This window comes from Paenibacillus plantiphilus, assembly GCF_927798095.1.
In the GTDB taxonomy this organism is placed as follows: domain Bacteria; phylum Bacillota; class Bacilli; order Paenibacillales; family Paenibacillaceae; genus Paenibacillus_Z; species Paenibacillus_Z plantiphilus.
Map to the genome: position 1 here is coordinate 119,126 of NZ_CAKMMF010000011.1, position 55,010 is coordinate 174,135.

74 protein-coding genes (1 of these 74 cut by a window edge) are annotated in these 55,010 nt (G+C 46.1%); 11 read left to right on the forward strand and 63 right to left on the reverse strand.

The features are described from left to right. Positions 1-456 (reverse strand): leucine-rich repeat domain-containing protein (locus L6H65_RS11645; protein WP_236342298.1); only part of this gene is annotated, 456 nt, incomplete at its 3' end. A 146-nt stretch (positions 457-602) separates the two neighbouring features. Between L6H65_RS11645 and L6H65_RS11650 the strand changes: the two genes are divergently transcribed. The 3 genes from L6H65_RS11650 to L6H65_RS11660 all read left to right on the forward strand — a co-directional run bounded on the left by L6H65_RS11650 (position 603) and on the right by L6H65_RS11660 (position 4,285). Beyond that, positions 603-2,342 (forward strand): sensor histidine kinase, encoded by a 1,740-nt coding sequence (locus L6H65_RS11650; protein WP_290370388.1) that lies wholly within the window; start codon positions 603-605, stop codon positions 2,340-2,342. After that, the gene (locus tag L6H65_RS11655; protein ID WP_236342300.1) at positions 2,339-3,472 is read left to right on the forward strand and encodes a response regulator; all 1,134 of its coding nucleotides are present in this window, start codon (positions 2,339-2,341) and stop codon (positions 3,470-3,472) included. Before L6H65_RS11650 ends, L6H65_RS11655 begins: the two co-directional genes overlap by 4 nt. 423 nt (positions 3,473-3,895) lie before the next feature. Then, entirely contained in the window at positions 3,896-4,285 is a 390-nt protein-coding gene (locus tag L6H65_RS11660; protein ID WP_503827050.1) for a YhjD family protein, read from the forward strand. Here the strand turns inward: L6H65_RS11660 and L6H65_RS11665 are convergent. The 34 genes from L6H65_RS11665 to L6H65_RS11830 form a co-directional block, all read right to left on the reverse strand. Beyond that, the gene (locus L6H65_RS11665; RefSeq protein ID WP_236342304.1) at positions 4,282-5,133 is read right to left on the reverse strand and encodes an N-acetylmuramoyl-L-alanine amidase; all 852 of its coding nucleotides are present in this window, start codon (positions 5,131-5,133) and stop codon (positions 4,282-4,284) included. The genes L6H65_RS11660 and L6H65_RS11665 overlap by 4 nt on opposite strands. Positions 5,134-5,142: 9 nt before the next feature. Next, positions 5,143-5,355, reverse strand: coding sequence for a hypothetical protein (locus L6H65_RS11670; protein WP_236342306.1), 213 nt, complete (start codon positions 5,353-5,355; stop codon positions 5,143-5,145). A gap of 418 nt (positions 5,356-5,773) precedes the next feature. Then, a complete protein-coding gene (locus L6H65_RS11675) occupies positions 5,774-10,198 on the reverse strand; it encodes a hypothetical protein (RefSeq protein WP_236342308.1) in 4,425 nt (1,474 codons plus the stop codon). A gap of 2 nt (positions 10,199-10,200) precedes the next feature. After that, positions 10,201-10,638 carry a lytic transglycosylase domain-containing protein gene (locus L6H65_RS11680; RefSeq protein WP_290370396.1) on the reverse strand — a complete coding sequence of 146 codons (438 nt, stop codon included), beginning with the start codon at positions 10,636-10,638 and terminating at the stop codon, positions 10,201-10,203. Then, on the reverse strand, positions 10,626-12,548 hold the full coding sequence (locus L6H65_RS11685) for a hypothetical protein (protein ID WP_236342310.1): 1,923 nt from the start codon (positions 12,546-12,548) through the stop codon (positions 10,626-10,628). Before L6H65_RS11685 ends, L6H65_RS11680 begins: the two co-directional genes overlap by 13 nt. Positions 12,549-12,892: 344 nt before the next feature. Next, positions 12,893-13,705 (reverse strand): stalk domain-containing protein, encoded by an 813-nt coding sequence (locus tag L6H65_RS11690; protein WP_236342312.1) that lies wholly within the window; start codon positions 13,703-13,705, stop codon positions 12,893-12,895. 43 nt (positions 13,706-13,748) lie between these two features. Next, the gene (locus L6H65_RS11695) at positions 13,749-14,561 is read right to left on the reverse strand and encodes a hypothetical protein (RefSeq protein ID WP_236342314.1); all 813 of its coding nucleotides are present in this window, start codon (positions 14,559-14,561) and stop codon (positions 13,749-13,751) included. After that, positions 14,561-16,129 (reverse strand): hypothetical protein, encoded by a 1,569-nt coding sequence (locus L6H65_RS11700; protein WP_236342316.1) that lies wholly within the window; start codon positions 16,127-16,129, stop codon positions 14,561-14,563. Before L6H65_RS11700 ends, L6H65_RS11695 begins: the two co-directional genes overlap by 1 nt. Before the next feature lie 11 nt (positions 16,130-16,140). Further along, positions 16,141-16,344: a hypothetical protein gene (locus L6H65_RS11705; RefSeq protein ID WP_236342318.1), complete on the reverse strand. Its 204-nt coding sequence runs from the start codon at positions 16,342-16,344 to the stop codon at positions 16,141-16,143. A gap of 1 nt (position 16,345) precedes the next feature. After that, positions 16,346-16,993, reverse strand: a complete 648-nt coding sequence (locus L6H65_RS11710) for a hypothetical protein (protein ID WP_236342320.1) — start codon at positions 16,991-16,993, stop codon at positions 16,346-16,348. A gap of 204 nt (positions 16,994-17,197) precedes the next feature. Next, positions 17,198-17,782: a hypothetical protein gene (locus L6H65_RS11715; RefSeq protein WP_236342335.1), complete on the reverse strand. Its 585-nt coding sequence runs from the start codon at positions 17,780-17,782 to the stop codon at positions 17,198-17,200. Then, on the reverse strand, positions 17,782-18,048 hold the full coding sequence (locus L6H65_RS11720) for a spike base protein, RCAP_Rcc01079 family (protein ID WP_236342337.1): 267 nt from the start codon (positions 18,046-18,048) through the stop codon (positions 17,782-17,784). The genes L6H65_RS11715 and L6H65_RS11720 overlap by 1 nt, the downstream gene beginning before the upstream one ends. Beyond that, the gene (locus tag L6H65_RS11725; protein WP_236342339.1) at positions 18,045-18,197 is read right to left on the reverse strand and encodes a hypothetical protein; all 153 of its coding nucleotides are present in this window, start codon (positions 18,195-18,197) and stop codon (positions 18,045-18,047) included. Before L6H65_RS11725 ends, L6H65_RS11720 begins: the two co-directional genes overlap by 4 nt. Before the next feature lie 39 nt (positions 18,198-18,236). Beyond that, positions 18,237-18,425 (reverse strand): hypothetical protein, encoded by a 189-nt coding sequence (locus tag L6H65_RS11730; RefSeq protein WP_236342348.1) that lies wholly within the window; start codon positions 18,423-18,425, stop codon positions 18,237-18,239. Between the two features lies 1 nt (position 18,426). Next, positions 18,427-18,780, reverse strand: coding sequence for a hypothetical protein (locus L6H65_RS11735; RefSeq protein ID WP_236342350.1), 354 nt, complete (start codon positions 18,778-18,780; stop codon positions 18,427-18,429). A gap of 11 nt (positions 18,781-18,791) precedes the next feature. Beyond that, positions 18,792-19,784 (reverse strand): phage head protein, encoded by a 993-nt coding sequence (locus L6H65_RS11740; protein ID WP_236342360.1) that lies wholly within the window; start codon positions 19,782-19,784, stop codon positions 18,792-18,794. 13 nt (positions 19,785-19,797) lie between these two features. Beyond that, on the reverse strand, positions 19,798-20,226 hold the full coding sequence (locus L6H65_RS11745) for a hypothetical protein (protein ID WP_236342362.1): 429 nt from the start codon (positions 20,224-20,226) through the stop codon (positions 19,798-19,800). 5 nt (positions 20,227-20,231) lie between these two features. Beyond that, positions 20,232-21,167 carry a hypothetical protein gene (locus L6H65_RS11750; RefSeq protein WP_236342370.1) on the reverse strand — a complete coding sequence of 312 codons (936 nt, stop codon included), beginning with the start codon at positions 21,165-21,167 and terminating at the stop codon, positions 20,232-20,234. 74 nt (positions 21,168-21,241) lie between these two features. Then, positions 21,242-23,374: a portal protein gene (locus L6H65_RS11755; RefSeq protein WP_236342379.1), complete on the reverse strand. Its 2,133-nt coding sequence runs from the start codon at positions 23,372-23,374 to the stop codon at positions 21,242-21,244. 10 nt (positions 23,375-23,384) lie between these two features. Next, positions 23,385-23,630 carry a hypothetical protein gene (locus L6H65_RS11760; protein ID WP_236342381.1) on the reverse strand — a complete coding sequence of 82 codons (246 nt, stop codon included), beginning with the start codon at positions 23,628-23,630 and terminating at the stop codon, positions 23,385-23,387. Positions 23,631-23,634: 4 nt separating this feature from the next. Next, complete coding sequence (locus L6H65_RS11765) at positions 23,635-24,999, reverse strand: PBSX family phage terminase large subunit (RefSeq protein WP_236342384.1); 1,365 nt, start codon at positions 24,997-24,999, stop codon at positions 23,635-23,637. Beyond that, positions 24,974-25,411 carry a helix-turn-helix domain-containing protein gene (locus L6H65_RS11770; protein WP_236342386.1) on the reverse strand — a complete coding sequence of 146 codons (438 nt, stop codon included), beginning with the start codon at positions 25,409-25,411 and terminating at the stop codon, positions 24,974-24,976. Before L6H65_RS11770 ends, L6H65_RS11765 begins: the two co-directional genes overlap by 26 nt. A 96-nt stretch (positions 25,412-25,507) precedes the next feature. Then, positions 25,508-25,675: a hypothetical protein gene (locus tag L6H65_RS11775; RefSeq protein WP_236342396.1), complete on the reverse strand. Its 168-nt coding sequence runs from the start codon at positions 25,673-25,675 to the stop codon at positions 25,508-25,510. A 360-nt stretch (positions 25,676-26,035) separates the two neighbouring features. Further along, positions 26,036-26,257, reverse strand: coding sequence for a hypothetical protein (locus L6H65_RS11780; protein ID WP_236342397.1), 222 nt, complete (start codon positions 26,255-26,257; stop codon positions 26,036-26,038). A gap of 336 nt (positions 26,258-26,593) precedes the next feature. Further along, positions 26,594-27,319 (reverse strand): endonuclease domain-containing protein, encoded by a 726-nt coding sequence (locus L6H65_RS11785; protein WP_236342398.1) that lies wholly within the window; start codon positions 27,317-27,319, stop codon positions 26,594-26,596. A gap of 112 nt (positions 27,320-27,431) precedes the next feature. Beyond that, positions 27,432-27,854, reverse strand: coding sequence for a hypothetical protein (locus L6H65_RS11790; protein ID WP_236342407.1), 423 nt, complete (start codon positions 27,852-27,854; stop codon positions 27,432-27,434). 186 nt (positions 27,855-28,040) lie between these two features. Further along, on the reverse strand, positions 28,041-29,075 hold the full coding sequence (locus tag L6H65_RS11795; protein ID WP_236342409.1) for a hypothetical protein: 1,035 nt from the start codon (positions 29,073-29,075) through the stop codon (positions 28,041-28,043). A gap of 311 nt (positions 29,076-29,386) precedes the next feature. Then, positions 29,387-29,749, reverse strand: a complete 363-nt coding sequence (locus L6H65_RS11800) for a RusA family crossover junction endodeoxyribonuclease (protein ID WP_236342411.1) — start codon at positions 29,747-29,749, stop codon at positions 29,387-29,389. A 68-nt stretch (positions 29,750-29,817) separates the two neighbouring features. Beyond that, positions 29,818-30,168, reverse strand: coding sequence for a BC1872 family protein (locus tag L6H65_RS11805; protein ID WP_236342420.1), 351 nt, complete (start codon positions 30,166-30,168; stop codon positions 29,818-29,820). After that, positions 30,165-30,569, reverse strand: a complete 405-nt coding sequence (locus L6H65_RS11810) for a YopX family protein (RefSeq protein WP_236342422.1) — start codon at positions 30,567-30,569, stop codon at positions 30,165-30,167. The genes L6H65_RS11805 and L6H65_RS11810 overlap by 4 nt, the downstream gene beginning before the upstream one ends. Before the next feature lie 13 nt (positions 30,570-30,582). Beyond that, positions 30,583-30,810: a hypothetical protein gene (locus L6H65_RS11815; RefSeq protein WP_236342423.1), complete on the reverse strand. Its 228-nt coding sequence runs from the start codon at positions 30,808-30,810 to the stop codon at positions 30,583-30,585. Positions 30,811-31,066: 256 nt separating this feature from the next. Next, on the reverse strand, positions 31,067-32,353 hold the full coding sequence (locus tag L6H65_RS11820) for a replicative DNA helicase (protein WP_236342426.1): 1,287 nt from the start codon (positions 32,351-32,353) through the stop codon (positions 31,067-31,069). Further along, positions 32,319-33,107 (reverse strand): DNA replication protein DnaD, encoded by a 789-nt coding sequence (locus L6H65_RS11825; protein WP_236342428.1) that lies wholly within the window; start codon positions 33,105-33,107, stop codon positions 32,319-32,321. Before L6H65_RS11825 ends, L6H65_RS11820 begins: the two co-directional genes overlap by 35 nt. Before the next feature lie 4 nt (positions 33,108-33,111). After that, positions 33,112-33,255, reverse strand: coding sequence for a hypothetical protein (locus L6H65_RS11830; protein ID WP_236342430.1), 144 nt, complete (start codon positions 33,253-33,255; stop codon positions 33,112-33,114). Between the two features lie 169 nt (positions 33,256-33,424). On the opposite strand from L6H65_RS11830, the gene L6H65_RS26785 reads away from it, so the two are divergent. Then, positions 33,425-33,616: a helix-turn-helix domain-containing protein gene (locus L6H65_RS26785; RefSeq protein WP_371877690.1), complete on the forward strand. Its 192-nt coding sequence runs from the start codon at positions 33,425-33,427 to the stop codon at positions 33,614-33,616. 99 nt (positions 33,617-33,715) lie between these two features. Here the strand turns inward: L6H65_RS26785 and L6H65_RS11835 are convergent, their stop codons facing one another. From L6H65_RS11835 to L6H65_RS11925, 18 genes are all read right to left on the reverse strand, one after another. After that, positions 33,716-33,964, reverse strand: coding sequence for a hypothetical protein (locus tag L6H65_RS11835; protein WP_236342432.1), 249 nt, complete (start codon positions 33,962-33,964; stop codon positions 33,716-33,718). After that, complete coding sequence (locus tag L6H65_RS11840; RefSeq protein WP_236342434.1) at positions 33,961-34,374, reverse strand: hypothetical protein; 414 nt, start codon at positions 34,372-34,374, stop codon at positions 33,961-33,963. Before L6H65_RS11840 ends, L6H65_RS11835 begins: the two co-directional genes overlap by 4 nt. Next, complete coding sequence (locus L6H65_RS11845; protein ID WP_236342436.1) at positions 34,367-34,597, reverse strand: DUF551 domain-containing protein; 231 nt, start codon at positions 34,595-34,597, stop codon at positions 34,367-34,369. The genes L6H65_RS11840 and L6H65_RS11845 overlap by 8 nt, the downstream gene beginning before the upstream one ends. A gap of 153 nt (positions 34,598-34,750) precedes the next feature. After that, entirely contained in the window at positions 34,751-35,008 is a 258-nt protein-coding gene (locus L6H65_RS11850) for a hypothetical protein (protein WP_236342438.1), read from the reverse strand. A 2-nt stretch (positions 35,009-35,010) separates the two neighbouring features. Next, entirely contained in the window at positions 35,011-35,664 is a 654-nt protein-coding gene (locus L6H65_RS11855) for a hypothetical protein (RefSeq protein WP_236342440.1), read from the reverse strand. A 352-nt stretch (positions 35,665-36,016) separates the two neighbouring features. After that, on the reverse strand, positions 36,017-36,217 hold the full coding sequence (locus L6H65_RS11860) for a hypothetical protein (protein ID WP_236342442.1): 201 nt from the start codon (positions 36,215-36,217) through the stop codon (positions 36,017-36,019). A 14-nt stretch (positions 36,218-36,231) separates the two neighbouring features. Further along, positions 36,232-36,615: a hypothetical protein gene (locus L6H65_RS11865; RefSeq protein ID WP_236342448.1), complete on the reverse strand. Its 384-nt coding sequence runs from the start codon at positions 36,613-36,615 to the stop codon at positions 36,232-36,234. Between the two features lie 71 nt (positions 36,616-36,686). Continuing rightward, on the reverse strand, positions 36,687-37,313 hold the full coding sequence (locus L6H65_RS11870) for a hypothetical protein (RefSeq protein WP_236342450.1): 627 nt from the start codon (positions 37,311-37,313) through the stop codon (positions 36,687-36,689). A gap of 40 nt (positions 37,314-37,353) precedes the next feature. Further along, complete coding sequence (locus L6H65_RS11875) at positions 37,354-37,812, reverse strand: HNH endonuclease signature motif containing protein (protein ID WP_236342452.1); 459 nt, start codon at positions 37,810-37,812, stop codon at positions 37,354-37,356. A 79-nt stretch (positions 37,813-37,891) separates the two neighbouring features. Further along, positions 37,892-38,074 carry a hypothetical protein gene (locus tag L6H65_RS11880; RefSeq protein ID WP_236342454.1) on the reverse strand — a complete coding sequence of 61 codons (183 nt, stop codon included), beginning with the start codon at positions 38,072-38,074 and terminating at the stop codon, positions 37,892-37,894. Positions 38,075-38,483: 409 nt separating this feature from the next. Next, positions 38,484-38,702 carry a hypothetical protein gene (locus L6H65_RS11890; RefSeq protein ID WP_236342456.1) on the reverse strand — a complete coding sequence of 73 codons (219 nt, stop codon included), beginning with the start codon at positions 38,700-38,702 and terminating at the stop codon, positions 38,484-38,486. A gap of 1 nt (position 38,703) precedes the next feature. Further along, entirely contained in the window at positions 38,704-39,504 is an 801-nt protein-coding gene (locus L6H65_RS11895) for a PD-(D/E)XK nuclease-like domain-containing protein (RefSeq protein ID WP_236342459.1), read from the reverse strand. Continuing rightward, the gene (locus tag L6H65_RS11900; RefSeq protein ID WP_236342461.1) at positions 39,501-40,130 is read right to left on the reverse strand and encodes an ERF family protein; all 630 of its coding nucleotides are present in this window, start codon (positions 40,128-40,130) and stop codon (positions 39,501-39,503) included. Before L6H65_RS11900 ends, L6H65_RS11895 begins: the two co-directional genes overlap by 4 nt. Positions 40,131-40,359: 229 nt before the next feature. Further along, positions 40,360-40,698 (reverse strand): hypothetical protein, encoded by a 339-nt coding sequence (locus tag L6H65_RS11905; RefSeq protein ID WP_236342463.1) that lies wholly within the window; start codon positions 40,696-40,698, stop codon positions 40,360-40,362. Then, positions 40,699-40,956 (reverse strand): hypothetical protein, encoded by a 258-nt coding sequence (locus L6H65_RS11910; protein WP_236342465.1) that lies wholly within the window; start codon positions 40,954-40,956, stop codon positions 40,699-40,701. Positions 40,957-41,268: 312 nt separating this feature from the next. Beyond that, entirely contained in the window at positions 41,269-41,418 is a 150-nt protein-coding gene (locus L6H65_RS11915; RefSeq protein ID WP_236342467.1) for a hypothetical protein, read from the reverse strand. A 12-nt stretch (positions 41,419-41,430) separates the two neighbouring features. Next, positions 41,431-41,760: a DNA-binding protein gene (locus L6H65_RS11920; RefSeq protein WP_236342476.1), complete on the reverse strand. Its 330-nt coding sequence runs from the start codon at positions 41,758-41,760 to the stop codon at positions 41,431-41,433. A 14-nt stretch (positions 41,761-41,774) separates the two neighbouring features. Then, complete coding sequence (locus L6H65_RS11925; protein ID WP_236342478.1) at positions 41,775-42,635, reverse strand: ORF6N domain-containing protein; 861 nt, start codon at positions 42,633-42,635, stop codon at positions 41,775-41,777. Positions 42,636-42,708: 73 nt separating this feature from the next. On the opposite strand from L6H65_RS11925, the gene L6H65_RS11930 reads away from it, so the two are divergent. Further along, the gene (locus tag L6H65_RS11930; RefSeq protein ID WP_236342480.1) at positions 42,709-43,002 is read left to right on the forward strand and encodes a hypothetical protein; all 294 of its coding nucleotides are present in this window, start codon (positions 42,709-42,711) and stop codon (positions 43,000-43,002) included. Here the strand turns inward: L6H65_RS11930 and L6H65_RS11935 are convergent. Both L6H65_RS11935 and L6H65_RS11940 read right to left on the reverse strand, forming a co-directional pair. Beyond that, positions 42,992-43,216 carry a hypothetical protein gene (locus tag L6H65_RS11935; protein WP_236342482.1) on the reverse strand — a complete coding sequence of 75 codons (225 nt, stop codon included), beginning with the start codon at positions 43,214-43,216 and terminating at the stop codon, positions 42,992-42,994. The two genes, L6H65_RS11930 and L6H65_RS11935, sit on opposite strands and share 11 nt — an antisense overlap. Before the next feature lie 44 nt (positions 43,217-43,260). After that, positions 43,261-43,485: a helix-turn-helix transcriptional regulator gene (locus L6H65_RS11940; RefSeq protein WP_236342492.1), complete on the reverse strand. Its 225-nt coding sequence runs from the start codon at positions 43,483-43,485 to the stop codon at positions 43,261-43,263. Positions 43,486-43,652: 167 nt separating this feature from the next. Here L6H65_RS11940 and L6H65_RS11945 point away from each other — a divergent pair, with 167 nt between their 5' ends. From L6H65_RS11945 to L6H65_RS11965, 5 genes are all read left to right on the forward strand, one after another. Beyond that, complete coding sequence (locus L6H65_RS11945; protein WP_236342494.1) at positions 43,653-44,048, forward strand: helix-turn-helix domain-containing protein; 396 nt, start codon at positions 43,653-43,655, stop codon at positions 44,046-44,048. 188 nt (positions 44,049-44,236) lie between these two features. Then, the gene (locus L6H65_RS11950) at positions 44,237-44,461 is read left to right on the forward strand and encodes a helix-turn-helix transcriptional regulator (RefSeq protein ID WP_236342496.1); all 225 of its coding nucleotides are present in this window, start codon (positions 44,237-44,239) and stop codon (positions 44,459-44,461) included. Positions 44,462-44,700: 239 nt separating this feature from the next. Beyond that, positions 44,701-45,162: a hypothetical protein gene (locus L6H65_RS11955; protein ID WP_236342498.1), complete on the forward strand. Its 462-nt coding sequence runs from the start codon at positions 44,701-44,703 to the stop codon at positions 45,160-45,162. Beyond that, the gene (locus tag L6H65_RS11960; protein WP_236342500.1) at positions 45,159-45,455 is read left to right on the forward strand and encodes a hypothetical protein; all 297 of its coding nucleotides are present in this window, start codon (positions 45,159-45,161) and stop codon (positions 45,453-45,455) included. Before L6H65_RS11955 ends, L6H65_RS11960 begins: the two co-directional genes overlap by 4 nt. A gap of 77 nt (positions 45,456-45,532) precedes the next feature. Further along, positions 45,533-46,753 (forward strand): site-specific integrase, encoded by a 1,221-nt coding sequence (locus tag L6H65_RS11965; RefSeq protein ID WP_236342502.1) that lies wholly within the window; start codon positions 45,533-45,535, stop codon positions 46,751-46,753. Between the two features lie 80 nt (positions 46,754-46,833). Here the strand turns inward: L6H65_RS11965 and groL are convergent, their stop codons facing one another. The 8 genes from groL to L6H65_RS12005 form a co-directional block, all read right to left on the reverse strand. Then, positions 46,834-48,471 carry a chaperonin GroEL gene (gene groL, locus L6H65_RS11970; RefSeq protein ID WP_236342504.1) on the reverse strand — a complete coding sequence of 546 codons (1,638 nt, stop codon included), beginning with the start codon at positions 48,469-48,471 and terminating at the stop codon, positions 46,834-46,836. A 104-nt stretch (positions 48,472-48,575) separates the two neighbouring features. Next, entirely contained in the window at positions 48,576-48,857 is a 282-nt protein-coding gene (gene groES / locus L6H65_RS11975; protein ID WP_219873699.1) for a co-chaperone GroES, read from the reverse strand. Positions 48,858-49,140: 283 nt separating this feature from the next. Beyond that, entirely contained in the window at positions 49,141-49,878 is a 738-nt protein-coding gene (gene tatC, locus L6H65_RS11980; RefSeq protein WP_236342594.1) for a twin-arginine translocase subunit TatC, read from the reverse strand. 157 nt (positions 49,879-50,035) lie between these two features. Beyond that, the gene (gene tatA / locus L6H65_RS11985; protein ID WP_236342512.1) at positions 50,036-50,272 is read right to left on the reverse strand and encodes a twin-arginine translocase TatA/TatE family subunit; all 237 of its coding nucleotides are present in this window, start codon (positions 50,270-50,272) and stop codon (positions 50,036-50,038) included. A gap of 81 nt (positions 50,273-50,353) precedes the next feature. Beyond that, positions 50,354-51,385 (reverse strand): molybdopterin-binding protein, encoded by a 1,032-nt coding sequence (locus L6H65_RS11990; RefSeq protein ID WP_236342514.1) that lies wholly within the window; start codon positions 51,383-51,385, stop codon positions 50,354-50,356. Next, the gene (locus L6H65_RS11995) at positions 51,382-51,876 is read right to left on the reverse strand and encodes a MogA/MoaB family molybdenum cofactor biosynthesis protein (RefSeq protein ID WP_236342596.1); all 495 of its coding nucleotides are present in this window, start codon (positions 51,874-51,876) and stop codon (positions 51,382-51,384) included. Before L6H65_RS11995 ends, L6H65_RS11990 begins: the two co-directional genes overlap by 4 nt. A 25-nt stretch (positions 51,877-51,901) precedes the next feature. After that, the gene (moaC, locus tag L6H65_RS12000; RefSeq protein ID WP_236342516.1) at positions 51,902-52,381 is read right to left on the reverse strand and encodes a cyclic pyranopterin monophosphate synthase MoaC; all 480 of its coding nucleotides are present in this window, start codon (positions 52,379-52,381) and stop codon (positions 51,902-51,904) included. Positions 52,382-52,408: 27 nt separating this feature from the next. Then, positions 52,409-53,068 (reverse strand): 5-formyltetrahydrofolate cyclo-ligase, encoded by a 660-nt coding sequence (locus L6H65_RS12005; protein WP_236342524.1) that lies wholly within the window; start codon positions 53,066-53,068, stop codon positions 52,409-52,411. A 216-nt stretch (positions 53,069-53,284) separates the two neighbouring features. Between L6H65_RS12005 and L6H65_RS12010 the strand changes: the two genes are divergently transcribed. Continuing rightward, a protein-coding gene (locus tag L6H65_RS12010) for an ABC-F family ATP-binding cassette domain-containing protein (protein WP_236342533.1) crosses the window boundary here: on the forward strand, positions 53,285-55,010 show its 5' portion. Its footprint extends 215 nt past the window's final position; 1,726 of the gene's 1,941 nt are visible here — the first part of the coding sequence; it begins with the start codon at positions 53,285-53,287; its stop codon lies off the right edge, out of view.

The following is a 55,010-nucleotide window of genomic DNA, read 5'->3' on the forward strand; positions in this document are numbered from 1 at the left end:
ACTAGTCAGATTGTTGTCTAGAAACGCCCCTTGCTCGATCGTCGTTACGTTATCTGGAATCGTCAGCGAGGACAGTTGATTGTCCCTGAAAGCATCAACTCCGATCGTTGTGAGGCTGCTAGGGAGAGTCAAATTAGTCAGTTGGTTCGCTTGAAACGCCCCTTTCCCGATCGTCGTCACGCTATTCGGAATCGTCAGAGAAGGAAGTTGTTTAGTCTTGAAGGCATCCATACCGATTTCGACCACGATTAATCCGCTACCCACAAGATCAGGTATGACAACATCCACTCCGTTACTTCCCGTGTAGTCTATGATTTTAGCGGTGCCGCCGCCCAGATCCTCATATTGAAAATCTCCATCCATAGCGGCAGTGGCTGGAAACGACATGACACTACCTAACAATAGCAATATTGACAGTGCAGTAAATCCTATTTTACGTGAAAAACCTTGTAACATAATGAATTCCCACCTTTCACATCTGCATATATAATGATTACGTAAGCAATTAGTTTTCATCCTAGCATACTGCTATGATAAAATTATGATAAAATCCAATTACAACATTCAATTCTCTCAACTCCAAAGGAGTAACTCACCTATATATGGATGATTTATGGTCACTACCCTCAATCACAATCATACTTTCGGCCATTCTAATGTGCATCATGCTGATGTATGCGATCGTGTACCACCAAGAACGAGGTGTGCGATATTTCGTATGGGTATTAGTCTGCCGAGTCGTTTATGCCGGGTGTGTGATTCTCGAGATCAGTCGTTCAGACTTGCAAACCAAGCTTTTTTTTCGAAATATAGAGCAAACGGCACTTTTATTTATGGTTCCGTTGATGGTGCTTTTTGTCTTGGACCTAGTCGGCAAGGACAAGTGGTTGAGGCTAAGATGGAGCCTCTCTCTACTAGCCTTATTCGCTTGCTGGGCAGTGGTCATCTGGGCGGAACCTTATTGGCATGTCATTAATAGAACGCAAGAATTGATCAATGGACACCTGGTCACGACCAAAACCCCGTATTCCCTTGTTTTCAATCTATTGTGCTATGCCATTATTGCGTGCTGCGTATTTGTTCTGGTCCGTTACATACGAAGCACGCGCCCCGAAATCCGCGGAGCTGGCATGTGGCTGCTCCTGTTCGGATGCATTCCAGTATTGGTGGAGATGATGAAGTTGTTCAAGCCCAATCTCTCCCCTTGGCTTCTCCCTCTTTCAGTCTATAGTGGGATTTGCGGCATCATCATGTTCTGGATTATTTTGCGCAAAAGGCTTTTTTCAAGCGTACCCATGGCAAGGAACATCGTTGTAGAGACGATGCATGAAGGGATGCTCATTATGAATACGGATGGAAATATTATCGATAGCAATAGATTTGCTCGCTTATTGTTAGAAGTTGATGATAACCATCCAATTCTAGGCCGTAGTTATGGGGAAGTACTCACAGCTTGGCCCCAGTGGCAGTCTGCATGCGCCCGCATGGAAGAATGCCGAGTGGAGATCAGTACCCGGATCGGACATGAGAAGAAATCATACATCGTGAATGTCTATCCATTCTTCACCCAGCGACAACGCAAGCTAGGAACCATCTCCATCATTATCGATATTACGGAGAAGCAACAAGCGCTGGAGCAAATCGCCCGCCTTAATCAAATGAAGGATCAGCTGTTCACAGCCGTATCCCATGACATTCGTAATCCGTTAGCCGTTCAAGTCAACTTGTTGGAAATGCTAGAGCAGGATAACGAATCCTCGCGCCAAGCAAACAGAGAGGTTTTCCACGCATTAAGCGAACAAATTCGCAACACCTATTCGATGGTTGAGAATCTAGTGGAATGGTTTCGCGGCCAGAAGGAAGGGATTGTGTTACATCCCGAATCGCTTATCGTATCTGAAGCCGTTGAAGAAGCATGCCGTTTACTTGTGTTGAACTGTGAAGCGAAGCAGTTGACTTTGCACATCCATGTGGACGAAGAAATCCGGGTCCACACCGACCGCGAAGTACTCATTCTTGTTATCCGCAATCTTCTATCCAATGCGATTAAGTATTCCATTCAGGGCGGAGTGATCCTAATCCGTGCAATAGCCTCCGGAGGCAGAGTCGAAATCACCGTTCAAGATGATGGCATAGGGATGAGTGAGGAACAGATTAGCCATGTGTTCGATGACACGCGATTTGATTCCACTATAGGCACTGCTGGTGAGAAGGGAACTGGTTTAGGCTTACTCGTAAGCCGGCAATTCCTACGAATGAGCGATGGACATCTCAAGGTGCGCAGTAAGCTAGGAAGTGGCAGCAGCTTTACTATCGTTCTAGAGGATGGGGATTTGCGATGAGGGTTATTGTGATTGATGATGAGAAAGCCATGCATATCGTGATGAATCGCTTACTATCCGAGATAAGCGGCGTAGTCGTGATTGGTTGCTATCAGAATGCCGCACAGGCGCTGGAGCAAATACGGCAAGAAGCCATTGATCTAGTATTCATTGATATCATGATTGGGCAGGATCACGGGTTAGAGGTCGCCCGTCAACTCCGTTCCACCCACAGTGAGGTGGACATTGTGTTCGTAACCTCGCACAAGGAGTTTGCTATCGATTCATTCGACAGTTATCCTCTGGATTATATGATCAAACCAGTTTCGAAATCACGCCTGGAACAGACGATCGCGCGAGCCGCAGCAAGAATCAGTGAAAAGTCCGCGATTGCGGGCGGCCCCGCCGGAAGTCTGATGGTGCGAGCCTTTGGAGGGTTCGAAGTAAGGAGCGAGCAAGCTGGGCCTGCGAGGTGGATCTCGAAGAAAAGTATGGAGTTATTCGCTTACCTGCTGATGCATAAAGGCCGCCCGGTGTCCAAAAGCCGGATCATCGAACACATTTACTCAGACATGTCACAAGAGAATGTTGCAACCTACGTTAATACGAATGTCTATCAGCTTCGTAAAACCCTGCAGGCACTTGGGCATAAGAACATCATTGTCCATTCTCAAGAACAATACTGGCTGATCCTCGATCATATCAAGATCGATTTCTTGCAATTCGAAGATCAGGTTTCTCAATTAACTGGAATTGAATCCGATCATATTGAGAAGGCATTGGCATGCGAGCAACTGTATACCGGTGAATTATTCGAGGACCGATCCTATGAATGGTCGATTACCGAGCAAATCCGTCTGCACAGATTGTATTCCCAATTCGCCAAACGGCTGAGTCGGTGTCTGCTAACGCACCGTAGAGCCGAGCAAGCAACCCTCTTAATCAAGAAGCTGCTTCTAAGCGATGAATGGGACGAGGAAGCGAACCTGTTACTGCTTCAAGCTTATGGAGAATTGAAGGATCATGTATCATTAACGCAACATTATACGTACATATCAAATCTGTACCAGCAAGAATTATCTGTCCCCCTTCCCGTTGAATTCTCGGAGATCTATGAATACTTCATAAATAAATGCAAAAAGACACCTTAGAGCAATTTTCATCACTCTAAGGTGTCTTCAGTTTACTGAATGTGGGCAAAAATCTGTTTCCCTCAAGGAAACCCTTTACAACAGGCTTTTCAGCCTACTACATACTACATCATGCCGCCCATCTTTTATCACCTATCGTTATTCAACGTAATAAACCGTTTTCCAATTCGCTCTTAATAAAACAACTCGAAAACACATATTCACTTTCGTTTAAAACCGATATCTAACGGAATTTTCGTGAGTTTCTGCGTGAGTTTTTTTGTTTTCTGTGAGTTTTTGCGATTCTTGTGAGTTTTTTATTCATCTCTGATTTCGATAAAGAAATCGCGTTTCTTCTATATATAGGTCTCCAATTTCAACCACTATCTTCCCGCTTTTAAAACAAACATACGTTCGTGTATAATATCACTGAGGTGATACGTGATGAAAAATGTGCCGACGAGAGAAGAAATCGAAGCGATCCGCAATTCCATTTTGTTGCCGTTTATGCTCGACATGTTGGAGGCCGAGTTGCGCAAGCTACAGCATGACCGGCAGCCGCTGCGGAATCTATTTGTCGAAGCGAATGAATCGCTATCCAGAGACATATTTAATGAACTGGTGACTGTAAGGAAGTATCTGAAGGAACACGACATAAAAGTAGTTGAAGGTGATCGGGTAGGCGAGGAAATGCACTATAAATTTTGGTGTAGGGGATATGAGGATGAGTTTATGTTGATGCGGTTCCTGGCGAAGTCGGAGTTATCTATCCGTTTCGGGAGGTATATCGGTGAAATGGGAACGCGGTGGAAAAAAGAAAGGCTCACTCGTTAGAGCAAGCCCCTTTCCTTCATTAACGGTTCAAATAGAAGTAATTTGCGAATTCCCTCCGGCGAATACTGGCCATTCCCCATTGCAGTTTTGTATAATTCCATGACGCGGTTATAAGCTCCTGTTGGCGTTTTCTCCCCTCCCACAATATCCATCACAGGATACAACCACGATAGCTTTGTCGCGGCGTTGCTGCCCCATTTAGGGTCATTGAGTTTATTGCCTAAGTCTCGGACGCGCTCGGCTATCGCGTAGGCCACAGCGCGTTTTGAACCTTCTCCCTGTAAGGATTGTAGGCGTTCCTCATAGTGTTCGATATCCATGCTATCGGCTATAGACAATTCAGCATACAAGCGTGTCCAAGGGAAATTCACTCCCGGGCAAGTACCTTTTTTGCTATCGATCTGATTATGAGCAATAACCTGATGGCTATTGAGAGATATTGTATTACCATATATGCGTATAACTTCGGTCTGAATCCATTTATGCAGCCAACAGGAGGCGTAGAATTGAGCCTCGGTTAGTTCGCCATCGATACCGTTCCCTAAGTAACCTTCATGCTCAATGGTAGCGGTGTAATAGTTAGCATTGATTCCTCCCATCTGCCGCACAAGTGGCGACTTAGGGGTATTAACGATGCCGTTCGTGTGAGCGCGATTGGTGAGATCTACGAACTGCAATATAGCCCCGTCCCGACACACAAGATAATGTGAAGAATTCCCCCCAGGATTCATGAAGGTATTTATAACGCTGCCTCTTTTTCCGATCGTAATATGATCCACGATTGCTATCGGCTTATGGGTTCCGCGAGTGCCGTAGTTTGGGACTAGCATTTTTTCGATGTTAATCATAAGCGCCTCCTAGTGATAGGTTTCTCCCGAACTTGATTCGTCCTTGGGTTTCGTTGGCTTGATGAAAAGCCCAATAATCATCACGATAAATAGCGAAATATCGGCAATCGTGTTAAGCAGCTCGTCGCTGATCTCATAACCGAATGACTGCTTAATAAACGCTGCGATTGCCGCCAGCAGCGGCAGCAGGATAGCCTTATTTATGTTCCTGAGTTTGTCCATGATCAATGACCTCCAAATGGTGTATAGTCCCGCAAAACGGGCAATAGTATTTGTTGCCCAGTGCAATGGCGACAACTCGTTTCTTCTCGTCGCTGTATCCCTTGAATCGTCGCTCGAAATATCCGCACTCCATATCCCCAATCGCTCCTTTATCGCTCGTATATCGTTGGACAGTTGCACGTTAACCTTGCGCTTATGCTGACTGTCCTTGATCTTGATAATTGCTAGTACAATCGCTGTCACGCTGGCCCAACTCAGGCCGTCCGACAACATCTGATGGAGTAATTCCAATAAGTCTGTAATAGGGATCACCTTCGTATAACAGCATGTCCTTACACTCCTGACCGCATAAAGAAAGGACTAAGCACAAGGCCCAGTCCTCAAAGACACTATTCATTGGTTCGATTTCAAGCATATATCACCTCGTTACTCGTATCCCATACTCATGCTTAAGCCTGTCCGTATGCTTCTTTTTGGTGATCGCATAAATTTTTTTGACCATATCAGCCTTACGAAGATCGTCTAATTCTTTAGGGATTTTACCGATTTGTTCAATCACTTCATTCCCGATATCTTCTTGCAGTTTGGCATATCGATCAGGAGGAATGCTGATTTTTACATCACCTTGCCTCGTTCTTCCTTCTACCGTTTTTTCTGGAGGTTTCGGTGCTAAACCTGTATCCCCTGTGCGGTCGATAAGATCAGCAATAAAAGCAGCAGCTTCGGTGTATGGCGCTACGTCTGACTTGTAAGGGTTCAAATACTGCCCTACTACTCCGCTCGGATTCTTCCGATCTTGTCCAAGCGTTGTTTTAAGTGGCGGCAATTGTTGTGATAGCCCCGGTATGCGGTTCATGAAGTACCCTTTTACATCATTTACAAAACCGTCATTATACGGAACTTTACGCATGGTCGGGTCTTGTCTTCGCGCTTCTTGTGCTAACAGGCTAGGACTAAAGCTTTTGAAAAAGGACTCTGCCAACCGCATAGGAATGCCAACTGCCTTCTCTCCCTGTGTGCCGCCGTACTGTGGTTGGAATGCTTCTTGAAGTCCTCTAACGGACGACATACCAAGCAGTGAACCGAACGCGTCCGAACCGGCACCGATCAAAGCGCCTTCCGTCCCTTTATCTTTGTTTGATGCCAAGCCTGCACCCATAGCAAACGGAAAGGCTACCGGCTGCAGCTTGTTATAGTCAAACTGATTATCTCCTTGTTGATACTTCGCCGCTTTTTCAGCAGCATCCACCCCGTCCGTAAAAAATGCATCCAAGTACCTACCGAGCGCCGATGTGTTAAAGCGATACTTGCCGCGCCCTGCTTGCTCGCGAATAGCGTCTAGGTCTTTGTCTCCGCTGTCGTTCGCATCTGTTATAATACCAGTATTAAACATATAGTAGCCCAGCGGAGACATTACCCCTGTCGACATCAGTCCAAGCGATAACGTGCGAATAGCTTCGCGGCGCGTTGCATCTGATTTGCTCGTAAGCTGATATAGACCCTTAATGATACCGCCCGGCGACATTGTAACAGCCGTGGAAGCGATATTCATAGGCGTTCTGACGAAAGGAAACACCGTCCGCGCTATCGGGTTTATCGCCTTTGGCGATGAGTTTAGCCATTGTGCTGTTTTACCGCCAAGCGTATCATTTCGCTGGAAGGTAGTGTTTTTTCCGATCCTGTCGGCCTGCAAAAGCGCTTCCTCCGGTGGGTCGTTGACGAATCGTTCAACATGTCGCTTGATGTTCTCTCTACCTTTAACGCCATTGTTGATCGCGTCTAGGTAGCCCATCTTGTGTATCTCTGACTGCCGGACAGCGCTGTATGTCGCATAGTCAGCGCCTTTTGCCACAGCCCCTAATGTGCGTTCAGCAAGCCCTAATGGGTTATAGAGACTCTTGTATGTTAATCCCCTAATCTCGTTCGGTCCAGCGATTCCAGCAGGGTTAACGCCATGCCAACCGCCATACGCACCTGTTGGCGCAGATTTCATCCAACGCCATATAAAGCGCAGCGGATTGCTTCCGTATAAAGTAACGTTTCGCTTCGTTTTAAACACAGTATGCATTGCTCGATCAATCATGGCAGGAAGTACGTCAGATGCTAGGTTTGTTGTCGCCATTAACGGACCAGACAAAGTATTGATAGACTGCGTGGTACTGTTAAGGAGCATGGCGATATAGCGTATTGCATTAACTTTATCCCACAGGCTGGACTTTTCGTAGCTGTTCAATATCTTCTGCATCTGCATATCTGCTTTAGTGGCGTTCATTCCTTGTAAATCCGTAACATCCTTAGCCAGTTGGCGCAGCTTCTTGATGTCATTAGGACGGACAGGATTATCCTTAATGTACTTCTCGACAATCTTTTCCTGTAAAGTGGCTTTCTGTCCTGTCATGCGCCGGAAGGATTCATCTGCCTGAATAAGTTTGTCTTCACTAATGTTCTTTGAAGTCCCTTTATAAATTTTTTGTGCTTGTTTAAAAATTTCGGTTGCGTGTGGGCGAACCGATTCCCCGAACACTTTAACTATTGTTTCTACATGATCGGCGGCTTTAATCGTGCCTTTGACCATCTGTGAGGCTACGACAATTGCGTGGTCTGCCCATTCTCCGACTGGCACGGCGTTCAGTTGGTTTTTACGAGCTGCAATTCGAGCAAGCGCGGCCTGTTCCTTCTCGTCAAGATACGAAACTATCTTGTCGCGTTTTCGCGGGTCCTTTAGCTCAGGCGGCAGGATCTCATCAACAGGTTTCACCTTTGGATTTCTTAGTTTCTTCGCGCCTTCCAAGAACCTTCCTAGTTGTTGAATCTCTGCTGACGTTACATTGTCTCCGCGCTCTAACTTGTTCAGGATTTCAGTAAATTGATTCGACCTAACTCCTGCACCTGAATTCTCTTGGACTTTGGCGGCAAGCTCCTTAAACTTCACAGAATCCGCGACCGTCACTTCTTTGCCATTTTTGGCTGCTGTACGAGTTAAATGAAGCAACTGACCCTCTGGGCTCAAACGCGACAGCAATGAGGCTGCTTGTGATGTTTGTCCGGCATTCGTCAAATCTTTTGCGAGTTTATCCGCTACGTTCAGGGCTCGTTGATGTTCACCTAATGCGTCCAATTCGTGCAACAACCTGTATCCTGTTGCGATATGATCAGGGCCGCCGGATTGGTTGAAATGAAAGTCAGCTTCGGCTTTTGTCATGTTTTTCATGTTTTCATTGGCCTTCGAAACGGTATCCGCATTTCTTGCGATATCATACCTTTGATCGGTGGTGCGTATTCGGCGTTGTAAACCCTCAGAGAAATTACCGTTATTGAGTTGGTTTTGGTAGTTTGACCTTAATCCTCGAAGTGGCTGACCGCCCTGAACTGCGGCCTGACCCGTGCCTCTAATTGCATTTACAGGCGGTTGGTTTGGTGTAACGTCCACTCTCGGACCCGTCTGCGCCTGCGGCGGCAATATCTCTCCATCTGCCGCTGGCTTTACATTGCTCGTCACAAGTGGTTGACGGCCTCCTAACGTGCCGCGCTGTAATTGGCTAGGAATGACAGACCCTTGTGCCGTAGTCGTAAATGACGGGTCATACTGCTTGATGTATTCGATGGTGGCATTGCGCTGACCCTGTAGCCCCTTCATCTGCTCTACCATATTAGCTCGTGCTGATGGGTTTAAAGGTGCTGTGTCCATTGAGCGCAGTGAGTTCATCTGGTTATCAAGGTCATTCAACCACTGGCGGCCTAACTGTGCCTTAGCGTGGTTTTCGCCCATATCACTGACCATCGTTTTAAATATCGGGTTCGTCTCTGTCAGCGTTCGCGCCGTGTTGTCTAAGCGATTAGCGACACCCTTGAACGCTCCACCCAACGCCCCTAAAGCCATGTCGCCAGGCGCTCCAAACGCTCCACCGATAAGAGCCGCTTTACCCAACTGGTCGATATCCGTCTCGCCTCTGATCGCACTGTTAGCTGTGTTTTGCACAGCCCCAGCGATACCGCCACGAAACGCATTGTTAACCAATTTGTCAGATGTAGCGCGCCCAATGTTTATTCCTGCTGCGTTTAAAGCTGGGCTAAGGTTTGAAGCGCCCCTTTGGGACGATCCTAGCAGCTTTTGTCCGGCCTTTGAACCTAGCATGGAATCCGCAACCTTGTAACCGCCAGTAAATAGGCTTGCTTCGAGCTGAGCGGGGTTAGTTGCGTATCCTGCGATATTACCAGCAAAACCGCCTATTGTACTCGCAAGCCCATCTTGTACTGGTGCAGTCGATGTTTGTACGCCAAGCGCATCCCCTGCGCCTTGCTGGAATGCAGATAGACCCGGCGTTTTTGCCTGCACCCAATCGATACCTTGGATAAGGGGCTCGGCTATATTGCGCCCAATCCAATTCATTACTCCCGGTCCCTCTGTTGATTCCATACGCCGTTTGTGTTGCTCCTCCATCCATTCATCCGCTGTTTGTGGCTTTACCCCTCCTTGTACAGGTGGGCTAGTAATATTGGCGTTTTTCAAAGCTGAATTAAACATATTTCCTGTGATGTTTTGCGCATTCGCTACGGCTTTCTGTCCTGCGTTTACGCTGTCGATGCTCTGTTGCAGCATGTTGCCTGTGATTTGCTTGCCTTTGTCGTACGCAACATCCGGCGTACGTAATTCTATTTGCGGTTTAACAGGTTCTTCTTTTGGTTTATTCGTGTCAGAAGATCGGTTTCGGATGCTGTCGTATTTACTTGTAGATGAAGGGGAAGATGCTTCAGGTTGGCTATACTTGCCGGACAAGACGCGCTCCCGCGCTGCTGCTCCTTGCTCTCTTCGGTTTTTACGGATACCATCATACTTCGACATCGCTACCCACCCCACTTTTTCACGACTTTTGGAACGTACTTCTGCGTTTCGAGAGGTGCGTACTTGCTAATCGCCGCCCAACTGTTCCCGTACTTCTTAACCAATCCACCAATTTTACCCGGTCCTGCGTTGTAGGCTGCAAGAGCGAGCTGCCAATCACCGAATTGATTGTGCATTTGAGATAAATATTTAACCCCGGCATTGATATTCTGCTCGGGGTCATAAATGTCTGTTACACCTAACCCGCGAGCGGTTGCAGGCATTAACTGCATGAGTCCAGATGCTCCTTTATGACTCGTCGCATTCTTATTCCCTGCACTCTCCGCACCCATAACTGCATCGACTAGTGTAGCAGGAATGTTATATTGCTTTGCCGCTGAATCAACATAGCCTCGGTAAGCCTGCGGCGCAGAACTTACAGAGGCATCTACTTTCCCGATCCATGCTTTTTCGTGTACTGATTTATCTCTTCCTTAGTGAGTCCCATAATACTTAACATTTGATCGGTTTGCGCGTCAGACATTCCGGAATCGATGATGGATAAGAACATTTTTTCACGCTGCGCAGGATTAGTTGTAATACGAGTTCCTACCGATTGACCCCACTGATCAAGAATCGGTTCTGAGTATTGCTCACTTAGAACTGAATAGATTTGGTTCGGTGTCATGATGCCATTATCACCACCTCCTGCGCCCTGACTCATATTATGATCAAGTTGTGCCCATTGACGGTTATTATCATCCTGATCCAAACCGTAGTTCTGATCAAATTCATAATTACCTCTGTTGTAGTTGCGATCACCCTCGAACACTCCGCGATTGTAATTGCGATCCGATTCAAGTACGCCGCGATCATATCCGCGATCTGACTCCAATACCCCTCGATCATAGTTTCGATCATTCTCGTAGATGCCGCGATCATATTGTTTGCCGCCCAACGTCTGGGCCCCACCATATGCATTGTTCACAAGATTCGACCAGTTCTGCGCTGGGCCCTTTCCAAGGTTGCCTGTACGATCAACCATACCAAAGTAAGCATCCATGTTCGCTTGCTTCCCTGCTAGTGTTGAAGCGCCGTTGTATTGCCCTGTTAGCTGACCTTCCTGTAGGCCAAAGTTACGGTCAGACTCGAATACCCCTCGGTTGGTGTTAAACGTCTGTAGCGCCTGATTGAACTGCGTGTTGTTGAGTTGCGAGTTAGCCATAAGCCCCTCAATCTGTTGCCCGTTGACTGCAAGATCATACATGCGCTCATCATTAAGGAGTTGTTGGTACAACGCTTCTTTCTCCGCAGGAGCTGCGTTCTGCATGGCTGCATACTTCTCTTCGATGCTATTGCGCAAGTTCGCCAGGTCGGAGTTAATGTTCGCTTGTCTCGATGACAAGTCCTGCTGCGCCTCACGGTCTGTGCGGCTTCTCTCCTGCGCGATCATGCCTTGTGCGTAGTCAGAACGTCCGCTGAATGGCGATAGGTTGCGAGCGTTGTATGTGTTTTCTAACGCTCTATTCTCGCCTATGGTTTGTTGAGCGCGGTCATACTGTGTTTGGTTCGCCCCCAGCTGCTGGTCAGCTATCGTCTGTCCGGCGCGTGTCTGCTGGTCAGCGTATAGGCGTAGGTCGGATAATTGACGAGTGTATTGTCCGTCTACGTACTTGCGTAGTGCCTCGGTATCTCGTACGGGATTCGCTGGCGTGTAGATGGGTACTTGTGATTCAGTCGGCGGCGTGTAACTAAAGGTTCCGTCTGGTGTTGGGACTTGGACAGGGGCATTTTCTACTCCCCGTCTATACCCCAGAGAATCCAAGTATTTATTTTGTGCTGAAACATCCATTCCGGCAGCCGTCCGCTCATCGATTACTTTCAACGCACGGTCAATTTCCGACTGCCTATTTGCAGGGTTAGAAATGTATTGCGTGTTTGCTTCCAACGCCTTATTCGTTGCTGCATTCGTTCCGTATAAAGCCCCACCATACCCCGTTGAAGGCATGGGGACGTTTGGATTGGGAACAGCGGCATTATTTGCTGGCGGCTTGGGAACGCTTATGCTCGACCCCCACGGAGTAGGCATGGTGCTTTGTGTGGGCGGCGTTGGAACAGGAGGCATGGGCGTTGAGGACGGACCTCCTGCCGTTGGGTTGGGTACAGTATTGAATGAACTGTTGATTTTTGGTGGTGAACCAACTGTAGTATTTGTCTGCGGCGGCATCGGCACTGATTGAAAGTTATTAGTGGATTGGTTTGCCGACATACCAGGGTAAGGAACAGGGACGGGATTGGGGACCGCCGATGTATTGCTCTTATTGTTTTTTATAGCAGATGCTATTTTAGCGGTATTAAAGATGGTTGCCATTCTCATCATTCCTCTCAATGGGCATTGAAAAAAGCCTCCCAAATTGGAAGACTTTTGATATAATAGATAGGTACACAACTTGTGGTGGCATTGGTTCCCTCCGGAAAGGAGTGGTGCCTATGACATTTTCGCTTATAGAAGTAATAATGCTCGGGACTTTTCTCCTCGCGCTTCTTACTTACTTAAAACGAAAGTAACCCGCCACAGGTTGACGGCCTGACGGGTTACTTACTCTCTAGCATTCAGTTGGAGGGCATTCCACCCAAGTTTGTACATGAGAGAGCGTTGGCCGCGCTCTCTTTTCTTATTGTAATCATATCATACACTTTTTAGACGTTCAATAATCATTTGTTCAGTTCGTCTTGTAGTTTCTTAGTTGGGATGGCGTGACCATTTGGTGACCCGTCATTCTCTCCTACTACTACACCTATTACCTGTCCTGCACTATTCACCAATGCACCGCCTGATGAACCAGGTCCGATGCCAGCATCAAAAACCATTGTTCCCACTAATGAATTGAACTGATATGCACCCTCCGTAATCGCGAACCTTCCCTTCGGAAACCCGATAGCATATACCTTGTCACCCTTCTTCAACTCCGCAGTATTAAGCTTCAACCCCGTCACACCCGATACCTTAAAGCCGATCAGATCAGCGGCTTCGTTCTTGAATACGGCATCCTTGACCTGTACGGTCTGCACCGACGATCCAAAGTCGATCATAAGCGATACAGCATTTCCATCTGCTACATGCCAGTTCGTGACCGCGATACCGTCCACAACAAAAGCTGATCCTGTACCGATCTGCTTGTTTTGTGCGTCCAGTTGGTAGACGATGCCGACAGACTCGCCTAGCTTGTTCAGTTGCGTCAACGTCAATCCCGTCTGGGTTGGCTGCTGTTGTGTTGTGATACTAGCACTCTGCTTTGCACCGTCCCAATCTACCGTTGCCCCTAGCGACTCTGCTATGGCTCTGAGCGGCAGCATCGTAGCTCCGTCTATCAATTGACCAGGCACGATGGATTTGACCTCTGTACCGTTTACCGTCACCTTCACAATGGCGCGGCCTTTGTACAGTCCGTTTATTGCTGTGGCGGCGTAGGCTGTTCCGCTTATCATTGTAAAGGCTATTAGGCCGATTAATAGTTTCTTCTTCATGTGGAATCACCCCATCAGTAAGATAATTCCATTGTACGATGATTTATTCTATCTTTCCACCTGTTTGGGCGAATTCCGCTGTCGTACCACTGAATTGTGTACCGCTTTTGCGGATCGTAGACCCACTGGCGGCCTGCAATCCTGTACTATTGCCAGATCCTGTCGTTTGATCTGCACTAAATACAAAAGATAACTCTGCTGCCAATAAAGCATTCCCTGTTGTTCGGTTTGCTACTTGTGATCCCGATATGACAACTCTCGATGAAAATACATAAAACCCATTTCCAACGGATGTTTGAACTGACCTGCAGTATGCAAACGCCACCTCAATTCCACAGCCGATGGCAGTGAATCCGTCCGATGTGGTAGACGCACAGTTAAAACCCGTGATATTAACTGGTATTTGAACCTTATTAACAAACACATCATTAACATTATGCGTTGCAGCGAGACTAGTAGCGCCGTTAATGATTATTTGTCCCTGACCCATAAACCCGTTAAGAGATATCGTTTCTGGGTACGTGCCTGCCGCTACATTAATAATAATCGTGTGGTTAATGATCTGAGGCAGTTTGTTAATCGCTGTTTGAATATTTTTAAGTGGCGATCCAACTGATAGCCCGTCATTCGTGTCGCTCCCTGTTGTGGCAACGTAGTACGTGATATTTGCCGTTGTTTTAAGGAGTGTCAGTGATCCAGTTAGAATCGCATTTTGAAATTGTAGGTACAAAAGATCAATCGTGTCAGCAGCTTCGATATGGGCCTCTCTGTTGGCTTGTGAAGATAATATTAATGATGGTTGCTGATTGGCGATAGCTGCATTAAGCCTTGTTCTATCCATCGGTAATTGTGACATTAATATCCGCTGCTCCTTCCCTTGATTGTCATGTCGTACACCTCGCAAAGTTCATCTCGGTTGTTCCTAAAAATGATTTGGAAGTAGTAAGAGTTCCGGCAAAATATAAGTGGCATAGGTGCGCTTACTAGGTCTGTATAATCAAGGTTAGCAACCGCAGATTCGTCCCATTCGGTTACGTCCCATGTTGCATATTGATTTTTCAATGCTTGTTGCACGTCTTGTTTGCTGCTATAAAACACCACCGATATATCTAGGCTGGATTTTGTCGCATACTGCCTAGCATTCACAATCAATTCGTCCAGTATGGACATTTGTCCAGTGTTTTCGAACTTAATCATGTCCGTTGCTCGATAAAAGTCTATCGCCGTACCTGTTGTTTTGGTGGATTCGTTCCAGTCACTTCCTAGACTAGCGTCGAACTTGTGAAGGTGACCTGTCTCTCCTGCATAATACAGAATCTCACTACGCAAGAATCCAGCAGCCTTAATGTTGGTCCATGGATACCATTCGCGATTTCGCGTGTCATAGGCATAGCAGAGGCGTTCAGAGCCTCTATTGAAGCGTAGTAGGTATAAACTAGCCCGTGCATCGAAATAACCTACAGCAGCGGCTTTATCGGCCTCTGACAGTCCGATAGCATCCCAATCCAGTTTATCTACTGTTACAGATCGTGTTGAGTAACGCCTTGAACCTGTATCCATCAATTCATTATCGTAAATCTCGTATACACCATCATCAGATAGGTATACAACGGTTTGGTCACCATTAGGATACGTGACACGCTGAATAGACCGTGGAGCGACAACTCCGGCCTGCGTGTTAAGGAATTGATTCCCTTGAAAGTTATCGAAGTTTTCCCCGAATAGAACGCCCCATCCCCTGCGCATCGGGAGCATCAGAACGTTGTCAAACGCTATGCCAGGGCCGTTCATATAATCGTTGTTCTTCACCCAGCGTTCCCACTGGACCGATGGAAAGTAATCGAACGTGTAACGCTTGCTGTACCACCAAGTATCTGAACCGTCCGACACGAATACATGACCTTGATATGAGAAGCAGTATTTCATCCCCTTAGTATGCAAGGTGCTGAGTATATTTGGCGGCGCTGGCGTTGGATCATCTGCAGCTGGCGTAATTTGCGACACTGTGAATGTTGTATCGTCATATGCCTTAATCGTTCCTGTGTCCGTAATAATCTTGCGACTTACGCTGTTTCCGTCTGTATAATCCACCTCATATATAGCGGCGCTTGCAAGTGCTCCTGTGGCTGCTGATAGCGTTGTGCCACTCAATCTGTATAGTGATGTACCAGCTGTGCAAATAATCTTATCTATTGCCCCTGTTCGGTATGCCGTTAGCCATTGAATAGGATTGGCTAACGGCGATGTTGTAACCGGCACTGAGCCTGGGCGCTTGGCACATGGTCCGATACGGCCTTGCGGCATAACTCCATTTAGCATGAGCCTCGCTTGGTTAGGAGCTAAAGCGGTTGGTTGTGTAACGGTATTGAGACCGCCAGACACCGCCAAATCTACCGTCATGGATTGCTGTATTCCCGATGGCATCTAAGCACCCCCTAACGAAAACTCGGATTGCCAATAATCGGCGAGTTACAATGATGACATTTAACTAATTCGTTAGCTTTCGGCACAGGGACATCACCAACTGGGGAAATGGTGTCTGCATACATAGGGGTCCCAGGCTGAACATCAACATTAAATTTATAAAGGTCTTTATCGCATTTCTTGCAATAAATAACTTGTCCTTTTTTCGGTAACATTCTATACACCACCTTGCGCCTTTTTAACATCGTCATATGAAGGCGGGCTGCCTCCACTTGATGGCCCCTTGCCAGATATAGCAGCCTGTGTTATTGCGGCATATCCTGACTTCGCCACTGCACCCATCGCCTCAGCCTCTTGATAAAAGTTTTTGACACTCTTAATCAGCGAGGATATTTCCATGATCAACGGCTTATATCCGGCCTCAGAAATATCAACAGGGTCACTCGCTTGCGTAACCTGTCTTGGGTATCGGATGTATTTAAGCCTCACCGTGCCCGTAACGCCTCGTAGGTGTATCGACTTATTGGGAGACTCGCAATACCACCCGATAGGCGCTGTGTCGCTGTAGCGGCGCTGTACCTCCATCTCGCTTGGTCCGTCCACCTTTAACAGCCTGAGTGGCTCATACATATTCGTGATTGGCGAATTTCCCATCGTAAATGCAACATTTCCATCTGCTGATATCACGATGTCGTCGCTGCTTTCGGTGTTGTAGCATAGTCTCGCCAGATTCCAGAGGGCGACATTCATAAATTGCAGCAAGGTTTGATCCTGTGTACTATCGTCGGGCCCGAGGTAATTGATATCCATGCGGTTAATCGTGCGTACCGCTGATAGGATTTGTCCGGCATTCCATGTGTTCATCCTGACCAACTCCTAACCATCTCATAAACGGTACATTTATGCTCTGTGCAATAATCTGATACCTCTTGGCTCCGCATAGCCTCAGACGGCGTGTCGGCCTTTATAGGAGGTGTTACAAGTCCTTCGATGGGCATTAGTTCGCCGTCCCATGGCGTGTCAGGAGCTTGTAAGCGAACGGCACAGGTGAATTGATAGGTTTTCATGCTACCACCGCCCCTCTATCACAACTGGCTCGTTTCCTAGCGAATAGTACGCGACCACTTGATTTTTAATGTTCATATATCCGGCTTGCATCATTTCGGCCTTACGCTTCGCCTCTTGCGCCCCGAATCTTTCCAATGCAAAAGGAGATTCGTAATAACGCCAGAGGTAGTAAAATTTATATAAAGGCGTGAATCGATCAGCTATATCAATTGACTCGGTTACATTCGCAAAGTACGTCATGTGCTTGAAGTAATCCACGACGAGCGTATCCGGCGCTAACCAAAATACCCTCGGCAGAACGATTTCTCCGTTATATATCCGGTATCCCAATTCAATGTTGCGGTCATAACCTTGATCAATGTCGCTTTGTAGTCGCATACGGTTGATGATTTTTAAATCAATAGGTAGGCTGTATTCTAAATCTGTGGAGGTCAATACAATATTTGCTGGCGCTGCAGAAGGGATTTCAATGTTATTACCGATATCCATATTCACTTCGTTCGACCAATTCACAATGTCGGTATTCTCAAGATCGGATTTTATATCTTGCTCCGTTAAATATCGAATATCAACTAAGGTAGCCATCAGTATACACCGACAATATCAGTCGCTGTTGTACCAGTGGCATACACGCGCTTAACAGCTACAGGGAATATAGACCCTTTCGAAACGTCCTTGAAGGTAACTGGCGCGGTGCCATCGATTAAATCCACCCTTATATCACCAGCTACGCCTACATAGATCCCTTTTGTAGGATATTTAGCTAGATCAGCACCATCATTCGGTGTAATAGCAACGGCATCCCTCGCACTACTGTTTGTAAATGTCGGGACTTTTTTGTTCATGGTCATGATATTTTTCTCCTCCCTCTTGGCTTAATCTCTTTGTTCACGATAGGTTGTTCAATTTCAATTCCCTGCGAAGCCAGCTTTTCAAGCAAAGCTATAATTCTATCGTTTTGCTCCGTATGCTTTTTTAATTCCGCTAGATGCAATGGCATATCATCCCTCCTAAAGAAAAAGAGGGAGCGAAAGCCCCCTCACTTCTTGTTCATCAAATCATTGTCCAGCAGCATCTGCCGCATACTGTTGAACGTTTCGATTGTTGCTTTCTGACCTTCGGACATGTCGTCCGTCACTTTGAATGCGGCGACAAACGGGTGCTTAGTCTTCTTGGTACTTTTAACCTCACCTGACGGCTCTGTGACCGTCCATTCGATGTCTGGCATGTTACACCCTCCGTTTAACCACAACGCCCCACGCGCCTGACGCGAGGTCCTTTGTGGACCCGTTAGTGTTGATGAGGGATATCTTGATCGTATTAGCCGCGCTAACGCTACCTTGATATATCACGCCATCTGTATCATAAGGCGGATACAATTCCACGTTATCACCAAGCGCCGAACCAGTTACGGTTATGCCTGAGCTAACCGCGAAAGCTCCTGTTGCTAGTGATGGAGGATCAAAGGTTACTGTCGTGCTTACAACAGCTTTAGGGGCTGTTACAGAGCCGACAGAGAACCCGTCAGCTCGTACAATGCCCTTTCCTGTTTTCGTTCTGTAATCTACGCCATATTTGCTCATATTACCCCTCCTTAGGACGTAGCGTCAGAGCCGTGAATCCAAGACCAGTCAAGAAATCCCTTACCCCACAGGCCGACAACAGCGTATTTGAAAATCTCGGTGTCGAAATCCGTCTCGTTTTTGAAGTCCGGCTTACGGAACTCGTTCCATTTGTTGTAGCGGCGCATCCGGCTCTTGTTGATCGCAAACCAGTTGTAAGCGTTCGGTAGATACGGATTGACGATAACATCGAACGTTCCGCGATAGATGTTAAGAGAGAAGTTTGCCTGCTCTGGCACGTACAACGCCTGAGCATTGTCTGCTTTCTTCGCGTTCATGCCTGCCAATTGATAGGCAATGGACATAAGGCGCGGACCAACCATCAAGCAATCGAAGGTTACAGGCATCAGATTGCCCTTGGAATCTACCCAGTTTTGACCACGCACATTCACTTCGTGCCAGGAATCATAGTCGAGAGACAAGGAGAATTTGTTGCTGTTTGTCGTACCGCTGTTAGTAGGGCTGACGGGATGATCAGTAGCGCACAGCGCCTTTCCGTCAGGTCCAGCAGAGCCGCCGATGATGGTGATTCCACGGTAATCCGTACCAGACGTAGTGAAAGCATTCTTGGCGAATTCAACGCCTTGATATTGTCGCGTTTGATATACAGCATCAGACAGTTTGATCACTTCATCCTTAATGTCTTGGTGTTTGTTAAAGTCGAACCATTCACGGTCAATTTGTGTACCCAATGAATATTTCACTTGTGGGATGGAGGTAGGGAACAGTTTTTCGCGATCTTCATAATAGACCGATTTGCCTGTCGATCCCCACGGCTGCATAAGTCCTTGAGCGCCTACGCCCTCATAGTTCTCGCGCTCCTTACTCGTTTTGCTCATGTTGTACATAAGCGGCAAATAATCAGTTTGATCGGATACGGATTGGGTATATACCTCTCTCAATACAGGCTCATATATCGTGTTGAGAGAACGCATGGATTGGAAAGTACCTGTGTTAATTGTCATTTACGCAGCCTCCTTAGCTGAACTGACGGTTTTTAATGCGTACAACCGCCTGTGTTTTGGATGTATTTAGAGAAAGGATGGTGCATGGTCCGCCAGTTACGTCAGCAGCGTTGAGGGTAAGACCTCCAGATGAGATGTCTGCTGCAGATTGTCCAGGTTTGAATGTTGCATCCGGTGTACCTACATAATCAGCTGTAAACTCGTCACCAGCTCGCACCTCGATAATCTCAGGGTATACATCTGGTGTTGCTGGTGTAGTGATTGTAGGTCCGTTGTATACGCCCCCAATAGGTCCTCCTGCTGCTGCCGTCACCCAACGACCCGTAGTAGAACTAACGATGAGAGCTTGACCATAGGTGAATGTCGTAGATGCTGTGAATGTAATGTCAGTAATGAATTTCGGTTGTCGCGAATCGCTATTTTGATGCCATACAAATGCCATATAGGTTACCTCCTGTTATTAATGAGTTTTTGTTGTTTACGAACGTTTTCAGGCTTAACTCCGAACGATTCAGCAAGCGCAACCTGAGCTGGAAGTAAGTCGCTTTCGTCCGGTTCCGCTGCGCCTTGTTCCGTGAATCCCCTCGTTCCAAGTTGCATCTGCTTAATAACACTTTGCTCGGCTTGCTTCTTGGTCTTGTTCTGCATTTCTTGCTTCATTTCAGTACCATGAGCAAGCTCGAAGGCATCCAACGGGTCATATCCGCGATCCACACGGGAACGCATTTCATCGTTGAAGAATGAAGGCATTTCACCGCGATTGAACGCCTGTGCATCATCTAGCAAATGGGGGTAACGATCGTAGAGCGCTTGCCATTTGCTAGTGACTTGCTGTTGCTGCTGGCTTTGTTGTTGCGATTCCTTCAACGCCTTAGCCTCTTGAAATGTCGGGTGCTGTTCCAACCATGCGACCGCATCCTCGCGGGATATGCCGTTCAGTTCCAATTGGTACAACATGTTCTCCTGCATCTCATCAAAGGCTTGTTCCTTCTGCTTTTGCTGCTGTGCTTCAAGTTGGTCAAGGTTAGCGATCAGATCGGCATGATCTTTGTACCCTTGGAGCTTGGCGACTCGATCAAGGGACTTTTCATACTCCGTCTTCTGGCTGCGCACCTTGTCCAGATTCATGCCTTTCTCGACCAGTTCTTTCACTTGGTCTTCTGGCACATCAATTTCCTCGCCGTTGTACTTGGCTTTAAGGGCCGTCTTCGGCTTATCCTCTTCCACTTGACCTATGGCAGGGTCTGTCGGTTCTGGGATGGTAGGCATTTCGATTTCTTTCTTTTCAGTTGGATTAATCCCGAATGATTCGTAAATCGATTCGGTTTCAGCATCCATCTGAATTTCTTGAGTTTCTGGGCTATGGCTGGCCTGATCGCTCATGGTAAAACCTCCTATAACTCGAATCCGCTATGGCTGGCGGTAGGTAAAAAGCAATATAAAAGGCGCTAGGATTCTCACCTAACGCCCGTTGGCTGATTCATTTTTGCCACTTCTAGAGCGGAATTTGTTTCGTTCTGTATTCCTTGTTGCTCTAATTTCGCCCATTCAAGGGCCTGCTGATTGGCTGTTTTCTCGCGCTCGAATTGCTGCGACTCAGCTTCTTGCTGCATTTTCGATTGTTCCGATTGCTGCAGCTGCGCACCCATCTGTTGCATCTGTTGCTGCAGTTGTTGATTCTCGGCCTGCAACTGCTGCATTTGTTGCATTTGCATCTGCTCCGTCTGCATGCGCTCTTCGATGACACTCATAGGCTCCATTCGACCATTTTCAACCGTATATTTAACCGCTTGTGCATCGATCATAGGCATTTGCGTCATAGGATCAATGGTTTGTAGTAGATTAAACGCCATCTGAACGTAATACTCACGATCTCGCGGCTTTTCTACGCCTATATTGACCTTGATGTCGAAGCATGGAACATACTCTTCCATCAGTTCGGTTTGCACCTGTTCACCTGTTGTTGGGTCTGGATACTCGAACGGCGTAGGCGACTGCTTAACCAAAGCTTCGCGGCTAAACCCAACCTGTTTACCTGTTATCCGCGCCACTCTCTCGGTGGTATAAAACTGTGCGCAAAGCTCTATAAGCTGCTCTATTACCTCTTGGAATGCGTCCTCTATCAACTCAGCTACATTCGCCAAGCGACCCTGAGCAGCTGCAATAAGCGCCTCTGATTGTCTACCGCTGGTGACATTGGCATTTGATGCGCCATTGGCTGAATCAAACATGCCAGGTATCTTTTGCATCATCTCAATAAAATGCTGGATGTATTGATAGATACCGGGGTTAGGAGGAACGCCTTGAAGTTCCTTGAATTGATTGATATCACCCTCAATAGGTATCATGGCCCCTGCCTTACTACGGAATCTTCTCCATATCTGTTTAGCGGCTTCGGTGATCCCTGCCGTTGTGGCGTATACAATAACGCTGTTGCCCATCTTGGATGTGACTTCTGCTGCCAACTCCACAAAGCGGTTATACATCGTCTGTGGTGCTATGAGGTCACGCATGTATCCCTTGCCCCACGGGTTATTCTCGGTCGGAAACAGCGTCCGCGCTACAATCGGATATTGACCATGGTCGTATAAATATGCTTTATGCTCCAAAAACACACCGTTTGTGGTTACGTACAAGAAGTGAATACCATTCATCTTGCCAGCAGCCTTCGCCATGTCCTCGGAAGGGTCTTTACCCTCGGCAAGCTTACCCTCTGCCAACTCTGTGAACAGTTTTTTGTCTTCCTCAGACATATATTTAGGCTTGCCCTTGTACATATACCGCAACACATTGACCGTTGTCCGGTTGTCCTCACTCTGTATGGTTGTGCCCACGAATGTATCACTGTCCATGTCAAATATCTCGGTGTCACTGGACTGATTGTCTGCCATAACCTTCGGACCCTGCTTAGGCCAGCGCTCACGGATATAATCAAGCGTCCACAGGTTATTGATGATGTGCGCCCGACCTTTTTGAAGATTGATAAAGTCCTTAATCGCCGGATCAGGGAAGAAGCTGCCGAAATTGACGGGCAATATATCATTCTGCCCCATATAGCGGTTCTGGCCCTTGCCCCCGATTACAGTAGGATCATGTAAAACCTCATAAATAAGCGGCCCATGGATTACCATCCTACGGACCGCTCGTATATGTTTAGGTTTGATTTTTATTTTGTTCAACTCGTATGGAATGAACATATTCAGAAGATTGGCGCGTTCATCGTCGCCTGCTTCCTGTGGCTCAAAGTCAGGAGTCGGAACCCATCCTGTCAGACGCGCTACAAGGCTATCTATTTGACTACCAGCGTAGTTACCGACATATTCCATTCTTTCAGGATAAGGACCATTATCAGGAGGTCTAAGACCTTTCCACTGGTCACCAATATACATGTTCTGTTCCTTGCGCCACACTTCGTCCATGCCGGATCGTTTTTCTTTGAATACTCGGTAGTCATTCATCGCCATCTGGACAAGCGCGTCTTCTTCCGGCGTGTTGATCTCGTCATGTTCTGGATTCGGTGGATCAGTGTTGTTGAATATTCCTTTAGCAACTCCGTAAATCTCGGAAACCTTGTCCATCATCTTAGCCATATGTCACCTCCTACTCTAGTTCCTCGACGTTAACCACTTCGTTGCCCCAAGCCGCAAAGGACTCTCTAACAGGTTTAGGAGGCTTCTGGCCCGTCTCGGTATACGTTACAGGCTCATGATTGATTAACCGCTGTATGGTGTCCTGCTGGCGTTCTATCAAGCGATGAAGATTTCTATATATGGTGACTAAGCACGCCAGCACTACGATAACCAAAACGCCAGCAATTCCCAACATAACGACCATATCTGTTGTCATTACCTCACCCCCATGCGCTACCGGACATGTCCGATGCGAAGTTATCGAAATCGTTATCCAGCTTGTTGTTGTTTGGCTTGTAATCAGGTGTTGCTGTCCATGGTTTTTTAGAACTCTCTACAAATAACATGCAATCATCATTAAGTGCATAACGCACTGAATCAATAGAGTGATTGTTTTTGTCAGGGTATCCGGCTTTAAAATTTCCGTTTGCGTCTTTCGCTAATTCGTATGTCAAAAACTCTCGGGCTGTTTCTGGGCAACGCTGATCATCAATAATAATAGCTTCTAAATCCTGCAAGAATTTAATTCCGAATTCAATCGAATCCGGCCCTTTTTTGACTCCTCGTATCAACATCCCATATTGCATGAGTTCATTGATGCTCTTAGGCTCGGCTGAATCTGCTATAACCACTTCATTTTTCTTATTCTCAGCACGTATATGGCTATAGTACAACTCTCGATTACTCATACGGTATTTGTATACCTCGTGGTAGATGTACAGCCGCTTGTGCTTACGGTCATAGTGCATAACGTTGTATGATAATGGGTCGATTGCATATCCAAAGTCTAGGCCGCGCCGGATGTTGTAAAAGTCCTCTATTTCCGCATCGCTGATCTTGCGTATCTGGACATTATCAAATATCTCGCCGCCTGTACCTGTGATCGTCCCAAGGTATTCATGCTCATAGGCAAGAGGCTTTGTATCTCTCAGGTGTTCGGCCTCTATGATAAACTGTTGACCCAGCCATTCAACCGATACGGTCAGATATGTGCTGTGATGTACCAGGCGGTCAGGTCTTGTCAGTTGCTTTTCGGTGTTAACCCAGTTGTTCGCGCTCTTTGGTGGATTGTACGAGTAGAATACGATGAACTTAGGGCCACCGCGCATGAGAGACTGGTTAATCATCCGAACCTCTTCCATGCTCGTAAACTCGTCTAACTCTTCGTACCAAATAAACTTGGTATAGCCCTTGGCGAACTTCATCGACTTGATCTTTTTGGGCTTGTCAGCTCCGCGAAACCTGATTTCCTGACCTGTAGGCTTGTAGGTCAGAACAAGCTTTTGTTCTGGCATGTCCCAATAGTCCGCTACTCCAAGCGACTCTATCGCCCAAATAAGCTGATCCTTGACCGACTCATTAAGAGTGTCCTTAACCTTTCGTAGGACAACCGCATTAGCTAGTGGATCGGCCATGATGCCGAGTATGATCTCGACTGATATAAACGACGATTTGGTGCTTCCGCGTCCACCGGACAGCCAGTAATGTGTGTGAATCCCGTCTGCAATGTCCCAATGCACATCATAGAATGACGGCGCTATTACATTCAGCAGACTAACTTCATTTTGCTGGGCGTGGGATGTCATTGATTATCCTCACCCCTGCCTCGCCGCTATGTTCAATATCTTGTTTGTCTCTCCATTGCTTCGGCTGCCTGTTCTTCAGCCAGAAGATAGCCGCTGTCGGATCAGGAGCGTAATGCTTGATTACTTCCATCGTGTCCGTTATCTGCCCTTGGAACGATGCTGTGACAATCTCTTGATGCTCGTATCCTATCGCTCGATGGTAAAGCTTCTGAGCCACTGTAGCGTCAGCCATCATCTTTCCCTTTTTTAAGGACTCGCGAAACTCATTGTGTGCATCCTTCCAGCGGTTAATTGTGGCCTCATCAACCTCGAAGAAATCAGCCATATCCTTATCGGTCGCTCCAAGCAAGCAAAGTTTATATGCCTGCTCGGCGTATTCATCTTTGTACTTACTTGGTCGCCCCCCTGCCATCTCTATCACCCCTTATTCATCAATTTGCACTCATTTACACGATATTTTGTATAACACTCATAATATTGACCACTAATTTGCACTTTACTACATAATTTAATGTGAATTCTTATGCGCAGCCTTGAATAAATCCGTCAAACTCACTACCGCCATAGCTCCTGTATAGTGAGGTTTCTTCGCATCTTCTATCCGCTGTATCCGTTGATACTCTGCTATCTCTTGTGGAGTGCCTTCAATGGATACTCCGTTGATGGTTGCTTTCAATTTAACATCCTCCCATCTCCCGATAGATACCATGCTTCGCGCTGTTCTGGCGTAAGCTTATCCCATTTGCGCATGTCCTTTGCAAATGTGTGCGCCTTTGTTATTCCGATTAGTGTGATCCACAGTTTGTTGTGTGGTCTCATGAACGAATAACTCTCTCGCATGAACCACAAGAAGTATTTGATGTATCGCATCATTTATCTCTCCTGTCCCAATAGAAATACACCCATATCCCTATATGGATTAGTAGGGTTAGGGGTGTTTGTATGAGTATATAATGTGTTACGTCAATACGGGTCATAAACCCTCCTACGGCCTCCGCTGCGCTGGGCTTATTCGGTCGTTCCGTTGGCCTCCGGCCTAATGTGCAACGTATTCGCGTTCTGTGATAGACACTTGACCTAAATCATCACAACGACCAACAGCGATAAACCGCGATCCGTCTTTAAGATAAATGTCATATAATACTTCGCGAATGCCTGTAGCATAATTAAATCCAGATGCGTACCACTCGATTGTGTATCCATCGTATCTATCATGGATAGCAGTTTTTATAGCATTGTCCATTTCGTCTATGTTCATTGAACCACCCCTTACAACACAAAAAGAGCCTTTCGGCTCTCCTGTGGTTTATTGTGCGCTTAGTCGTACGCAAGGACGTTGTAATATGTGATGCCTCCAAGCTGCTGACTGTATGGGAGCTTAGAGGCTGTTCACCTGTTTTAACGTGGGCAAGGATTTGCACCTTGCATGATGTGGGCGGTACTTAATGCCCTGCACCCTTACCACATCCGTTAGTGGGCTTTAGCTTGTGCGTCTACCTATTCCGCCACCACGTTATTGCTGATTCAAGGAACGGAGTGAACGGAGACTGCACAAGGATCGTCTGCCGCTCATCACCAGAACCTTATACTAGTATTACTTGTAATTAATATATCTATCATCGGGTTCTTCTTTGAATTTTCTGTTTATCACCTTACTGTAGTGGTTCATTTCTCTGGATGAATACCATTCCGGCAATATACCGTTATGTTTACTCCTGACATCTCTTTTGTATTCCGCTATCGCATCAATAGCAACAACGAGTTTTCCTATTCTTTTCTCAATATCGTCAGTAGATATCCGAACAACTTCCCACTCAGATCCAAGTATTTGTCTTAGATCAATGTCTCTTTGGTTGTCCTTTATTTTTGATGATTTGTGCATATAACCATCTACTTCAAAAACTACGTTCATTTCTGGTATAACAAAATCAACTCGATAACTACCTATTGATTGTTGCGTTTTGATTTTGATGCGATTTCTTATTAATTCCATCGCTGCTACCATTTCATGAGAGCTAGAAAACTTTTCACCAGGCATTAATGCAAAATCCAAAACTACGCCAGATGCCTCTTTGTATTGATACAAATAGGCGTTCTGTTTTTCCAAAATCCTCAACGCTCTTTCATGCATAATGAGCGCTTTCAGCCTCACGTATTCTTTGAGGTCTGCTGCCTTCTTATCTGTGTATTCCTTCTCGCAATCCGGACAGTACGCCCTTTGAATGTATGAGCCATCAGGCACTTGAACTTTTTTTTCACATGTCCAGCATAGAGATGTGTATTTAACTAATGAATCGTTCGATTTTCCGCTTCTTTTCAAGATATATCATCCCCTCGGCTGCGCCTATAATGGTCTGTGACCATGTGCAGAAATTGACGTTTAGGGGCGGTTCGCGCGCTACCGAACGTCAATTCCTCACACTACAATAATATCACGAAACGTTTGTACTTTGTGTTATCATTTTGTTGCGTTTTCGGTGCATGAACTGCCTCAGATAATTCTCGGAATATCCAAGTTCTGATGACAATTCCCCGTATGTTTTTCCTTCGACTAACCGTTTGTACTCAATTACATGTGCAAGCCCTGTAAACTGTGACATCTGCTGCTCCATCTGCGACTTAACGCCGTTCAGCCTGTCCACCTCTGCCTGTATCGCGTCCAACTCTGTTACCGCCGCATTATACTGCTCGATCCCTTTATCAAGCGGTAAATGGCAGTATGAACCTGACGATGGCAACTCTCCTGTGAACATCGCCTTATGTGCCAGTTCAACTCGCTTGCGCAACTCCATCTCATGTATGCCCATGATCCGTATCTCGGCGCATATGTCGCTATAACAATCCTTCCAGTTCATATCCATGCCCCCTTATGGATGGTGGTGTCACAAAAATACATCTACCTTGCCGCATCGCTCACAGGTCATCTCATACCTGTGTGGATGACGTTTATAACTCCCCTGATGATAGGAATGAAATATCCCCATACACATTAAACGCTTTAGCAATTGTTTCATATCCATCCCCCTGGAGAGAGGCAGCCTTTAGGCTACCTCAGCTTTCAATATTTCTAAGAATTCCACACGGTGTTTCAACGCTTCAAACTCCGCTCTTGTGACTGGTGTTTCCGGCGCCATTTCTGTATCAGGTGCGATTCCTCCCAGGGCGTGCTGTGCATCCTGTAACGCGTCTTGAAAGGGAGGCGGTGTTAACGTATCCTCGGTAGCAGGAATCCCACAGTTTTCATTGATAGCCGCAGTATCTTCTGGACGAAAGGAGTCTTTCCCGTTCACCTCGGATTCGGGGATCCAGTTGCTTTCGCTTGGTCCCGATGGACTGATTGTAATTTTCCCTCGGAATCGTTCACCGCCTGCGAGTGCCAGTTCCAGCGCCGTTTTGCCTTTTTGCTTCGCCTGATCCATCATTTCCGCCAGCGTTTGGCTTGGCTTCGCTTGGTTCGGCAAGATGATCGGGCTTCTAGGAACGTTTTGCGCTTCTGTCAACTTCGCGATCTGCTCATCCTTGACTCTCAATTGCTCGGCCTGTTCTGCAATCGTTCTGTCCTTAGCCTCGATATCATTTTCCAGCGTGACAAGTTTGTGTTCCAACTCCTCATTTTGAGCAACAATACGTTCATAATTCTCAATCTTTCGTTGCAGTTCCTGCAGCTGTGTGCTGATCTCGATTCCTTTTGTGGTCAATTCACGGATTTTACCGTCCTTGCCCTCCAATTGCTCGGCAATAAAGGCGTTTAAAGTGTCGTTGTGATCGTCCACCGCAACGTCGATCATTTGCCGGAAGGATTGCGACAATTCACTGTATTCGTTCAGTCCATACAACTTTTGGCACGTTTCGACGTCAAAAACCGATTCAAGAATTTGATAGATGAGTTCCTTCAAGCCGCCATTATGCTCGGCCTGCATCGTTTGAATCCCTTCTCGCTCCTGCTCATATTGCTTCTCGGCAATCTGATTCGTGACCATGTTCAATTCGTCTACCAATTGAGCTTTGAGATTTTCATCCCAAATCAATTCAATTTGACGTTGTAATTCCGTTTGTTTTGCCAACAATTCCTCCAAAAATATCCGCTCCTTTTAGGCATTTTCATATACTTTTATTATACCAAATTATAATTAAACTGTCTTTGTTTATAGATACATCCTATAGGCGTTATGCTACCTTTCGCGGATCGGCTGGCAACTGTGGTTTAGGTCTGCGTTTCTTCGGCATGGGTATCACCTCCCCCATTAATTTAGACGCCGTATAATCGTTTTTAAGCGACTCTATGACTTCTTGGTTGTCTTTACTGCCTCTATGTCCCTATAAGTCCAAGCACGTCCTTTCTGATCGTCTACGACGATGATATAGTCCTTGCATGGGATCATGGTTATCATCCTACCGCCTCCAAGTGGACTAGAATGTGTCTCTGGCTGCTCTTGCCACCCAGTTTGATCCGCAACTCCGGAACATGCTTGAAACTGTCGTCCTGCAGGATGCCCGCCTTTACTAATCCGTCCTGGATGTACTTGGCGCTGAACCCATACCCGTCCGGGTCGCGCTTCTTGTTGTCCCGAAAGAAAAACTCGTATGTCATGATTACCGGGCCCGTCACCGGGGCTATCTTCTGTTCCTTCACAATCCACCCGATTATCCGTTCCCATTCCTTCTTGTCCTTTGAGATCTGCTGATAATGCATTCGCCGGACTTCGTTTAGCGTTGGTGGGATATTGTTTACCCGTATGGTTTGGTTCAACGCGTTCACTTCCTTTCCGTTTGCTCAGTTTATGGAGTAAGGGGCGTAGTCTATCACAGCGTTCTTTGTCAGTTAGTCTCATAGTGGGCTATTAGAGCGGCTAGGCAGATGGCTTCGGGCAATGATTCATTCATCGCTCTTTTTATCCCGATGCTCACATGCCATATGCCATCATGTTCAATTCTGACGCATGGGCCGCATCCCTCGTGTTCGGATTTATCAGTTATTTTGGTGATAATATCCATCGCTACGGACGTATAGGAGGAATATCTCTTTATAGGAATTGACATGCCACCTTTCAGATAATTCCCTGTCCTATATTTATCTAACTCTAATCCCATCAATGTCTCCGCTATCCAAGCATCCCTCTCTCTTAGGGATAGGTTGTTCCATTTGGCGATTACCTCTTCTTTGTTCATGGGGTTTCCTCCTGTAATAGATTGGGGTGTTCAAAGGTGTTTCCAATTACCGTCGAAAATCCAGCCGTTATTACCAATCCGCTCGACAACTTACCAACCACTGACAACTTGCTCTTTAAAACTTTCTTTCCCCAACCTTCGCCAGTCCACAAAACCTCGTAATACGTAGTTGCAAATTCTCCCGTTCTGGTTCGCCCTAAATTAGTAAGAATCTCGCTCGTACAATCAAGGATATCCCCCTCAAACACATCACTGCCGTTCTTGTCCTTTAGGCCTGTGTATTGCATAACCTTCAGTGGCTGACCTTGATTGAGCCACTGAAACACTTCACCTGGATAATCTTCCTCTAGCATTACTTGTGCTGTTTCGTGCCATGCCCTGAAATTAATCTCTCTGCTCATCCCTCTACCCCTCCTAAGCTGATTTCATGCGCTGCTCCGCTAATTGCTCCACCATGTCATCGATATGACCCTGCAAAAACACCGTCGCCTCTGCCTTGGTCATTGCTGTGCATAAATCTTTAACAGCTGCGTTAAATTGCTTCTTTTCGATTTTTCCGTTGTCGCGTAAGTTGTAAAACAGGATTAGTTCCCAGCTTTCAAATATCGTTTGTCCTTCGCTTGCTTTCTTCTTTTCTCTCATAGCCTGCCTCCGATTGTCCTTAAATTGCGTTCCAATCCCCTTGCTACTGCTACCATGTCGGATCGTTTATGCGGACAGGGTTCTAACTCTATTAGTCTCATGATTCGATTTAGCCGCTCTGTATGCGATGGCTGATTCATATAGTTGGTCATACAACACCATCCCTTTCCTGTAATCATCAGGTTTGATCAACGGGTTTTCTAAGTATTCAGCGCCTTTCACGATGCGTTCAAGCAAGGCATTATACTCCTCGTCATTACTGGGCAAGTTCCTCATACTTTTGAATCCACCCCTTGAACAAGTATCTGAAATGGTTCACCCCAACGTCTCGTCCCTTTGCAATGATGGATTGAATTACCTTGCCGTCTCTGTGCGTATCCTCTGGATTGTGCCAAAGAAATTCCACTACATCGGCATCCTGTTCGATTTCTCCCGAGTCCCTCAAATGCTCTAGTTTAGGCTCATCCTTCCCTTCGCGGCTGAGCTGCGCCAACATGATAATAGGGCAATCCAGTTCTAAAGCGATTTGCTTTGCTGTCCGTGTAACGTAACCGACAGCCTGGGAACGCGTTTCGCCTTTATTTGGGATGATTTTCATGATGGTTAGATAGTCGATGAAGATTGCCCCGATTCTTCCGTAATTGCGCTTAAACTGCCTACCTGTCGCCCTTACCTCGTCAATGGTGACGTTCCTTGCATCCTCTATATGGAGGGGCAATTGTTCGAGCTGCTCATAGGCTTTTTTAACTCGCATCATTTCAATTTCCGTCAGGTTCTTGTTACGAAACCCATTGCTGTTGATCATGGTCATAGGCGAGAGCATGCGGTTAAGCAGTTGATTTCGCTTCATTTCCTGTGACCAAATCAACACTTCGCCCACATTCTGTTCTGCGATTCCCCTTGCCATTTGCAAGGCTTTCGCCGTCTTTCCCACGCTCGGCCTTCCGGCTAGTATATAAAGCCACCCACGACCAACACCGTTCATCCAACTGTCGAATTGATTAAATCCCGTGTAGATGAAATCTTCCTTCTCGTTCAAATAGTTGAAATAGTCCTGTTTTGTCTCAGACAGACTTTTCATATCTCCGTTCACTTGCGGCCTAACCGATAGAGCGATCCGTTCAATCTGATGGAAATACTCTTCATCGTCCATTTCCGTGTTAGCAGCCAAGTCGGCTATTTTTATGCCAGCTTCGTTCCCTCGTCTGCGGTATGCCTTGCTTCGCACGATTTCGGCGTAATACTTTACATTCGATGCTGTTGGCGTTCCTGACATGATCTCTGACAGCCTAGAAACGCCTCCTACTTCGCCCAACCTATCGTATCGTTGCAAGACCGTAACCATCGTAACAAGGTCGATAGGGGCGTTTTTGCGAAACTGGTATTGCATGCCTTCCCAGATCAATCTATTGGTTTCAATGTAAAAGTCCCTTGGTTCTAGCATTTCGCATATATCGTCCATGACTTGGTTATCAAGCAGAACCGAGCCTATAACCGCATTCTCGGCTTCAATCGTTTGAAGCAGGTCTGTATTCAAATTCATCCGGGTTCCTACCTCCTGCTATCCACTTGTTCCTTTCGATCTCGATCCTTCTCGCTTCTAGCTCCTTATCCGTTTTTGGATCAGGCACAGGCTGCAAATGCTGTTTGATTGATTCTTTCGTTGTTTTTCCCTCTCTCTTGTAGCGGTCGAGTATTGTCATTGCATAGGCAACACTTTTCTTCTCTGATTGCTTGATGCTCAGTTCAATCACTTCAATGTCCATCATGCCAAGATACGAACATATCTCATCAAGTTGAAATGTTCCTTTGCAGTTCAGTTGGTATTTATTGATCCAACTAAGTATTAAATTTTCAGAAGACACACCATTCTGTTCTGTTCCTTTCTCTTCTGTTCTATTCCCTTCTGTTCTGTTCTGTTCAGAGGGAATTTCCGGGAAGTTCCGGGAAACTGTCGGAGGTTCAGGGAATTTACTGCGAGTTCTTTTATGCAATCCTTGCTGGTGATCATCGAAATTAATGATCTGGATGTACATTTCTCCTTGTGACTCATACCAATTAATTAGTCCGGCTGCATGAAGGTTTCCGAGCGTCTTCTCTACCTCTTCCCACTCAACTTCTTTCATCATAGGGAGGATAAGTGCCTTGATTTTGAACGGGTCACCCGTTAACCGACCAAAGTCATCTGAATGAGGTATAAGCAACAGGTAAAGGAGTCTTGAGAAATGATCATTCAGCAGTATGTTGAACTTCTTCGAGATACTGATCACCTTGCTGATCATTCGTTTCTCTGCCACAGGCCTACACCGCCCATTTCTTCATGTACTCTTCCACCGCTCTTTCAAGGAACTGCTGCATAGGAATGCCGTGTTCAACACAGAACAATTTCAGTTTTTTATGGTTCTGTTCATCCAAGCGGTATGGAATGTTCTTTTGCTTTTTCACTTGTAGTCACCCCTTAAAATCACTATGACGTCATTGTAACATATTACTCATATTGGGTATAGTGTTACGCAATTTAATGTCAAATAGTATATTTTTGCGTAATTATAGTTATGATAGATTTAATCTATCGAAATGAGAGGTTTATATGATAAAAGTTAAGCTGTCAGAAATGATGGGTATTCATAAGGTTAAAAGTTTCTCTCAATTGGAAAAGGAAACTGGTATCACTCGCAAAACGTTGACGAAGCTCTATGACGGTGAAGGGAAGGGCATCGAGTATGTAACGCTCAACGCCCTCTGTAAAAGGTTTAGCTGCACACCGTGCGATCTATTGGAATACGTACCAGACAAGGAGGGTTAACCCCTCCCATATCTCCACCAAGCTTTTAAAGCGTCAGGAAAGTGTAGGATGTATTCGTACCATTTCATAGGCATGCGGTGTTTGTTGTTTTTATGCATCTTAGTCGCCGTCCTTTGGATGAATGCGCTCGGGATCAATATCAAACCATTCACATATTACATTTGCTTCAATCGCTACTTGTCCAAGGCCGCAAATGACGCAGGGTAGTCCATCTTCTGAAAGCGCATTGTATCCAATCAATTCAACAAGTTCGGGGATGTCGCTCGGATAAATCCACATGATCAATTTATCGCCGCGCCAATCCAACTCATTCTCATTAGCGAATTTGTAGAAGTCCAGTTCGTTCACTGGTCGCCATCTCCCTTCTCTGACTGAGGGGATAGAACTCCCTTGATCTCATTCAATGTATCTGTACCAACGGATTCCCAGTCTTCTCTTTCTTTGTCGCCCCACATTTCATTGGGATAATCGCGCATCAGATAAACTATCGTGTCTGCTGCATCTCTCAATGCGCCCTGCAGCCGCTGTACTTCCACGGCCGTTTTAGCATGAGCCGCTACCTCTTCAACCAATTGGGCACTCAACACCTCGACTCCAATAGACTGTACTTCTCCCTGATCGGATGGGGCATCGAACCTGACTGAGTTTATTTCGTTATAGATATCTTTAATTTTTGCAGATACTGCACCAAACGGTGTGTTTACGAATTCTGTATCCAGCCAGTCCAACACCGCCTGTTTGCTTATATACTCACTCATGGGCTGCCTCCTTTGGCATCTGCGGCAATGGCATCCAATGAGTAGGTTCATCATCGTCACCGGAACAGCAGCCGCAGCCGTGTTGATCGGCTGACGCAAATTTCCATTTGCACTTGTTCCAACTGTCTTCATCGTAACGAGCTTCGTACACGTACTTGTCATTATTCAGGACAAGTATGCTGGTTCCGTCTTTCGGCGCTGTGTCAATTGGTTTCCATTTCATTTACCTTGCTCCTCTCTCAACGAATACGACCCATACCAAACAGCCGAGATGCAGATAAAAAGTGTGAGCAAAGTTACCCTTAACGTATTTGATGCCGATCATCAAACTGTTCTTCTCCCAAAAGGAATTAAACCTCATTTGTCTCAGTCCTCTCTATGGGGTGTAATCTAAAAACTCACCATTTTGATAGTATTCAGCTTCGCCGTAAGAGAAAACGAATGATGATATTTCGATACCTTCGAAATCTGTCTTATCGGCAATCTCTTCTTCAGGAACCCCGATAGCAAGCAACCGAAATACGTTTTCCTGTGTATTTTCAATGTACATGTAAGCTACAGCTTCACCTCCGTCTGTATCCCAGTCCGTAACAAACAGCTCGTTCAGTATGTTGATCTTTTCTTCTTTGTTCATCCTTATCCGTCCTCTCTCTGTGTCAGCCAATCGCAATATGATTGACACTTGGCTTCGTCAAGGAAAAAGCTGTTCCAGTGATATTTTATATCGCTGAATGGAACATCATCATGCAATTTATCCATGTAATCACTGGATACCGTATGGTCTGAATCTCGATAATCACTAGGCTTATACCAAGCCGACAATTTACCGTCGTTGCTGGAAAACTCCACACATACATGTTCCTTGGGCCGGAACTTTTTCCGACCAATTTTGCAGGAGCATTCTTCTGTAAGCAGTTTTCCGCTCGGAGAAAGAAACTCTATCATGCGCCGCTCATTGCACTTATCGCATTTCGGCAATTCTTCTCTGTAGGATTCAGCAGCGTAAACTTTTACGTACAGCGATTCCATCAGTTTGGTTAGCTTCTCCCTGCGGACAATGTTCAGCGCGTCACGCTTGGCACTATCCAGTTCATTCAGTTTTCTCCTATGCTCATACTCTATCTCTTCCAAACGGCTTTTTGTATCTTGCAGCTCCTCGTTCTCTTTCTGGAGCCGTTCCATCTCGGCCTTGTATTCTTCCTTCACAGCGTTCAGCAGCGATTGCTTAAACTCGTCTATCTGCTGATCAAACTCACTCGGCTCGCCGTAAAACTCATCATCGTAATACATCCTTATCCGTCCTCTCTCATGATCTTCTATATTCACTATGTTTCGCCGCATCGTCGGATTTCATATTTTTAGAACTTTAAAATAATTGGAGACCTGAGCCACGTATCTGTACCGCAATTCCAAGTTTCAAGAAAATCCGCAACCTCATCCACTTTGGTAATATCAGGCGTAGTGGCCGAAGCCCAGTTCGGAGGCAGTCTTTTTATTTTGAATCGGGTATTACATGCTTCACATTCGCAGTGTTTAGACACTGCGTATAACTTATTGGCTATAGATCGATCCCAATTGTCGTAACAGACCCTATAATCTTGGTGTTTTGGTTTCACGTTAAGCCCTCCCATGTATTCCCTATTCACTCTGCTACTAAATCTCTTAATGCAGCTATGCCCTCACTTGTCGGACAGAAGTAAGCGGATCTATCGTCCCATCCAGGGCGCTTAGTCGCGTAACCCTTCTCAACCAAATCATTCCAATTCTTATTATCTGCGTCCGTATAGAAACGGTTTTGATTTCTTATGGCATGTTCCATTTCGTCGATTTGAGTTTTATTCATCTCATACTCACCGCCTATTCCTTATCGTATTGAAGGAGAATCAATCCCCGCCGTTTGCTCCTGCCGATCTGCCGCCACCCTGCCGCCTTAAAACAGCATCCAGGGTTTATGCTCCGCACCTTGTCAGCATCAACGTATGTGATTATTCCATCTGGAGGCGGCTGCCCCCATTGGGCTATTGTTGCGGTAACAGCTGCGCGAACCATGTTGCTGCTGAGATAGTCCGACTCATTACGAAAAATCGTACACTCCCAAGCCTGTAGGCCATCATCTCGTATGCCGGACCATGTAACCCATACTGCGTCACCCATCGCCGTCCTTAAAACAAGGTTGCGACCTGGGCGACAGAACATATCCGCGCCTATCGTCTGCCTGCTGTAATGCCTGTCAGCCAACAACCGACATGACCTATCTCCCTTATGAGTGACCATCCAAGGACCGTACTGCCTTATGTCCAACATGAGTTGATTCATTGTGCTGATTCCGTGCTAGTATCGTATTGGGCCAGTAGATCGCGGGCGCGCTTACCAGCATCAGATACTATCGCCAACTTAGGCTCCCACTGACCTGTGACATTTACTTGATAAGTCCCAGGGGATGCATACCACCTCAGTCCATGCAATAGATCGGTATTGGCTTTCTTGAGTTCATCCCGTTCCCGTTCGGCCTCTTGCGCTCGGAGTTTGAAATCATATGCCTCCGTCTGAGCCTTGTCACGTTGGGCAAATAGTTTATCTGTGACGCTCATGCTGCTCTGGCTTAGTTTGAAATTATCTTCTTTCACCTGTGCCAGCTGGGAGCGTAGGGATTCGATTTCCCTCTGTTGCTGCTCTATGATCTCTATGGATTGTTTGATCCATGTGGGAGAGTTGGCGATGAGGTGCCTGTTTTCACGCCATTTATCAGTGAGCCGTTTGTAAATAGTCCCGTTCTCGTTATACTCAATCACTACTGCCACAGCATCGTGCGAAGGGTAATCTGTAATAACATACCCTCCTACGAGAGCGCTTTGTGTCCACGGACCCGGCGTAGCCTTCCCTAGCGCCTCTCTCACCATCTGTATATGCTGCTCTATGTCTATCTTGGGTTCTGTCATATGTGTTCCTCCTTCGATATTTGCGGCTTGCCGCCATCGGTTACGCTAAATACTTCCATGATTGACCGCTTTTTATTTTTTCAACGGTAGATGGTTTTAGGTTAAATTCCATTGCCACACTTTTTGCAGTCAATCCGCTATTCAACTTTGCTTTTATGATGGTAGCCGTTCGTTCGTCGATCTTACTTTTTCCGTTTCTTTCACCGTAGGTCGATCTGCCTCGGATAACCATATCCATAGAGTTTTCCTTTATTGTTCCAAGTTCCAAATGCTCAGGATTTATACAGTTTCTAACATCACATTTATGACGTACGACTAGACCTTCTGGTATTTCACCAAAACACTCTTCATAAACAAGTCTGTGCGCCCTAACATCCCTGCCGTTATGCCAGAAATGAATATATCCATGTTTGTTGGGTCGATGAGAGTTAGCAATGAAGCAGCCATTTTTCGAAACCTTGAAGTCGAGAAACTTTTTCCTTTTTGACGTTTTTGACATTCTTTCACCTCTTACTTATTGGAATCACCTAGCGACAGCGGCAGCCGTATAAAGGGGTTATATCTCCCTTAATAGATTGTTAATTTTGAAGCCCTGAACGCTCAGCTTGTTTCATATGCCAATCTCTAGCCGCTTTCTCTGCCTTTTCATGGTCCTTAGGATCTGTCACAATATCCAGATGACCATCCTCTAGCCATGATGCTCTAATCACTTGGACTCCTGCGTTTTCAATTGCAGTAATTAACTCTCCCATTCTTTTCATATATCCATCCCTCTCAATTGTCGTTTATATCGTATTCCTTCCGGTGTACCGTCTAACCACCTATGACAAGGTGTACAGAGGTGTAGGAGGTCATCTACGGTCGTTTTATGGGTCAAATGCTTACGTCCAGTGATATGTGCCCTCTCATGCGCTCTAGAGGCGCTACAGCGCTCACATACGCCGCCAGAACGTTCCTTTAACTGCTTTCCACCTTGTCGCTTATATCGCCCATTTGCTTCTGCGTGAGCTTCACGCGCTTGTTTCGCAGCTGGTATTCCTTGCTATAGAGGATTCCCATGGCTATACCTCCGTCTGATATTTCAGAATGGATTGTAACGCGCTCAGTTGGCTTTTAATTGCGTCAACAGATTCAAGCGCAGCCTTGAACCGCACCTCGTCATAATCACGCTTAAAAAAGGTATTCTCCAACGTTTCCTTTGGCTACGTCTGCTATCATGCCTACCGCCATACCTTCTGACTTGAGCTTCAGCATATCCTGCGCCAATTTAACGCGGTATACTTGCTCAGATGAGGCTTTCGCCTCACCAAGCTTGTACAATTCGTTAGCGGCCTTCTCAAGACGTTGAGAGATGCGATACATGTCGTCTGTTACTTGGGTTAGTTCCATATCACGCCTCCAACAAATCAAGGTAATGTATCAGCCCTGTTACCTGTTTCGTTTGCCTGCAATATCTGCATTTCTCACATCGCCGCGGTTCCTCGAACCCTTCTTTTACAAGTAGGATTCTCGGTAGTTTAGCTTCGACTTTCATTAATTCGGTCTGCATTGTCTCTTCGTCGAAGCAGATAACTGCCTTATCCGGCACGTCTTCTTTGCTTACAGCCACAATAAGCGGCTCCAATATGTCAAATCGTCCATATGCAATGCGCTCCAATTCCGTATAAACCGCCATTTGCAAGGTGTACCGGAAGTTTTCAACGAATGAAACCCGTTCTCCATCCATCCAATATGCCTTTCGTAACTTCTCTGCTGTTTTAAGATCAACAATCCGTCCTTCATCGGGATTGTGTACGTCCAATTTAGCCTTCCATAGCGTCCCGTACAGTTCGCCGGTGATAATCACCTCTTTGTCCCCTTCAAGCATCTGGCGGCATACAGGATCAGATTGGAGTGATTCAACCATCTTGTCAGCATGTTTATAATCCGATTTCAATTCGCCCTTCGTCGGGCCGCGAGAAGAGAATGCTTGGGGATTCTCGGATATAAACCGTTCAAGCGCTCCATTACCCTCAATCACAGCTCCGACATAGGAGCCAATTAGAAAGCAATCCCCCTTTGGCTCCGCGTACTCGCCACTCAATTTAGCCATTGCCTGCGCCTCGCAGCGGTCGAAATCCTTAAACTGGCTGACACTCATGTATTCCAAATTTGCCTCTTGAGAGTAATAGTTATCTGCCGTTAGCTTCATGCGGGCTCACTCCCTTTTGCCCGAATATCCGCTATTAACTCATCTACTTGCGCCTCATTCAAATCACTGATTCCGCATCCAAACTTCTTCTTTATTTGCGGAATTAGTAGATTTGCAGCGAATCCAGCACCGATCCACGCCGACTTTAGTTGAGCAATCGCATTCGATTTACGGCCTGATGACTTATCTAATTTCCCTTGGAATGCATCAGCGTCCAACTCGTCTGTCGGTATGTTGAATTGCTTGATTAAGAACGTTTTTTCGCCATATGATGCCGCCTTGCCAACGCCTTTTTCCCCAGCAATATCAACACCTTGTGAATACCAAGGAATTCTAATCCTTTCTTCAGGCGCTTCAGCGTTCACCCATGTCATGATTAAATCGACTTCCGTAAAGTAAGTTGTGGTTTTCTTAGGTTTATTTCCTTCTGTGTACTCAACAGTTTCGGCGTGTAGCGCATGCCCGACTATCTCAGGAATGAGAAGTAAAGACAATTCATCCATCTTCCCTCGTACCGCTGCCACTACTTGGCTTCCACTGTTGTAGTTGTACTGTTTACCAACAGAATCTTTTTGAAGATAAGGCACTGATTTCCGCACCTCGACTAATTTCTGATAGATGTTCATTTACACTCATCTCCTTATCGTATAAAATAGACAGTAATAACCTTATGCAAGGGGTTAAACGGTCGCGTCTGCAAACGCGGCTTTTTTATTTGTCCAACCCCAATCTCGGTGTAACAAACGCTTGTAATTACTGAGATACTTGATTCGTAATTTCCTGTTCTGCGTCAATCGGGCCAGCAGCAGGAATATGGTTCGATCACAAGGGATGCTCATAGTTTGCATGACCTCTCTAGATCAATTTGTAATGCCGGACTTCTTCGATATCGTAGTTTAGTTGACTGTAATCAATCTTTTTATCGCGCAAGATTTTCTTTAATCGCAACTTCATCAACTTCATGTTTCGCAATAAATCCTCGTTGTCATAAGGATCACAAGGAGGAAGATAAAAACTTCCCTTAACATCATTCTCTTTGTACTCCTGCTTTGATCTTGCGATTTCAACGTCAATAGAATTGACATGACCACTGAATCGGAAAAATACACAATAGTCTGTGAAGGCGTTAATCATACATGCCAATGCTGATATTTCAGACACAAGCAAGGCTGCTTCTAATCGAACATCTTTCATCTACGCCGCCCCCTCAATCACTTCATCATGCTCACGGTTAAGCTTCTGTTGCTCTAGTTGCACCTCATTGGTCTGTTCAACTTCACGATGCGCCAATACCATTTCAATCATGGAAACGTGTATTTCAGCAATGCGCGGTATGCCTATAAAGACCTGAGCCACTTCGATATGACCATTTCCGAGTTCGCGATAGCCAAACCATTCATCTTCTGAGTAGTGGCGTACAACGGTGTAATTACTCATATCAACCTTTGGCATTGAACCGGCTCCCCTCTGACTTTACTGGCGCTTTGATGCATGGCTGTGGCTTGCTCTTAATATCCCGTCTGTGACGGTGAGTGGATTGTACGGATGCGTAATGTCCAGCGTAGTTGATGATCATATCAGCGTCACCCCCACAATTCCCTCCAGGCAGTCCTCACATAGTCTATGACCTTTCCACACGCTCACAGCCTCATATTCACCGCATTCACACGCCTTCCCTACAGGCCACGGATGACGTATAGGTGGACGGTTGTTAAATCGTTCCTGAGCTTGTACAATCGGGTTTTCCATTAGGATTGTCCCTCCTTAATCGATGCAGTAATTTAATTGCTGTTTAGCTATCTCGCGTTCAGCAGCTGCGATATTCCGATTCCAGATGGCCTTGTCATCATCCGTTTTAGCTGCATCCAATTGAGCTTTGGCGTAGTTAACGTAGGATTGTTCGTAGTTGTTCATATATCCACCCCTCTACTTTGCCCTCCGTAAATCTGGCGGCCCTTTCCGCTTTACTGTCTCCGATCCAGAATTTTTGCTAATCCAATCCGTATGTTCCTCACACCACTGCAAAAATAGATGCGTCAGAACTTTCGGATGACCTAACTCACGGATAACAGGAAAGTCCTCACGGTTCAGCAGTTCCCCCGCCTTTGTTGGGCCGATATCCAGAAGATCCATAAACTGCGTTTTACTCAGGATTGGCGGAAGGTTGTTTGCCATTGAATGGCGTTCAAGAGCCGAATCAACAGCAGCATTGATTAGATGAGCGATTTGATCATAGTCGATTTCTACCTTTAGCATGGGGTTATGCCTCCTTATTGAACCAGTCTCAAATTGCTTTTAGCCTTTTCCTTTGCCAGTAGTCCGACCAGGATCGTATTAAACTTGTCTAAGCATCCGAGGCGAACCATTACCGTTATGCCGTTCACCTTCTGTTTAAGCGTTGATTCTGAGTACCATTTGCCTGTTTTGTTGTTGTAGTCTTCTTGAATACGCGCTCGTTCGTTCTCTACACGCTGCCTCACATCAATTCCGTGTGCGCTTTTCAGTGCATCATAGAGTTTGTTGTACACTTCGTTATGTCCCAATCGTGTCCATCGGGCGTATTCGTTTACCGTTGAAACGACTTTCGTATGATCTGGTACAGCGGTCATATTGTCTGAGATGGTAGCAACAGCGTCTTTTACTTCATCTATAGCGGTGGATTTTTCAGCTAGCTGCGCTTCATAAGCATTGAATTTAGCTTCAACTGCGTTTTGCCTTGTTTCTATATGAATGAGTGTTTGTAACAGTGGGCTTAATCCAGAATGATCTTGTTGAGGTTGTTGCGCTTCTTTCAATTGCTCGACTTTCTTGAAGTAATCATCAACCAATTGAGAGTAAGCATTCCAAGCTTGATCGGTGTTGAGCGACTTAGCGTGGAGGAATGCGCCTTTTTCTGTCCAGAGGTATAGGGTGTTGACTCTTTTTAACGAGATGTGAATTTCACATTCCGTCTTGAAGTCCCTCAGTTCATCGCCAGTTAGAACAAAGTAATGAACACCCTCCACATATCTCTTTTTGTTGTAACTAAAGTTGTAATTGATTTTTCCTGAATCCGTACCAAATGATTCCGCCAATTGAGGGGTGGTCAAAACTCTCATACCACTTCTTTCAATAACTTTTATCTGATTCATTCCGTATCGCTCCTTTATAGTTTTATTGTCCCTTTCTGTCGTATATTGGTAGATAGAGAGGGGGTGAAGATGTATGGCTGTTTATTTAATTGCTTACGATTTGGTTCGTGCTAGTCATGATGATTACAAAAACGTTCATGAGAAGATTAAGGAAATGAGTAACGATTGGGCACGCATTCAACTATCTACATTTCTCATCAACACCACGTTAAGAGCAAAAGAGATTAAAAATTATTTAGCACCTGAGTTTAATAAAAACGAAAAATTGATAGTAGCCTTACTTGGAAATGAAATTTCAGGACTTCATGAATTTAGTGATGAAGTATCCAAATGGCTTGCGAAGAATGGTTACCCTGTTATTCTTTGATGTGATGAAATTCACCACTACCAGTTGATAAAGTCGATTTTTTGTTAACCAAATCAATTCCATTTGATGATCTGCCAGAGAAAGGATTCATTTGTCTCATTTCATCAGAAGTCGTCGTTCGAGCGGCGGCTTCTACCTCTTTCAATTCCCCTGCGTATCGCTTCCCGTTGATTAGAATTTCTACATTTACGCTCTGCACATTTACGCTTTGCATTTTCATTCATCCTTTCGTGTTTTTATTAATGCTGTTAAAATGAATTAGGCTGAAGTCCTCCCATGTACTATTTGTTGTACACTTGAGTCAAAAAAAATATCTTTCACATCTCTGTTGAAGTACTTCGAAATCTTTAGCATCAGACCAGCAGAAGGCGTTCCACCATTTAAAGTACGGTATATTGTTCCGCGAGACACCTTGATTTCTTTTGCTAGCTTAGTTACTCCGACTCTATTAGATTCCATGAGGAAATCAAGATTGTTCTTCATATCTCTCCACCTCCAATCTGTACTATTCGTTGTACATTCATAATGTACTACATGAAGAACAGTCTGTCAACTATTTAGTACTAGCTTTTTTAAGTAATATTTAAATATTTGTATTACACTATTGTATGATTCGTAGAACACCATAAAGAATGGAGGTGTGCGACCTGTTGAATATAACTGAAATGTTAAAGATGGCGAGAGAGAAAAGAGGTATTTCGTTGAGGGAGGCGGCTAAAAGAAGCGGTCTAAGTCATTCGTATATCGACTCTTTGGAAAAAGGAATTCACCCAGCGACTAAGACACCAATAAGGCCATCGCCGCTTTCTCTGAAATCTTTATCAGAAGCCTACAATTGCGACTACATGGAATTAATGCAAGCTGCCGGATATATTGAAGAGAATGAAAAAGAGAACGCTTATACGCTCCCTGAAAGCATCTATGAACAGGTAATAAAAGAAGCTGAGGAAAACTACGGTGTTAGTCTTCGTGACGATCCAGTTGTAAATTCTGCGGTTCGAGAATTGATTCTTTCGCTTGCAAAGATGAAGAAAGGAAATGAATAAATCCAACCTCATTATCTTTTAAACCTGTTATTGAAATAATTTTTTCAGCTAACATATACAAGTGATCATTCACTTAAACATCCCCTTCACAATGTTATTCAGCCGGGTATAGTACACCCATGATAGCATAGCGGCGATTATTTGAGAACACTTGTTCTGTTTTTAGAGCGTAATGAGGTAAAGGCGGTATGGAAATGGTACTTGTACCAATCCGCTGCCGTATCCCTGAACATTTACATCGAATTGGAAAGACACAGCAATGGTTAGCCGACCGAGTTGCTATGTCCAAACAACAAATGAGCGATTATGTAACCATGCGATTCGTTTTAAAAATCGCAAAAGCAAAGGAAATCGCTGATGTTCTCAATATCAATATCGATGATTTATATGAATGGGAGTGGCGCGGGGAGTAGCAAAGCTACTCTTGGTAACAAGTACGTGCTTCTCCGTACCTTGAAAATGAGGCAAAAAAACGCGAACCTGTCTGCTGGATCGCAATAGTTGCACTCATGATGTCTAGAATATTCATAGTGTAAGCGTATACACGACAATTATCAAGTCCAAATCGTTGCATGACTTACAAAATTGATATAAAAGTTATAGCAGGATTTACCGATATAGGGCGTAAAGACTAATAAAGGGGATGTATTGTGTGTTTGTAGGTCATGCATATAGTGATTATATTTATTGGTTATTTATTTTTGGTTTAATATCATTGGGATATGTAATACACAAAATAATTATGCACTACTTCAAATTAAACTATAATGGAACTTTCAAAATTACCAGTAAGATATTAGGTTGGATGATAGCGATTTCTGTTGGTATCTTCATTTATTATTATGACGAGTCTACAAAAATAGATGAAAACTATAATTACTATGTAAATTTATTTTCTGAAGATAATATTGCAAAAAATTATAGGTTGCCAAGTTCAATTTACTTTGATGAAAACGGGATTCGTTTAGGTTCTGTAACATGGCCAAATGGCGGATACACAGGATTCACCGACTACGAAAATGAAAATTTAATTTTAGGAGAAAAAGTAAAAATGAAAGATGATGAAGACAGAGTGTGGTATGTTGAATTTACTAGAGAGAAGGTTACACCATGAAATTATTGAAATCGTTTGGCCCAGTCATTGCAGCTATAATCATACTTAGCGCTATTTCATATCAATTCTATATGTCGTATGAAAACAACAAAAAAATTGATGAGAAACTAACATCCATTCAATCAGATGTATCAAAAATATCAAACGAGCTGCGATCAATAAAAGTCGATATAGGCGATGTTGATTATTCTGTTAGCAGCGCTGAATCTAATGTGGATTCAGTTGATCAGCGAGTTAGCAATTTAGAAAGTATCCTAGATGACATACTGCGTTATTTGAAATATGGTTACTAACCCCCAAATCGGGGGTTTTACTTTTATCTCCCCCATCCTATAATGATAATACCTCGCCTAAAGGAGTGGTAAGGAACATGGCATCCATGAAGAAGATTCCAGCAAACAATAAGCAAGGATACAAATGGGTCTGTACCAAGGACGGCCCTCCCGATCCAGTGACGGGGAAACGTAAGCAAATTATGCGTCGAGGAAACACACAGAAAGAAGCTGAAGCGCGTGTCGATAAAGTCATTAAAGACTTGAAGGAGCATGGCATCGATCATCAGGTTATAAAAAATAAATCCTTCGATATGGTTTCTTTAGAATGGCTGGATAGTTACTCTCGCTCAGCAGTTAAAAAATCAACAATTCGACTTCGTAAAAACTCTATAACTGTACTAAACAAGTATATTAAATCAGTGAATATTGAAAAAATCACGCACAAAACCCATCAGGGGATATTGAATGACCTGGATGACCAAGGGTTTTCCCGTTCGCACATCGAAGGCACTCACGTCACAGCAAATCTTATTTATAAGTATGCGATAAGGGAAAAATATATTAAGGATAACCCTGCTGCCGGAGCTGTTATTCCGACAAAAACAATGACGGTCGAGGAAATCGAGAACGCTCCAATCGAACAAAGCTACCTTGAGGAGAACGAGCTTACGGAGTTTTTAGAAGCAGTAATTAAGTATGGATTGCCTGACGATAAGGAAATGTTCTATCTGTTAGCATTCACTGGAATGCGCTCAGGTGAAATGATTGCTCTTAAAGAGACTGATTTTTTCTTTGATACAAATAAATTTAGGATTACTAAAACCTTATATAACCCAGATAACAACAAAATGAAGTACGAGCTTACTCCACCAAAAACAACCAAGTCGATTCGGACAAACGACCTCGATCCCCTCGTTGCAAAAATCATAGAAGAACATATTAAGAGAAAACGTAAGATCAGGCTTGCTGTGAAAAACTTTAATCCGGATTACCATGATGAGAAGTTTGTGTTTTGCGATGACGATGGTTACCCATACATTCAAAAAACGGTAATTCGCCGTATGGATAGGATACTCAGAAAGACTAGTATCATAAAGAAAGCAACTCCTCACATCTTTCGCCATACTCACATCAGTATGATGGCAGCTGCAGAAGTTGACCTTATCACGATCATGAAACGTGTAGGACATGATGATCCAAAAACAACACTTAAGATATATACGCACGTTACAGAAAAAATGAACAAGAACGCCACTGACAAGGTGAATCTTCACTTCTCCGATATTCTTAAAAAGCCGTTTTTGCAAGAAATGTGAGTTTTCTGTGAGTTTTAATAAGAAACGGGGTCCCGAAAGACCCCGAAACCATTGATATTACTGTATTATTGGGAGTCTGGTTACATCATGCCGCCCATTCCGCCCATACCACCCATGCCGCCCATATCTGGCATGCCTGGTTTGTCTTTCTCTGGCTTGTCGGCAACAACCGCTTCGGTTGTCAGGAACATTGCCGCTACGGAAGCTGCGTTTTGCAGCGCGGAGCGCGTTACTTTCGCAGGGTCAACGATACCGGCGGAGAACATGTCAACCCACTCGCCAGTAGCTGCATTGTAGCCTACGCCGACTTTCTCGCCTTTCAGACGCTCTACGATTACAGAGCCTTCTTGGCCAGCGTTAGCCGCGATTGTGCGTACAGGCTCTTCCAGAGCGCGAAGCACGATGTTAACGCCTGTTTGCTCGTCGCCAACAGCATTAACAGCTGCTACCGCTTTGTATACGTTCACGAGTGCAGTACCGCCACCGGATACGATACCTTCTTCAACCGCTGCGCGGGTGGAGTTCAAGGCATCCTCGATGCGGAGCTTGCGCTCTTTCAATTCGGTTTCAGTAGCTGCACCGACTTTGATAACGGCTACGCCGCCGGACAGCTTGGCAAGACGCTCTTGCAGCTTCTCGCGGTCGAAGTCGGACGTTGTTTCTTCCAGCTGCGTACGGATTTGGCTGATGCGCACATCGATATCCGCTTTGTCGCCGCTTCCGTCCACAACGATCGTGTTTTCTTTCGTAATGCGAACTTGACGAGCGGAACCGAGCTGCTCAATTGTAGTCGATTTCAGTTCAAGGCCGAGCTCTTCAGTAATCACTTGACCACCAGTCAGAGCCGCGATGTCGCCCAGCATTGCTTTGCGGCGGTCGCCGAAGCCTGGAGCTTTAACGCCTACGCAAGTGAATGTGCCGCGCAGCTTGTTGAGAACCAGCGTCGCCATTGCTTCGCCTTCAATGTCCTCTGCGATAATGAGCAGCTGCTTGCCGGATTGAACAACCTTCTCCAATACAGGCAGAATTTCTTGGATGTTCGTAATTTTCTTGTCGGTGATCAGAATGTATGGATTGTCGAGGACAGCTTCCATTTTATCCGTATCTGTAATCATGTAAGCAGACACATAACCACGGTCGAACTGCATGCCTTCAACCACTTCAAGCTCGGTTACGAAGCCTTTGGATTCTTCTACTGTAATAACGCCGTCGTTGCCGACTTTCTCCATTGCTTCTGCAATGAGCTGGCCGACTTCGTCGTCACCGGAGGAGATCGAAGCTACTTGAGCGATCGATTGCTGGCCTTCGATTGGCTTAGCAATAACTTTCAGCTCTTCTACAGCAGCGCGAACTGCTTTCTCGATACCTTTGCGGATAACCATCGGGTTAGCGCCCGCTGTAACGTTCTTCAGACCTTCACGGATCATTGCTTGAGCAAGAACCGTAGCCGTTGTCGTACCGTCACCGGCAACATCATTCGTTTTAGTTGCTACTTCTTTAACCAGTTGTGCACCCATGTTCTCGAATGCATCTTCCAGCTCGATTTCCTTAGCAATGGATACACCGTCATTCGTGATGAGCGGGCTTCCGAATTTCTTCTCCAGAACTACGTTGCGGCCTTTAGGACCGAGTGTTACTTTAACAGCATTCGCCAGAGCGTCTACCCCGCGCAGCATCGCGCGACGCGCGTCTTCGCCAAACTTGATATCTTTAGCCATTATGGATAACCTCCTAAATTATTGTTCTTCCCGCCAAGCCTAAGCTTATTACGGGTCTAAGTAAGGTCTTCTAAATCATTTATGTTGGGGTCCAAGCATGACGCTTATCCCAAAATTGCGTGAATGTCGCTTTCTTTCATAATCAAAAGCTCTTTGCCTTCGTATTTAACTTCCGTGCCAGCATATTTCGAGAACAGTACACGGTCGCCTTCTTTAACTTCAAGCGCAATGCGCACGCCGTCCTTGACCGCTCCGCTTCCTACTGCGATAACTTTGCCTTCTTGCGGCTTTTCTTTCGCCGTATCCGGCAGCACAATACCGCTAGCAGTCGTTTCTTCTTTCGCGATCGGTTCGATCAATACGCGTTCACCCAAAGGTCTGATCATGAAAATAGCCTCCTTTTAAATTCGTTGCTAAGTTTCTTGTTAGCACTCGCAACAGTTAAGTGCTAACAGCCATTTTTAATAATACCGATTTTGCGTCACAATTTCAAGTGCCTGAACGGGCATTTTACCGTATTTTTAATGTTCGAGCATTATCGACACTTGTCTCTAGCTTTGGTACGGCACATTTCGCAAAATTCGCAGCAGCGCCTGCATTCTCTTATCGTGCAGCCAGCTGCTGGGCAGCAATCAAAAACAAGCCGAGCTCATTCGCCCGACTTGTTAGCTACGTTCCATATTCTTCTTCCCACGCCTCATCCGCCGCTTGCTGTTTGCGATAGACAAGTCCTGACATCATAACACTAATCTCATATAGTATGATAAGCGGAATGGCGACAAGCAAGTCCGAGATAAAATCAGGGGGTGTTATCAAGGTTCCGATCACAATGAGGATGAAATAAGCGAGACGGCGCATTTTGCGCAGTCGCATCGGTGTAACGATTCTCAGCTTCGTCAGAAACATAATGACTAGCGGGAGCTCGAACAGCAGCGAAATCGGAATGATAATATTGAACATAAACGCAAAGTATTGTGTAATCCCATACGTTTCCTCTAAATTCAAATGCCTGGACACACCTGATGTGAATTCGAATGCCATCGGGAATACGACAAAGTAGGAGAATGACAATCCTGCGAGAAAAAATACGAGCGCCAGCGGCACAAAGCCGAGAGCTGCCCTCTGCTCCTTCACTGCCAATGCCGGTTTAACGAACGACCACAGCTGGTAAAAGGTAAACGGAAGTGCAAGGATCAGTGCAATGACAAGCGCGAATTTCATATACATCCCGATACCGTCCCACAGCGAGAACGCGTGAAGGGCCATCGAATTGACGGGCTCCTGGGCCATCAAATAGTCATAGGCGGGATCAGCCAGCAACAGGCCAATTACCATGCCAAGGACAAGCACAATCAGTATATAAATGATGCGGCGACGCAGCTCTCCAAGATGATCGAACAGACTCATGGATGGGTCATTGCGTGTAGGCTTCTCTGTTTCCGATTCGGACAACTTCTCTCACCTCTCTTTGTGCTGTGGCGTCACCAGCGCGCGGTGTGGCGTTGCATGACGGCGGTAGATCACCAGCAATCCACTGGCTGACTCATAAGAAAAGCGGCCCCAATTAGTCCGGGAGCCGCTTGCTGTCCGCCACTTCGTCGGATTTACGGTTCACTTCAATCCGGCTCGTATCCTTCTGGTCCTTATCACTATCTTCCATAATATCTCTAGCGCCAGCTTTGAATTCCTTCAACGTACGCCCGAACGCGCGGCCCAATTCAGGCAGCTTATTAGGTCCGAAGAGCAGTAATGCGACCAGTACGAGTAAAATGACACCTGTTACTCCTAATCCACCAAGCATAGTAACTACCTCCTAGTTTGTAAAAAAATGGTTTTCACCACGAATTATACCTTTCAATCTCTAAATTTTCAATATCTACCATCAACAATTATGAAGTCCTCCATAACCCATGCGCACGATATCCTCTCTCGTTATGACTTCACCCGCCAGCACTCTGGGCAGCAGCACATTAAAGGAGGTATATGGATCATGCATCACACATCCGGGCAAGCCCATAATCGGCACACCGTTCAAATATCCGACCAACAGCATGGAGCCAGGAAGCATTGGCGTGCCATAGCTGACGACCTCCGCTCCGGCTTCTTGTATCGCTGCAGGTGTGCGGTCATCGGGATCTACGGACATGCCGCCAGTTACTAGTATCATATCATATTGCTGATTCAGCAAATAGTGTATTTCCTTGACAATAATATGACGATCGTCCGGCGCAAAACGCTGCTCCACAACTTCTGAACCGAGCGATTCCACAATTCGGCGCACAGCAGGACCGAATTTATCTGCTATGCGTCCGGAGAAAACCTCTCCCCCTGTGGAAAGCAGACCGATTCGGAAGGCACGAAGCGGCAATAGCCGCAGCGGTCCGCAGCCACCGCTCGATTGCCTGTACTGATCCGCAATCGCTCGAACATGATCAACCTTCTCTTCCGCCACGAACAGCGGAATGACACGAGTCGCCGCCAGCTGGCCATCCGGCATTACGACCGTATGCGAGCGCAATGTCGCAAGCGCGATCTCGCCTAGATTGTTAATGGCGTGAACAACCGCTTCATCGATGACAGCGAGCGCTGGAACGTTGAGATCAGACTTAATCGCCACCTTGCCCTCATGCGGCTCTGTCAGCCTCATGCCTTCACCAAAAAGCGATTCCGCCATTCGACTTGCTGCATCGTCTTCATGCAGCTCTCCCGCTCCAAGCTCCATTGTATAGATATGTTCCTTGCCAATATCCAGCAGCCTCGGTATATCGGCTTCAGTAATGAGATGTCCCTTCTTAAACAATCGGCCCTTGAATTGTCCTGGCAAAATTTGCGTTAGATCATGCGCCAGCCGCAAACCGATCGCATCCTGCACAGGAACCTCTCTCAGCACAGTTCCGTTGTTCGTCGCACTCATTCGTTATGTTCCCCCGTTCGCCCTGAGAGAATGCTCAGCGCATGCGGCAATTGATCCATAATGGCCATTAAATTCTCATGAACGCCTTTCGGACTGCCTGGCAAATTAATGATCAGCGAACGCCCCCGAATACCGCAAACCCCGCGTGACAGCATCGCCTGGCGCGTCTTCTGCATGGAGCCGATGCGCATCGCTTCCGCAAGGCCGGGCACAACCCGGTCGAGCACTCGCATCGTTGCCTCCGGCGTAATATCTCGTACAGCCAGACCGGTTCCACCCGTCGTAATGACAAGATCCGCCTGATAGTAGTCGGTCATCTCGATAAGTGCAGCCATAATTTCATCCTGCTCGTCCGGTACGATGCGGTAGTCAACAATCTCACCGCTTAGTTCTTCCTCAACAAGCTCCCTTATAACCTGCGCGCTCGTATCTTCTCTTTCGCCGCGCGAGCCTTTATCGCTTGCTGTTAACAACGCCACTTTCCACCGCATGAGCTTCTCCCCATTCGATCCGAAATTACGGATTGTCCGTATGGACGTAATCACCACTTTTGCCACCGGTCTTGGATATCAAATATGTCGGACCGATAACCATATCTTTCTGCAATGCCTTGCACATATCGTATACGGTCAGGGCGGCAGCTGACACTGCGGTCAACGCCTCCATCTCGACGCCGGTTCTCCCGGTCGTCTTCACCGTTCCTTCTATATAAAGCTCATCGACGCCATTGTCGGAAAAAGCGAGATTGATGCCAGTAAGCGGGAGCGGATGGCACATAGGAATCCAGTCCGATGTTTTCTTGGCTGCCATGACCCCTGCAACCTGCGCAACTGCCATAACATCTCCCTTGCCAATCGTACCTGCCTTGATACGCGCCAACGTGTCCGGCAGCATCTTGACCATCGTCCGGGCAGCCGCTATTCGCGTGGTGACTTCCTTGTCCGACACGTCGACCATGCGAGCCCTGCCTTGTTCGTTAAAATGCGTCAGCTCCATATGCATCTCCTCCATTGCGCTTCAAGCTCAATCATCGTCAAATGCGATCACCTGATCTGTCATTCGCATCCCTTGCTCTGTCAGGATCGCTCCGACTCTTGCATCATGTCCCTCCATTGGAACCTCTGCAACAAGCTGCTGCTCGAAGCCGCATCCGATCCAGAGCGGCATCATGCGGTCTTCCCGCAGAGATATGTCACGCAAACGATCATAGAACCGATCATAATAGCCTCCGCCATAACCGAGCCTGCCTCCCTGCCTATCAAAGGCAAGTCCAGGGACAAAAACGATATCCGGCACATAGGCATCGCCACAGTATGCCGCAATTGAAGGATCAGGCTCCATAATGCCATATGCGCCAGATGCAAGCTCATCCCAGCCATGGATGCGATAAAGCGCCATGAGCCGCTGCTCAGGCAAGCATCTGGGAACGATGACAGCTATCCCACTCCGCCATCCCCATTCCATTAAAGGACGAAGATTCAGCTCCGACCGGAACGGTACATACAGCAGCATGCTCCGACAATCGGAATATTCCCGTTCAAGCCATTGCGCGGCCTGCTCACAGGCCATAATCGACCATTCCTCCAGGCGCGCCTTCGGCAGTCGGTCCCGCAGCTCCTTGGCTGCCGTTCTTGCCGCTCTCTTCCCCATGCTAGGCTCTATCGTTTCATCGGTTCCTGCCATAATAGCCAGTCTTGCCTTCCTTCATTAAAATATGTCTATTTAGTTTACCACTCTTGCCTAAATTTCGCCAATAGTCAAGGGATCATATATTCGTGTTCAGAACGAAGGCTGCATGATCGAATGATTCGTATTTTTTCAAGCCATACCTGATATGGTAAAATGGTCATAATCGTTGTTCTACAATAATAGTCTTTCATTGCTGGAGGTTTCCGTACGATGCTCATTCAAGTTTCCGATATATCCAAAAGCTATGGTACAAGCAGTGTGCTGACCTCCATTACGTTCCAGGTGCAGCCGAAGGAGCGTGTCGGTCTGGTCGGTGTCAACGGGGCTGGCAAATCGACACTGCTGCGTATTATTGCCGGTGAGGTTTCAGAAGATTCCGGCACGATCTACAAGACCAAAGAAACGACAATTGGCTATTTGGCTCAATCAAGCGGTTTGCAGTCCGATCAGACAATCGAAGCAGAGATGCGCGCCGTGTTCAAACATTTGATCGAAGCGGAGCAGGAGCTGCGGATACTTGAACAGCAGATCGCAGATCCATCGCTTCACCATAACAGCAAGCAGTATGAATCGACGCTGGAGCGCTACTCGCAGCTATCCGAATGGTTCCGCGAGAATGGCGGCTTTGAGATGGAAACGCGAATCCGCAGCGTGCTGCATGGGATGGGCTTTCATCAATTTCCGCCCGACACCATTATCTCGACATTAAGCGGCGGACAGAAGACTCGGCTGGCATTAGCGCGCATTCTGCTGCAGGCGCCCGATCTTCTCATGCTTGATGAGCCGACCAACTACCTCGATATTGAGACACTGACCTGGCTTGAGAATTATTTGCGCGGCTATTCCGGCGGCATTCTGGTCGTCTCCCATGACCGCTACTTTCTCGATGCAGTCGTTCAGACCATTGTCGAGATCGAACGCCATACCGCGAAGCGATATACGGGCAACTACAGCCGATATATCGACCTCAAAGCCGCCGACTATGAGGCGCAGCTGAAACAATATATGAAGCAGCAGGATGAAATCAGTCGATTGGAGGACTTTGTTCAGCGCAACATTGTTCGCGCCTCTACCACCAAGAGAGCCCAGAGCCGGCGCAAAGCGCTCGACAAAATGGAGCGGATCGACAAGCCTCTTGGCGATTTGAAGAAAGCCCATTTCTCCTTCGAGGTTGAACGCTCAAGCGGCAAGGATGTGCTGAATGCCGATCATTTGTCGATCCGGTTCACGGACAATGATCCCCCGCTATTCCAGAATGTCTCTTTCCGTCTTGAGCGCAACGACAATGTCGCATTAATCGGACCGAACGGCATCGGCAAATCCACGTTGCTGAAGGCGCTAGTGGGACAGCAGTCTCTTGCTGGAGGCACGATTCGCTGGGGTACGAATATATCCATTGGCTATTATGATCAGGAGCATACCGGACTCAATCCTGCCAATACCGTGCTTGAAGAGCTGTGGAGCGCTTATCCGAGCATTGAGGAGGCGCGTATTCGTACCGTTCTTGGCAATTTCCTGTTCAGCGGCGACGATGTCCTGAAACGAATCAGCTCATTAAGCGGCGGCGAGAGAGCCCGTGTTTCCCTATCCAAGCTTATGCTGGCGCGCGCAAACATGCTTATTCTGGACGAGCCGACCAACCATCTTGATTTGTACAGCAAAGAAGTGCTTGAATCCGCACTGATGGACTATGATGGCACACTGCTGTTCATTTCGCATGACCGGTATTTTCTGAACAAAATGGCTGAACGGATTGTCGAACTCACTCCACAGGGAACGAATCATTTCCTGGGAAATTATGACGAAATGATCGAGAAAAAACGTGAAAACGAAGAAATACGATTGGAAATGCAGCTGACAGCGCAAGGAAAACAGGGGCGTGCCGTCGATACCAAAGAAAAACCCGATTCCTCGTCCTATGAAGCAGACAAACAAG

Coding starts and splice junctions, on each gene's coding strand:
- L6H65_RS11650 (WP_290370388.1), top strand. CDS start 603: ATGGATGATTTATGGTCACTACCCTCAATCACAATCATACTTTCGGCC.
- L6H65_RS11655 (WP_236342300.1), top strand. CDS start 2,339: ATGAGGGTTATTGTGATTGATGATGAGAAAGCCATGCATATCGTGATG.
- L6H65_RS11660 (WP_503827050.1), top strand. CDS start 3,896: ATGAAAAATGTGCCGACGAGAGAAGAAATCGAAGCGATCCGCAATTCC.
- L6H65_RS11665 (WP_236342304.1), bottom strand. CDS start 5,133: ATGATTAACATCGAAAAAATGCTAGTCCCAAACTACGGCACTCGCGGA.
- L6H65_RS11670 (WP_236342306.1), bottom strand. CDS start 5,355: ATGGACAAACTCAGGAACATAAATAAGGCTATCCTGCTGCCGCTGCTG.
- L6H65_RS11675 (WP_236342308.1), bottom strand. CDS start 10,198: ATGTCGAAGTATGATGGTATCCGTAAAAACCGAAGAGAGCAAGGAGCA.
- L6H65_RS11685 (WP_236342310.1), bottom strand. CDS start 12,548: ATGGCAACCATCTTTAATACCGCTAAAATAGCATCTGCTATAAAAAAC.
- L6H65_RS11690 (WP_236342312.1), bottom strand. CDS start 13,705: ATGAAGAAGAAACTATTAATCGGCCTAATAGCCTTTACAATGATAAGC.
- L6H65_RS11695 (WP_236342314.1), bottom strand. CDS start 14,561: ATGTCACAATTACCGATGGATAGAACAAGGCTTAATGCAGCTATCGCC.
- L6H65_RS11700 (WP_236342316.1), bottom strand. CDS start 16,129: ATGCCATCGGGAATACAGCAATCCATGACGGTAGATTTGGCGGTGTCT.
- L6H65_RS11705 (WP_236342318.1), bottom strand. CDS start 16,344: ATGTTACCGAAAAAAGGACAAGTTATTTATTGCAAGAAATGCGATAAA.
- L6H65_RS11710 (WP_236342320.1), bottom strand. CDS start 16,993: ATGAACACATGGAATGCCGGACAAATCCTATCAGCGGTACGCACGATT.
- L6H65_RS11715 (WP_236342335.1), bottom strand. CDS start 17,782: ATGGCTACCTTAGTTGATATTCGATATTTAACGGAGCAAGATATAAAA.
- L6H65_RS11720 (WP_236342337.1), bottom strand. CDS start 18,048: ATGACCATGAACAAAAAAGTCCCGACATTTACAAACAGTAGTGCGAGG.
- L6H65_RS11725 (WP_236342339.1), bottom strand. CDS start 18,197: ATGCCATTGCATCTAGCGGAATTAAAAAAGCATACGGAGCAAAACGAT.
- L6H65_RS11730 (WP_236342348.1), bottom strand. CDS start 18,425: ATGCCAGACATCGAATGGACGGTCACAGAGCCGTCAGGTGAGGTTAAA.
- L6H65_RS11735 (WP_236342350.1), bottom strand. CDS start 18,780: ATGAGCAAATATGGCGTAGATTACAGAACGAAAACAGGAAAGGGCATT.
- L6H65_RS11740 (WP_236342360.1), bottom strand. CDS start 19,784: ATGACAATTAACACAGGTACTTTCCAATCCATGCGTTCTCTCAACACG.
- L6H65_RS11745 (WP_236342362.1), bottom strand. CDS start 20,226: ATGGCATTTGTATGGCATCAAAATAGCGATTCGCGACAACCGAAATTC.
- L6H65_RS11750 (WP_236342370.1), bottom strand. CDS start 21,167: ATGAGCGATCAGGCCAGCCATAGCCCAGAAACTCAAGAAATTCAGATG.
- L6H65_RS11755 (WP_236342379.1), bottom strand. CDS start 23,374: ATGGCTAAGATGATGGACAAGGTTTCCGAGATTTACGGAGTTGCTAAA.
- L6H65_RS11760 (WP_236342381.1), bottom strand. CDS start 23,630: ATGACAACAGATATGGTCGTTATGTTGGGAATTGCTGGCGTTTTGGTT.
- L6H65_RS11765 (WP_236342384.1), bottom strand. CDS start 24,999: ATGACATCCCACGCCCAGCAAAATGAAGTTAGTCTGCTGAATGTAATA.
- L6H65_RS11770 (WP_236342386.1), bottom strand. CDS start 25,411: ATGGCAGGGGGGCGACCAAGTAAGTACAAAGATGAATACGCCGAGCAG.
- L6H65_RS11780 (WP_236342397.1), bottom strand. CDS start 26,257: ATGAACATAGACGAAATGGACAATGCTATAAAAACTGCTATCCATGAT.
- L6H65_RS11790 (WP_236342407.1), bottom strand. CDS start 27,854: ATGAACTGGAAGGATTGTTATAGCGACATATGCGCCGAGATACGGATC.
- L6H65_RS11805 (WP_236342420.1), bottom strand. CDS start 30,168: ATGAACAAAGAAGAGGTAATCGCCAAATGGAACAACCTATCCCTAAGA.
- L6H65_RS11810 (WP_236342422.1), bottom strand. CDS start 30,569: ATGAGCAGAGAGATTAATTTCAGGGCATGGCACGAAACAGCACAAGTA.
- L6H65_RS11815 (WP_236342423.1), bottom strand. CDS start 30,810: ATGAGAGAAAAGAAGAAAGCAAGCGAAGGACAAACGATATTTGAAAGC.
- L6H65_RS11820 (WP_236342426.1), bottom strand. CDS start 32,353: ATGAATTTGAATACAGACCTGCTTCAAACGATTGAAGCCGAGAATGCG.
- L6H65_RS26785 (WP_371877690.1), top strand. CDS start 33,425: ATGATGGGTATTCATAAGGTTAAAAGTTTCTCTCAATTGGAAAAGGAA.
- L6H65_RS11840 (WP_236342434.1), bottom strand. CDS start 34,374: ATGAGTGAGTATATAAGCAAACAGGCGGTGTTGGACTGGCTGGATACA.
- L6H65_RS11845 (WP_236342436.1), bottom strand. CDS start 34,597: ATGAAATGGAAACCAATTGACACAGCGCCGAAAGACGGAACCAGCATA.
- L6H65_RS11850 (WP_236342438.1), bottom strand. CDS start 35,008: ATGAACAAAGAAGAAAAGATCAACATACTGAACGAGCTGTTTGTTACG.
- L6H65_RS11855 (WP_236342440.1), bottom strand. CDS start 35,664: ATGTATTACGATGATGAGTTTTACGGCGAGCCGAGTGAGTTTGATCAG.
- L6H65_RS11860 (WP_236342442.1), bottom strand. CDS start 36,217: ATGAATAAAACTCAAATCGACGAAATGGAACATGCCATAAGAAATCAA.
- L6H65_RS11870 (WP_236342450.1), bottom strand. CDS start 37,313: ATGACAGAACCCAAGATAGACATAGAGCAGCATATACAGATGGTGAGA.
- L6H65_RS11875 (WP_236342452.1), bottom strand. CDS start 37,812: ATGTCAAAAACGTCAAAAAGGAAAAAGTTTCTCGACTTCAAGGTTTCG.
- L6H65_RS11880 (WP_236342454.1), bottom strand. CDS start 38,074: ATGAAAAGAATGGGAGAGTTAATTACTGCAATTGAAAACGCAGGAGTC.
- L6H65_RS11890 (WP_236342456.1), bottom strand. CDS start 38,702: ATGGAACTAACCCAAGTAACAGACGACATGTATCGCATCTCTCAACGT.
- L6H65_RS11895 (WP_236342459.1), bottom strand. CDS start 39,504: ATGAAGCTAACGGCAGATAACTATTACTCTCAAGAGGCAAATTTGGAA.
- L6H65_RS11900 (WP_236342461.1), bottom strand. CDS start 40,130: ATGAACATCTATCAGAAATTAGTCGAGGTGCGGAAATCAGTGCCTTAT.
- L6H65_RS11905 (WP_236342463.1), bottom strand. CDS start 40,698: ATGAAAGATGTTCGATTAGAAGCAGCCTTGCTTGTGTCTGAAATATCA.
- L6H65_RS11910 (WP_236342465.1), bottom strand. CDS start 40,956: ATGCCAAAGGTTGATATGAGTAATTACACCGTTGTACGCCACTACTCA.
- L6H65_RS11915 (WP_236342467.1), bottom strand. CDS start 41,418: ATGAACAACTACGAACAATCCTACGTTAACTACGCCAAAGCTCAATTG.
- L6H65_RS11920 (WP_236342476.1), bottom strand. CDS start 41,760: ATGCTAAAGGTAGAAATCGACTATGATCAAATCGCTCATCTAATCAAT.
- L6H65_RS11925 (WP_236342478.1), bottom strand. CDS start 42,635: ATGAATCAGATAAAAGTTATTGAAAGAAGTGGTATGAGAGTTTTGACC.
- L6H65_RS11930 (WP_236342480.1), top strand. CDS start 42,709: ATGGCTGTTTATTTAATTGCTTACGATTTGGTTCGTGCTAGTCATGAT.
- L6H65_RS11935 (WP_236342482.1), bottom strand. CDS start 43,216: ATGCAAAGCGTAAATGTGCAGAGCGTAAATGTAGAAATTCTAATCAAC.
- L6H65_RS11940 (WP_236342492.1), bottom strand. CDS start 43,485: ATGAAGAACAATCTTGATTTCCTCATGGAATCTAATAGAGTCGGAGTA.
- L6H65_RS11950 (WP_236342496.1), top strand. CDS start 44,237: ATGGAAATGGTACTTGTACCAATCCGCTGCCGTATCCCTGAACATTTA.
- L6H65_RS11960 (WP_236342500.1), top strand. CDS start 45,159: ATGAAATTATTGAAATCGTTTGGCCCAGTCATTGCAGCTATAATCATA.
- L6H65_RS11965 (WP_236342502.1), top strand. CDS start 45,533: ATGGCATCCATGAAGAAGATTCCAGCAAACAATAAGCAAGGATACAAA.
- groL (WP_236342504.1), bottom strand. CDS start 48,471: ATGGCTAAAGATATCAAGTTTGGCGAAGACGCGCGTCGCGCGATGCTG.
- groES (WP_219873699.1), bottom strand. CDS start 48,857: ATGATCAGACCTTTGGGTGAACGCGTATTGATCGAACCGATCGCGAAA.
- tatC (WP_236342594.1), bottom strand. CDS start 49,878: ATGAGTCTGTTCGATCATCTTGGAGAGCTGCGTCGCCGCATCATTTAT.
- tatA (WP_236342512.1), bottom strand. CDS start 50,272: ATGCTTGGTGGATTAGGAGTAACAGGTGTCATTTTACTCGTACTGGTC.
- L6H65_RS11990 (WP_236342514.1), bottom strand. CDS start 51,385: ATGAGTGCGACGAACAACGGAACTGTGCTGAGAGAGGTTCCTGTGCAG.
- L6H65_RS11995 (WP_236342596.1), bottom strand. CDS start 51,876: ATGCGGTGGAAAGTGGCGTTGTTAACAGCAAGCGATAAAGGCTCGCGC.
- moaC (WP_236342516.1), bottom strand. CDS start 52,381: ATGGAGCTGACGCATTTTAACGAACAAGGCAGGGCTCGCATGGTCGAC.
- L6H65_RS12005 (WP_236342524.1), bottom strand. CDS start 53,068: ATGGCAGGAACCGATGAAACGATAGAGCCTAGCATGGGGAAGAGAGCG.